This window comes from Ruegeria sp. O11, assembly GCF_056535285.1.
The window spans coordinates 1-57,671 of the sequence record NZ_JBQERS010000010.1 but is presented as its reverse complement, the minus strand read 5'-3'; the positions used below and the strand labels follow the sequence as shown (position 1 = coordinate 57,671).

48 protein-coding genes (1 of these 48 running past the window's edge) are annotated in these 57,671 nt (G+C 54.6%); 30 read left to right on the top strand and 18 right to left on the bottom strand.

Going from position 1 to position 57,671, the window contains the following annotated elements:
* Positions 1–686, top strand: the 3' portion of a protein-coding gene (locus ACRZ91_RS16430; protein WP_170544156.1) for an HlyD family type I secretion periplasmic adaptor subunit. It extends 622 nt beyond the left edge of the window; 686 of the gene's 1,308 nt are visible here — the last part of the coding sequence; its start codon lies off the left edge, out of view; its stop codon occupies positions 684–686.
* 20 nt (positions 687–706) lie between these two features.
* Here the strand turns inward: ACRZ91_RS16430 and ACRZ91_RS16425 are convergent, their stop codons facing one another.
* A complete protein-coding gene (locus ACRZ91_RS16425) occupies positions 707–2,752 on the bottom strand; it encodes a dockerin type I domain-containing protein (RefSeq protein ID WP_480907145.1) in 2,046 nt (681 codons plus the stop codon).
* Positions 2,753–2,973: 221 nt separating this feature from the next.
* Between ACRZ91_RS16425 and ACRZ91_RS16420 the strand changes: the two genes are divergently transcribed.
* The 4 genes from ACRZ91_RS16420 (at position 2,974) to ACRZ91_RS16405 (ending at position 11,292) form a co-directional block, all read left to right on the top strand.
* The gene (locus ACRZ91_RS16420) at positions 2,974–6,825 is read left to right on the top strand and encodes an Ig-like domain-containing protein (RefSeq protein WP_480907143.1); all 3,852 of its coding nucleotides are present in this window, start codon (positions 2,974–2,976) and stop codon (positions 6,823–6,825) included.
* A gap of 65 nt (positions 6,826–6,890) precedes the next feature.
* Positions 6,891–7,709 (top strand): SapC family protein, encoded by an 819-nt coding sequence (locus ACRZ91_RS16415; protein WP_480907141.1) that lies wholly within the window; start codon positions 6,891–6,893, stop codon positions 7,707–7,709.
* A gap of 156 nt (positions 7,710–7,865) precedes the next feature.
* Positions 7,866–9,998, top strand: a complete 2,133-nt coding sequence (locus ACRZ91_RS16410) for a type I secretion system permease/ATPase (RefSeq protein WP_480907139.1) — start codon at positions 7,866–7,868, stop codon at positions 9,996–9,998.
* Complete coding sequence (locus tag ACRZ91_RS16405; RefSeq protein ID WP_480907138.1) at positions 9,982–11,292, top strand: HlyD family type I secretion periplasmic adaptor subunit; 1,311 nt, start codon at positions 9,982–9,984, stop codon at positions 11,290–11,292. The genes ACRZ91_RS16410 and ACRZ91_RS16405 overlap by 17 nt, the downstream gene beginning before the upstream one ends.
* Positions 11,293–11,360: 68 nt before the next feature.
* Here ACRZ91_RS16405 and ACRZ91_RS16400 read toward each other — a convergent pair whose 3' ends face one another.
* Genes ACRZ91_RS16400 through aspT form a run of 4 tightly spaced genes read right to left on the bottom strand, consistent with a single transcriptional unit; the run spans position 11,361 to position 17,340 of the window.
* Positions 11,361–12,062, bottom strand: coding sequence for a response regulator transcription factor (locus tag ACRZ91_RS16400; protein WP_170544146.1), 702 nt, complete (start codon positions 12,060–12,062; stop codon positions 11,361–11,363).
* Positions 12,063–13,964 carry a PAS-domain containing protein gene (locus tag ACRZ91_RS16395; protein ID WP_480907136.1) on the bottom strand — a complete coding sequence of 634 codons (1,902 nt, stop codon included), beginning with the start codon at positions 13,962–13,964 and terminating at the stop codon, positions 12,063–12,065.
* Between the two features lie 55 nt (positions 13,965–14,019).
* Positions 14,020–15,636 (bottom strand): bifunctional aspartate transaminase/aspartate 4-decarboxylase, encoded by a 1,617-nt coding sequence (locus ACRZ91_RS16390; RefSeq protein ID WP_480907134.1) that lies wholly within the window; start codon positions 15,634–15,636, stop codon positions 14,020–14,022.
* Between the two features lie 18 nt (positions 15,637–15,654).
* Positions 15,655–17,340, bottom strand: a complete 1,686-nt coding sequence (aspT, locus tag ACRZ91_RS16385; protein ID WP_480907132.1) for an aspartate-alanine antiporter — start codon at positions 17,338–17,340, stop codon at positions 15,655–15,657.
* Positions 17,341–17,739: 399 nt separating this feature from the next.
* Here aspT and ACRZ91_RS16380 point away from each other — a divergent pair, with 399 nt between their 5' ends.
* The 4 genes from ACRZ91_RS16380 to ACRZ91_RS16365 are packed head-to-tail and all read left to right on the top strand — an operon-like array spanning position 17,740 to position 21,656.
* On the top strand, positions 17,740–18,864 hold the full coding sequence (locus ACRZ91_RS16380) for an ABC transporter permease (protein ID WP_260026866.1): 1,125 nt from the start codon (positions 17,740–17,742) through the stop codon (positions 18,862–18,864).
* Between the two features lies 1 nt (position 18,865).
* Positions 18,866–19,681 (top strand): ABC transporter ATP-binding protein, encoded by an 816-nt coding sequence (locus ACRZ91_RS16375; protein WP_170475076.1) that lies wholly within the window; start codon positions 18,866–18,868, stop codon positions 19,679–19,681.
* A 5-nt stretch (positions 19,682–19,686) separates the two neighbouring features.
* The gene (locus ACRZ91_RS16370; protein ID WP_260026870.1) at positions 19,687–21,003 is read left to right on the top strand and encodes an MlaD family protein; all 1,317 of its coding nucleotides are present in this window, start codon (positions 19,687–19,689) and stop codon (positions 21,001–21,003) included.
* On the top strand, positions 21,000–21,656 hold the full coding sequence (locus ACRZ91_RS16365; RefSeq protein WP_010441473.1) for an ABC-type transport auxiliary lipoprotein family protein: 657 nt from the start codon (positions 21,000–21,002) through the stop codon (positions 21,654–21,656). Before ACRZ91_RS16370 ends, ACRZ91_RS16365 begins: the two co-directional genes overlap by 4 nt.
* Positions 21,657–21,662: 6 nt before the next feature.
* Here ACRZ91_RS16365 and ACRZ91_RS16360 read toward each other — a convergent pair whose 3' ends face one another.
* Positions 21,663–23,243 (bottom strand): FMN-binding glutamate synthase family protein, encoded by a 1,581-nt coding sequence (locus ACRZ91_RS16360; RefSeq protein ID WP_480907130.1) that lies wholly within the window; start codon positions 23,241–23,243, stop codon positions 21,663–21,665.
* A 256-nt stretch (positions 23,244–23,499) separates the two neighbouring features.
* On the opposite strand from ACRZ91_RS16360, the gene ACRZ91_RS16355 reads away from it, so the two are divergent.
* Together ACRZ91_RS16355 and crcB are read left to right on the top strand one after the other, a co-directional pair.
* Positions 23,500–23,868 carry a fluoride efflux transporter FluC gene (locus tag ACRZ91_RS16355; RefSeq protein ID WP_170774493.1) on the top strand — a complete coding sequence of 123 codons (369 nt, stop codon included), beginning with the start codon at positions 23,500–23,502 and terminating at the stop codon, positions 23,866–23,868.
* Entirely contained in the window at positions 23,865–24,227 is a 363-nt protein-coding gene (gene crcB / locus ACRZ91_RS16350; protein WP_170475088.1) for a fluoride efflux transporter CrcB, read from the top strand. Before ACRZ91_RS16355 ends, crcB begins: the two co-directional genes overlap by 4 nt.
* An 87-nt stretch (positions 24,228–24,314) precedes the next feature.
* Here crcB and ACRZ91_RS16345 read toward each other — a convergent pair whose 3' ends face one another.
* From ACRZ91_RS16345 to ACRZ91_RS16330, 4 genes are read right to left on the bottom strand one after another with little or no spacing between them, the layout of a single operon-like run.
* On the bottom strand, positions 24,315–24,641 hold the full coding sequence (locus tag ACRZ91_RS16345; RefSeq protein ID WP_170475091.1) for a cytochrome o ubiquinol oxidase subunit IV: 327 nt from the start codon (positions 24,639–24,641) through the stop codon (positions 24,315–24,317).
* Positions 24,634–25,266 (bottom strand): cytochrome c oxidase subunit 3, encoded by a 633-nt coding sequence (locus ACRZ91_RS16340; protein WP_480907128.1) that lies wholly within the window; start codon positions 25,264–25,266, stop codon positions 24,634–24,636. Before ACRZ91_RS16340 ends, ACRZ91_RS16345 begins: the two co-directional genes overlap by 8 nt.
* A complete protein-coding gene (locus ACRZ91_RS16335; RefSeq protein ID WP_260026878.1) occupies positions 25,263–27,353 on the bottom strand; it encodes a cbb3-type cytochrome c oxidase subunit I in 2,091 nt (696 codons plus the stop codon). The genes ACRZ91_RS16340 and ACRZ91_RS16335 overlap by 4 nt, the downstream gene beginning before the upstream one ends.
* Positions 27,350–28,312, bottom strand: coding sequence for a cytochrome ubiquinol oxidase subunit II family protein (locus ACRZ91_RS16330; protein WP_480907126.1), 963 nt, complete (start codon positions 28,310–28,312; stop codon positions 27,350–27,352). Before ACRZ91_RS16330 ends, ACRZ91_RS16335 begins: the two co-directional genes overlap by 4 nt.
* Before the next feature lie 132 nt (positions 28,313–28,444).
* Here ACRZ91_RS16330 and ACRZ91_RS16325 point away from each other — a divergent pair, with 132 nt between their 5' ends.
* The 8 genes from ACRZ91_RS16325 (at position 28,445) to ACRZ91_RS16290 (ending at position 39,359) form a co-directional block, all read left to right on the top strand.
* Complete coding sequence (locus ACRZ91_RS16325) at positions 28,445–29,680, top strand: lytic murein transglycosylase (protein ID WP_260026884.1); 1,236 nt, start codon at positions 28,445–28,447, stop codon at positions 29,678–29,680.
* 389 nt (positions 29,681–30,069) lie between these two features.
* Positions 30,070–31,698, top strand: coding sequence for a peptide ABC transporter substrate-binding protein (locus ACRZ91_RS16320; protein WP_480907124.1), 1,629 nt, complete (start codon positions 30,070–30,072; stop codon positions 31,696–31,698).
* Positions 31,699–31,764: 66 nt separating this feature from the next.
* Complete coding sequence (oppB, locus tag ACRZ91_RS16315; RefSeq protein ID WP_010441494.1) at positions 31,765–32,688, top strand: oligopeptide ABC transporter permease OppB; 924 nt, start codon at positions 31,765–31,767, stop codon at positions 32,686–32,688.
* A gap of 11 nt (positions 32,689–32,699) precedes the next feature.
* A complete protein-coding gene (locus ACRZ91_RS16310) occupies positions 32,700–33,629 on the top strand; it encodes an ABC transporter permease subunit (protein ID WP_170475103.1) in 930 nt (309 codons plus the stop codon).
* A 1-nt stretch (position 33,630) separates the two neighbouring features.
* Positions 33,631–35,436 (top strand): ABC transporter ATP-binding protein, encoded by a 1,806-nt coding sequence (locus ACRZ91_RS16305; protein WP_480907121.1) that lies wholly within the window; start codon positions 33,631–33,633, stop codon positions 35,434–35,436.
* 253 nt (positions 35,437–35,689) lie between these two features.
* Positions 35,690–36,583: a UTP--glucose-1-phosphate uridylyltransferase GalU gene (galU, locus tag ACRZ91_RS16300; RefSeq protein ID WP_480907119.1), complete on the top strand. Its 894-nt coding sequence runs from the start codon at positions 35,690–35,692 to the stop codon at positions 36,581–36,583.
* Between the two features lie 70 nt (positions 36,584–36,653).
* Positions 36,654–38,090, top strand: coding sequence for a mannose-1-phosphate guanylyltransferase/mannose-6-phosphate isomerase (locus tag ACRZ91_RS16295; RefSeq protein ID WP_480907117.1), 1,437 nt, complete (start codon positions 36,654–36,656; stop codon positions 38,088–38,090).
* 192 nt (positions 38,091–38,282) lie between these two features.
* Positions 38,283–39,359, top strand: a complete 1,077-nt coding sequence (locus ACRZ91_RS16290) for a DUF2793 domain-containing protein (protein ID WP_480907115.1) — start codon at positions 38,283–38,285, stop codon at positions 39,357–39,359.
* A 33-nt stretch (positions 39,360–39,392) separates the two neighbouring features.
* Here ACRZ91_RS16290 and fcl read toward each other — a convergent pair whose 3' ends face one another.
* The 5 genes from fcl to ACRZ91_RS16265 form a co-directional block, all read right to left on the bottom strand.
* Positions 39,393–40,379 carry a GDP-L-fucose synthase gene (gene fcl, locus ACRZ91_RS16285; protein ID WP_480907114.1) on the bottom strand — a complete coding sequence of 329 codons (987 nt, stop codon included), beginning with the start codon at positions 40,377–40,379 and terminating at the stop codon, positions 39,393–39,395.
* Positions 40,352–41,506 (bottom strand): GDP-mannose 4,6-dehydratase, encoded by a 1,155-nt coding sequence (gene gmd, locus ACRZ91_RS16280; RefSeq protein ID WP_480907112.1) that lies wholly within the window; start codon positions 41,504–41,506, stop codon positions 40,352–40,354. Before gmd ends, fcl begins: the two co-directional genes overlap by 28 nt.
* A 94-nt stretch (positions 41,507–41,600) precedes the next feature.
* The gene (locus ACRZ91_RS16275; protein WP_260026902.1) at positions 41,601–42,683 is read right to left on the bottom strand and encodes a helix-turn-helix domain-containing protein; all 1,083 of its coding nucleotides are present in this window, start codon (positions 42,681–42,683) and stop codon (positions 41,601–41,603) included.
* A gap of 59 nt (positions 42,684–42,742) precedes the next feature.
* Entirely contained in the window at positions 42,743–43,480 is a 738-nt protein-coding gene (locus tag ACRZ91_RS16270) for a hypothetical protein (RefSeq protein ID WP_010441511.1), read from the bottom strand.
* Complete coding sequence (locus tag ACRZ91_RS16265) at positions 43,477–44,001, bottom strand: RNA polymerase sigma factor (protein WP_480907110.1); 525 nt, start codon at positions 43,999–44,001, stop codon at positions 43,477–43,479. Before ACRZ91_RS16265 ends, ACRZ91_RS16270 begins: the two co-directional genes overlap by 4 nt.
* Before the next feature lie 98 nt (positions 44,002–44,099).
* Here ACRZ91_RS16265 and ACRZ91_RS16260 point away from each other — a divergent pair, with 98 nt between their 5' ends.
* Positions 44,100–44,681, top strand: coding sequence for a YceI family protein (locus ACRZ91_RS16260; protein WP_170774307.1), 582 nt, complete (start codon positions 44,100–44,102; stop codon positions 44,679–44,681).
* A gap of 37 nt (positions 44,682–44,718) precedes the next feature.
* On the opposite strand, the gene ACRZ91_RS16255 is transcribed toward ACRZ91_RS16260, so the two are convergent.
* The 3 genes from ACRZ91_RS16255 to ACRZ91_RS16245 all read right to left on the bottom strand — a co-directional run bounded on the left by ACRZ91_RS16255 (position 44,719) and on the right by ACRZ91_RS16245 (position 47,656).
* Positions 44,719–45,741 (bottom strand): trans-3-hydroxy-L-proline dehydratase, encoded by a 1,023-nt coding sequence (locus ACRZ91_RS16255; RefSeq protein WP_480907108.1) that lies wholly within the window; start codon positions 45,739–45,741, stop codon positions 44,719–44,721.
* 65 nt (positions 45,742–45,806) lie between these two features.
* Complete coding sequence (locus ACRZ91_RS16250; RefSeq protein ID WP_480907106.1) at positions 45,807–46,865, bottom strand: ABC transporter ATP-binding protein; 1,059 nt, start codon at positions 46,863–46,865, stop codon at positions 45,807–45,809.
* Positions 46,862–47,656, bottom strand: a complete 795-nt coding sequence (locus tag ACRZ91_RS16245) for an IclR family transcriptional regulator (RefSeq protein WP_480907104.1) — start codon at positions 47,654–47,656, stop codon at positions 46,862–46,864. Before ACRZ91_RS16245 ends, ACRZ91_RS16250 begins: the two co-directional genes overlap by 4 nt.
* Positions 47,657–47,796: 140 nt before the next feature.
* On the opposite strand from ACRZ91_RS16245, the gene ACRZ91_RS16240 reads away from it, so the two are divergent.
* The 10 genes from ACRZ91_RS16240 to ACRZ91_RS16195 all read left to right on the top strand — a co-directional run.
* Entirely contained in the window at positions 47,797–49,056 is a 1,260-nt protein-coding gene (locus ACRZ91_RS16240; protein ID WP_170475143.1) for an ABC transporter substrate-binding protein, read from the top strand.
* Between the two features lie 93 nt (positions 49,057–49,149).
* A complete protein-coding gene (locus tag ACRZ91_RS16235; RefSeq protein ID WP_170475146.1) occupies positions 49,150–50,076 on the top strand; it encodes a carbohydrate ABC transporter permease in 927 nt (308 codons plus the stop codon).
* 1 nt (position 50,077) lies between these two features.
* Positions 50,078–50,926: a carbohydrate ABC transporter permease gene (locus tag ACRZ91_RS16230; protein WP_170475148.1), complete on the top strand. Its 849-nt coding sequence runs from the start codon at positions 50,078–50,080 to the stop codon at positions 50,924–50,926.
* A 22-nt stretch (positions 50,927–50,948) separates the two neighbouring features.
* Entirely contained in the window at positions 50,949–52,289 is a 1,341-nt protein-coding gene (gene melA / locus ACRZ91_RS16225) for an alpha-galactosidase (protein WP_480907101.1), read from the top strand.
* 58 nt (positions 52,290–52,347) lie between these two features.
* On the top strand, positions 52,348–54,057 hold the full coding sequence (locus tag ACRZ91_RS16220; RefSeq protein WP_480907099.1) for an IlvD/Edd family dehydratase: 1,710 nt from the start codon (positions 52,348–52,350) through the stop codon (positions 54,055–54,057).
* Positions 54,057–54,824 (top strand): SDR family NAD(P)-dependent oxidoreductase, encoded by a 768-nt coding sequence (locus ACRZ91_RS16215; RefSeq protein WP_260026920.1) that lies wholly within the window; start codon positions 54,057–54,059, stop codon positions 54,822–54,824. Before ACRZ91_RS16220 ends, ACRZ91_RS16215 begins: the two co-directional genes overlap by 1 nt.
* A gap of 4 nt (positions 54,825–54,828) precedes the next feature.
* A complete protein-coding gene (locus ACRZ91_RS16210; RefSeq protein ID WP_480907097.1) occupies positions 54,829–55,722 on the top strand; it encodes a 2-dehydro-3-deoxygalactonokinase in 894 nt (297 codons plus the stop codon).
* Positions 55,719–56,324: a 2-dehydro-3-deoxy-6-phosphogalactonate aldolase gene (locus tag ACRZ91_RS16205; protein WP_480907095.1), complete on the top strand. Its 606-nt coding sequence runs from the start codon at positions 55,719–55,721 to the stop codon at positions 56,322–56,324. Before ACRZ91_RS16210 ends, ACRZ91_RS16205 begins: the two co-directional genes overlap by 4 nt.
* Positions 56,321–57,181: an SMP-30/gluconolactonase/LRE family protein gene (locus ACRZ91_RS16200; RefSeq protein WP_480907093.1), complete on the top strand. Its 861-nt coding sequence runs from the start codon at positions 56,321–56,323 to the stop codon at positions 57,179–57,181. The genes ACRZ91_RS16205 and ACRZ91_RS16200 overlap by 4 nt, the downstream gene beginning before the upstream one ends.
* A partial coding sequence (locus ACRZ91_RS16195; RefSeq protein ID WP_480907091.1) for a beta-galactosidase occupies positions 57,178–57,671 on the top strand: 494 nt, incomplete at its 3' end. The genes ACRZ91_RS16200 and ACRZ91_RS16195, both read left to right, overlap by 4 nt.

Here is a 57,671-nt window from a genome sequence, read left to right as displayed (position 1 = left end):
AAGCAAGCCGTGTCTCTGCCCTACAAAGAGAAGAGGCAAATCTTACCGGACAAATAGGGCGGCTTGAATCAACCATTGCACGGCTCAAGGGCCAGATCGCAACGACCGAAATTCAGATTGTCCAACTGCAGGCCACCCGCCGCGAAGAGGCGATTACCGAACTTCGAGACGTTCAATCTCGTGCGGTTGAGTTGGCAGAAAGGCGTCTTGCACTAACCGAACGTTTGTCGCGCCTGGATATTCGCGCACCCGTTGCTGGCACAGTTTATGACAGCCAGGTTTTTGCGATTCAGTCGGTCATACAACCCGGTGAACCGATGATGTACGTAGTTCCTCAGGACACTCCGTTACTGGTTGCCGCGCGTGTTGATGCATTGCATGTGGATCAGTTGCATCGTGGACAGGATGTCGCCCTTCGGTTCCCGGCCTTCAACCAGCGTGACACCCCCGAGATCGAAGGCCATGTAATCAACGTTTCGGCTGACACGTTCACCGATGAGACCAGCGGTTTTACTTTCTATCGGGCCGAAGTAGTGCCCGATGAAGGCCAGCTTGATCGTCTCAACGGTCAGGAACTGCTGCCTGGAATGCCAGTTGAAGCTATGATCAAGACAGATGAGCGTACGCCTCTATCCTATCTGATCAAACCATTGGCTGACTATTTTTATCGCGCATTCAGGGAGTGATCGGGGCCTGAAACCCATGCTCAAACTGCTTCGACATTTCCCAGGAGTATTGCAGTCATATCAAGCGTCAAAGCGCCATCTATTATGGTGACATCGACGCTTGTATTGTAATTTACATTGTTTCTGGAGATATCAGACAAATTTTCGTTCGCGTCCAGAAATACCCATTCGGCCCCATGTGCGGTGGGTTGTCCAACCGCGACTTGTAGAATCGCCAGCGCGTCGAGGGCATTAACCGACCCATCTCGGGTTATGTCGGCTGCGATGAAATTCTCTGCAGCGGCAGACCCCCAGGTTGGATCCAGACCGACCGACATACGCAGAACCTGCAGAGCATCCAGCGCGGTAATTTCGCCGCTCGCTGTCGAATAAGACTTGATGATTTCTAGTTGTCCGGGAAACGTCCCATCCGGTACTTCCAAATCGAATTCACCATATTCATTGGCTTGCACTGTGAGAGTAGAGCCTCCATCAGGCGTAAACCGGATTTCGGCATCCCCAAGCGCTGGATTGCGGACGAAAGCATCAAGTGTAAATGCGCCAGCTAAACCTTCAGAGGCGTTGTTATCCGGAGCGGAACCCAAATCAACCGGGATGTGGTCCGGCCCACTAAACCCGGACCCGAACACCTGAGCGCTGGTCAAAGGGGTGTTGGTATCCGAAATCAGGTCGATTGTTTCATCAAGATAGGTTATGCGTGCGCCTGTCGCTGTTGAGGTAAAATCCAGCTGCGCAGGAGTCCTAAGGAACGGGTAGTGCGACAAGTCCAGCCGATCTGTCCCGGCCTGAAAATCCGAAATTACAGTTGGACCACTGCTTTGACGGATCACGAAGACATCTGCGCCTGCCCCACCTGTCATGATCGTTGAACTTGTACCGGTGATCAGGATGTCGTCGCCCGCTCCACCGTTCAGGGTTGAATCCAGAATCCCTCCGCTTAACAAATCGTCTTGCGCGGTCCCGGTTACCGACCCCAAGCCTTGCGAGACAACTCCCAAATCCGCAACTGATACGCTGAGATGGGTTATGCCCGGATCTATTTGAGACGTTGCAAAAACCTGTAATTCATCCCCTACATGCGCCACGCTGAGCGTTTCAACATTCTGTAATCTGGTTTCCAGCGTGTCTGCAAAACTATCCTTATGAACGAGTTGCCCATCCGGGGTCATCGTGAACAGTGTAACGCCGTCATCGCCGCCCCCTGCCAGGACAAAAACCCGCCCCTCTACTTCAATGACCGATAGATCCTGTACAGATTCGAATCGGGTATGCAGTGTATCCAGGACGTGATTGATTGGTCTGAGCTGTCCATTGTCGCCCAATTCCATGACGCTTATTGAGCTGCTTTGCGAACCCGCTACGACGACCCATGATCTGCCATAAGCCTGAACAACTTCGATAGCAGTTGGCGCGCTTATCCCGAGCGTCTGAATCGAAGTATTTCCATCTACCGCGGATAGTACACCTGAATTCTGGTCGACCAAATACGGCTGGATAGAGCTGCTTGCAGTATCAATGGACATGACGAAATGTTTCGATCCGACTTGTAACGCCCGTAGCTCATCTGCTGAGCCTGCAACCGAATTTATCAGGCTCAAAGTCCCGTCTAGATTGATGTGATACGTTGCAAGCTGCCCGGTATCAGTTTGTGCAAGCGTAAGAATTTCGTTTGTACCAACCGTCAACTGTGTCGCTGCAGAAATATCTCCGCCGCCAGACAGAGTGTTTGTTTCGCGGATGCTGCCAATGCTTCCATCCGGGTTCAGGTCATATCCGATCAGACCCGTCGAGGTATCGACGTCCAAAATTAGCTGATCGCCAGAGGCGAGTTGGATTGGAATGCCACTCCGACCGACTTGATACGAGATCGACGCGTCGAAATACTGCAGGTCTATTTCCTGAGGCGATACTTCCGAACCAAGTTGCCACGAAACGATCCCGCCTCCGGGTCCAGTGATACTATAGAGATACGTTTCACCGTTAAACGTTTTTAAAGCCGTATCGCCGATACCTGAATCGAGCGCTGCGGTCCCCGTTGCCACCACACTTTCGAACTGAAGCTTCATCGCCCCTACCCCCTACCACCCCTGGCAGTGGAAACAGGATGGAACGATGCGCAGACCAGAACCAGAGCGGAAATGTGGTGAAAATAGGGACTTCGGTTCCAGATTAATTCAAGTTTTCCGGATTGCTCCCCCAAAGGTGCCAGATCGCGCCACGAATGAATGGGTTTGAACCGGGAAATGCGGGACATGCAAAAACCGCGTCCATCAAATGTGAGGGCAACATGACCAACAATACCGGCTCGACCAAAATTTCGATCACGGACTCTCAGCCCAATGCGCAGCGCAAGCGCCATGTTCGCAACTGGATAGACAAAAAGCTCAAGCTATTGGCCAAGCGTGGATTTGCAGGTGGTCTTGGGTCAACACTATTGGCATTGCCGGTGTTGGCACAGGCGACCGACGAACAGCTCGACTCCTATCAGTTTGCAAATTCGATCCCCGGTGTTCTGGTTGTAAAATTGCTTGCAAATGGTGATGTCCAACTAAGCTTGGCGGATGGTAGAACGATTGTTGTCACCGCCGAGAACGTTCAAATTCTGGAAAACGGCGCGATTATGCTTGCCGACGTGGTTGCCGCAGAAATTGCTCAATTCAGTCTCGCAGCGGAAGCCGCCGGAGCGACCGCCGCCGCAGGCGGGGTGAGCGGCGCGGGGCTTGCATTAGGTGGGCTGGGTATTGCCGGTGCAGCAGCCGCTGCTGGCGGAGGTGGTGGTGGAGGGGGCGGGAGTGATGAAGACCCCGAGCCACCTACGGTCGCAACAGAACCTCCTCGACCACCCAGCCTTAACCTGCAGGAATTGCAGACAAATGAACTTAATAATATCAGCAGCAAATCAGCGACCCCCGAGGGCACAACTTCGGTAGAAGTAACTATTGGTCCCGTCACCAGAGCTGTCACACCCGATATCGATGGAAACTGGAGCGTTTCGCTGACTCAAGCCGAAGCAGCCGCGCTCCCTCAGGGGATTTCAACGGTTACAATTCGACATCTGGATGGCGTGGGCACGGAAATTTCGGTGGATACCGCCAAGTTTGACGTCGATACAGTCCCTCCTACATTGGAAATCTCCGCGTTTTCAGCTGGCGTAGTTTTGAATGGCGCAGAACAGAACGGCGCTCTTGAAATCTCGGGCACAACAGATGCGGAAAATGGCCAAATTGTCGCGGTAACGGTCGGTGGTCAGACCTATCAAGGGACAGTTTCTGGGGGCAGCTGGGACGTCTCGGTACCAGCCGTTGATCTTGCGGCTTTACCAGACGGAGCTAACATAGCAGTAACGGCAGATGTAACTGACCGCGCAGGCAATCCCGCCGTTCAGGTAAATGATGCATTTGATACAGACTTCTCTGCTCCTGCTCTGACCCTGAACCCTGTTGCCGGCGGATCTATCGATCTTGCAGATGTTGGCGGCGATCTGGTTCTGACGGGGACAACCACCGCCGAGAACGGTCAGGCCGTTACCGTATCTTTCGACGGCCAAGATTATGGCGGAACCGCTTCGGGCGGCAGTTGGTCGGTGACGATCCCGAATGGGGATCTTTCTGGACTGGCCACCGGGGTGCCCGCTACCATTTCTGTTGCGATCAGCGATGCTGCGGGTAACACTGCAACACCCATTGTTGTCTCTGTACCGGTCGATCTCACTGGTCCTTCGATAGCAATTGCTCCCCTATCCGTCGGTGCCGTCTTGAACGCAGCTGAGGTGGGTTCTGATCTGACCGTAAATGGGACAACAGGAAACGTATCTGACGGTCAGCAAGTTTCGGTCACTCTGAACGGCCAAACTTATACAGATTTGGTATCGGGCGGCAGTTGGAGCGTGAATATTCCAAGTGCAGATCTCATAGCACTCGCTGATGGTGGAAGCTTCAACCTGACGGCCGACGTTACTGACGCTGACGGCCTACCGGCTCCGCAGGACGTTGTCGGCCTGTCCAAAGATGTTTCAGCGCCCACATTGAACATTGACAGCTTTTCGCATGGCGCAGTCATGAATGCGACAGAGCGTGATACCGACCTGACCGTCTCAGGAATCACTTCGGCTGAGGATGGCCAAACGGTGACCGTATCCCTCAACGGACAATCCTATACGGGTATTGTTACAGGAGGGTCTTGGATTGCCACCGTACCTACCGCAGATTTGGCGCTGCTGTCAGATGGCGCGACGATATCCGTGACTGCAAATGTCTCCGATTCGGCTGGTAACCCGTCATTGCAGGCTTCCAGAAGCTTCGACACTGACTTCACACCTCCAGCATTGGTGATTTCGTCCCTATCCGATGGTCCGGTGATAAACATCGCCGAGCAGGTTACTGATTTGGAAATTTCCGGAACGTCCAACGTCGGTGATGGAACACAAGTTACTGTCCAAATTGTAGCTTCAGATGGCACTGTTTTGCTAAGTGGTTTCACCCCTGTCAGCGGAGGTAGCTGGACTTACACTGCGGCCGCATCTGACCTGAGCAGTTTACAAGATGGGGCATCATACACCGTAAATGCTTTGGTTTCCGATGCCGCTGGGAATGACAGTAGCACCTCGGCAAGTTTCAGCACGGACCTTGATGCACCTACGATTACGATGAACCCTCTGACTGTGGGTCCTATACTGGACGTAATTGAACAAGGATCCGACCTGAACGTTTCAGGTTTCACCTCCGCTGAAGATGGACAGTTGGTTACCGTCAATCTGAACGGCGCGGATTATACTTCTGTGGTTTCTGGTGGTACCTGGGCTGCGGTTATCCCTTCTGCCGATTTGCTTGGGCTCGCAGATAGCAGCAGCTTTCAGATCACAGCATCGGTCCAGGACGCAGCGGGGAATCCGGCAATTGACGCAACAGCAACGTTAGATACAAACTTCCGTCCTATTCTGAGCTTCAATACGCCCGGAACAAACGGAGCAGTTTCACTAACCGATGCGCAAAACACTGGATTAACGATCTCTGGTGGTTCTACGGGGTTAACGCCAGGTCAGGCGATCGATGTCACGCTCAATTCAGTCTCCATCGGCAGCGCAACCGTTGCTGCTGATGGAAGTTGGAGCCTTGCAGTGTCCGCTGTAACCTTCGCCTCGATCGATGCTGGAGACTCTCTCGATTTTTCTGCACAGGCAACTGTGTCTGGTGGTCCGGACCCCTCTCCAATTTCGGTTGAAACCTTCGCTCATGTGCCAGCCGCTTATACTATTTCTGAGGTTGGTCGAAGCGGATCGACGGTGACATTTGAGATCTACGCAGACCCGGATCGCGATATCTCCAGCGGGCTGGCATTTACAGCCGATTTGGGCTTTGATTCTTCGATTGCGACTTATGACAATGGGTCCGAGATCGAGAACGCGGATTTCAACCTGTTCCTTGCGAACCCAAGCGGAGGTTCCACGATCAGTTTCGCCGGAGCTGCGACAAGCTATGGAGATTTGTCGCAACCAGTTGTTACATTCACGATGACCGTGCAGGATGCAACCAAACCGATAGTGCTGACGTTGACCACACCGGATGGCGGGCCGTCGCAACTTCATCTGGGCACCGCTGGGGCTGATCATCTAATCGGGTCAAACGTCGACGATGTCATCCATGGTGGCGATGGAAGCGATATGATTGACCTCTCAGGCGCAGGTCGTGACGTTGTTGTGTTTGATGCAGATCCGGCGGCGAATGGCCTGGATAGTGTTCGCAACTTTACACTCGGCCCGGCAGCGAGCGCATCCGACGCGCTGCTATTTCATAATCTCGATGCAAGTACGCTGCGCGGTGACGGTACTGGAGTTGAGTTGCTTATGGCAGGAGGCACCATCGGCTCAAACACCGGCTTCGTTGGTTTGGAAACTTCACTTGCTGATCTGGATGTCAACACGATTGCCAGCGCTGCAGAGAACCTGACAGGTGCTCAGGCCGGAGACGAGATATATCTTCTTGCAACAGATGGCTCTGACAGCCTTCTTGTCAAAGTCGATTATTCAAGCCCAGGTTCAGCGTCGGTAGAAACACTGGCGCAATTTGAAGGGCTTGCGGACCTAAGTGCGTTGACATCAGACAACGTCCTGTTGACCGACCCGACCGGCGCTTCTGCTTAAATCGCCGATAGGCATTTGGGGAGAATGCCTGAGGTGATCTCGCCTTATCCTTACAAGAGGTTTGTATGATAGAGAATGGTCTTGTCCCCGTACATGTTGGGCGTCATCGCAACTTTTTTTGGCGTCGTTTCGCGTCTTTCGGATTTGCCCAAGGCATGGTCGGATGTCCGATCGTTATTTCAGAAATATCTCGGATCGCGTCTGCGTTCCCCATTGTGTTCCAGCGGCGGGGAGATGATTTCATACCGACGGCGCTGTTTTCAGTCGCTGCTGGCATAGCGTCACCCTTTGTCGATCCAAAAGGGCATTGGCGTGCGCCGTACGTACCGTCAGCGCTTCGTTCCTACCCGTTTTACGCAGGGCCTTCTAGAAATTCCGACGTTCCTGCGGTGCAAAAGTTGTGCCTGTACGTAGATGAAAACTCTGGATTGTTGACGCGCGATCCACAAGACAATCCATTTTTTACCGACCAAAATAAACTGACTCGGGACCTCCAGGACGTGCTGCAGTTTTTGCAACATCGTGAAGCCGCAGCCGTTACAACCCACCGCCTTTGCACATTGCTTGCAGAAATGGAGCTTTTTATTCCCCTTCAGGATTTTGAAGGGATCGCTCTGCCCCCAGCATGTTGGGGCATCGATAGAAAAAAACTAAATCGCGTACCGGATGTTTTCAATCTGACGCTGATAAAAAATGATGCGTTTGAACTTATCCACGCTCATCAAATTTCGTTGTCGCTATGTGCATGGCTGGCACAAGCGCAGAGAGGCTCAGAATACAATCATTCGTCTTCGAGCGACACACTAAACGGGTTCTTAACCGCGATGGCCAATGATATAGCCCATGATCACACAAACGCAGAGCCGATCAATGAGATGGGCTAACTATCTATCAAAGCTACCGTTTCTGGCGACCGTGCTTTTTTCTACACAGAAAGTAGCGCCAAACCTAAATTGTGAAAAGCGGGTAACAACTGCGAGCCGATCCGTAAATTCGATTGATCTGTTGATCGTCAAACTAAACTATTGGGGTAGGCTCACATGAAAATTACTCATGGTTCTATAACGCCGCTAGAATCTTGCTTGTTAAATGTAGCAGCCACGCTCGAACGCACTTTGACAATTTCGACACTGTCTGCCGCACGGTCGGGTGAGGCGGATGATCTAACCGTTCGCGACGCGATAACCTTGGCGCAAAATGTCGGGATGCAAGTTGGTTTTGGAGCGCAAAAAATCAACGCATTTGACGCAACACTGGCGCCAGCGATCCTGTTGTTGAGTGATGATCGTGCCGTCGTTTATCATGGCCGCTCGCAATCGGGTGATCTCTTACTCTTTGATCCAGCGTTAGGCGATGGCGTCGGAGAGATTTCTGAGGGAGACTTTCAGGAAGCATATACAGGCTATGCCTTACTTTTTCGACGGTCGCACGATGACGAGGTCGGCACCTCTGACGCGAGGCACGAAGGGTACTGGTTCTGGTCCGCGCTCGCGGTGAATCGCTGGTCCTACTTTCAGGTCGCGTTGGCGGCTGCGATGGCGAATATTCTGGGGCTGACGACTTCAGTTTTCATAATGATTGTCTACGACCGGGTGTTGCCGAACGAAGCAACGGAGTCTCTCCTAGCTCTAACTTTCGGCGTGTGCTTGGCATTGATATTCGACTTTGCGCTTAAACTCTTGCGCGCCGGTTTCATTGACCGCGCCGGACAACAAGCCGACATGTTCATGGGGCGGAGCATCTTCGACCAGATGCTTAATATCCGCATGACCGCACGGCCAGGTTCAGTCGGTGAAATGGCCAGCACGATAAGAGAATTCGAAACCCTGCGTGAGTTCTTTACTTCGGCCACTTTGGTCGCAGTTGTAGACTTGCCGTTCATCGCCGTCTTTATCCTTACCATCTACCTCGTCGGGGGGCCATTGGCGCTAGTTCCAGCACTTGCCGTACCGGTTGTTTTGCTGAGCGGATTAGCTGTCCAACCAATGTTGTCACGGCTGGCGGAAAATAGCTTTGCCGATGGACAGTCAAAGCAATCTGTACTGGTCGAGACAGCAACTGGTCTTGAGACGATCAAGACCACAGCTGCAGGTCGGAAAATGCGAACACGCTGGGAGAATGCAATCGTGCGCCAGTCGGAGCATGGGGCGCGTAGTCGCGCCATTACCCAATTCGCACTGAACCTGACCGGGCTTACTCAACAAGCCGCGCAAGTGTTGATTGTGTTCTACGGCGTATTTCTTATTGCAGATGGCCAAACCAGCATGGGTGCGCTTGTGGCATCAGTTATGCTGACTGGACGGGCTTTGGCGCCATTGGGCCAGTTGGCTCAGACACTTACGCGCATCAATCATGCGCGTAGTGCTTTTCGCAATCTCGATAAGCTTATGCAGGCAGATAACGAACGGCCGCAGGGCCGGTCATGGGTGAGCCGACCCGAGATTTCCGGGCGCATCGCGTTTAATAATGTCCATTTTACTTACCCCGAGCAAACAGACGATACGCTAAAGGGTGTTTCCTTCACCATCGAACCGGGTGAAAAGGTAGCGATCCTTGGCCAAATTGGATCGGGCAAGAGTACGATCGCGCGATTGCTGCTGGGATTATATCAGCCGCGCGTGGGATCTGTAATGCTCGATGGGCTGGACATCCGTCAAATCGATCCCGGAGAATTGCGTCACAACGTTGGCTCGATCCTGCAAGATATTTGGCTGTTCTCTGGTTCAATCAGGGACAATATTGCCAGCGGTATGATGCGTCCGCACGATAGCGATGTAATCCGCGCTGGTCAGGTAGCGGGGGTTGAGGATTTCACCGCCAAGCACCCGCTCGGTTACGACCAACAAATCGCCGAGCGTGGTGAAGGCCTGTCAGGCGGTCAGAGACAATCAGTTGCTCTGGCTCGGGCGCTCATAGGCCGCCCCCCGGTGTTGGTGTTGGATGAACCGACAAGTGCCATGGATATCAAATCCGAGGCGGAGACAATCAAAAGGTTAAAATCTGCAACGCAACACACCACGATGGTGATCGTGACACATCGTACAAGTTTGTTGGAACTGGTGGACCGCGTGATCGTGATTGAGGATGGCAAGGTCGGCATGGATGGACCCAAAGGCGTTCTTGCGCAACATGTTCGCAATCCCGGGAGGCATCTGAATGTTGCGGCATCCTGAACTCAAACAGCTCGCGCGCGAAATGCAGGGGCAGGCACCGCTCCGGGGATCCGTGTTACTGTTCCTGATTGTGGGATGCATCATCACCGCGGTTGCGTGGGCAAACTTTACAGAGTTGGACGATGTTGTACGCGCCGACGGCCGCATAGTACCCTCCGGAGACATTCAGGTTATTGAAGCCGCCGAGCCGGGGGTTCTGCAATCTCTGCATGCATATGAAGGGCAGCTGGTCGAAGCCGGAGCGTTGTTGATGGAACTCGACAGTAACCAGATTGAACGTGAGTTAATTCAGGAACAACAACGCGCATATGCTTTAATGGCGCGTGCCCAGCGACTGCAGGCGGAAATAGACGGGAGTGATCTGCAGTTTGGCGAACCCTTGTTAAGCGAAGCTCCTAGCGTCGTACGATCAGAAACAGCGCTGTATCGGGGGAGGCAAGCTGAACTTGCCTCCGAGATTGCAATTCTGACGAGACAACACGAACAAAGACAGCGCGAGTACGAGGAGGGTTTGGTGGATCAGATTACAACAGTGGAAACATTGAATGTTCTGGCTGAAGAGCGCGCAATGATGGAGCCTCTGGTTGAGCAACGCATGGAACCTGTAACTACATTGCTTGCATTGCGTCGGAGTGAGGCAGAATGGACTGGCCGAAAGACCAGGGCTGAGGCGGTGATAAGCCGCCTGAAGGCCGGTCTTAACGAAATAGATGAAAAAGTAAGCGCAACGCGCAGCAGATTTCGCAGCGCTGCACTTACCGATTTTGCATTGGTTACGGCTGAGCTGTCGGCGTTGCAACCTGCCCTGCCCTCGCTTCGTGACCGGGTGTCGCGCGCGCAGATTCGTGCTCCGGTTCGAGGCATTGTAAATCGCATCCACAGCACGACAATCGGAGGTCTGGCGCGCAGCGGTGAAGAATTGATCGAAATCGTCCCATTGGACGACGGACTGTTGGTGGAAGCTTACATTCGCCCCGATAACATCGCATTTTTGCATGCAGGACAACAGGTTAAGATAAAGATTACGGCCTACGACTATTCTCGATACGGCAGCTTAGACGGTGAGATCATTCGCATTGGAGCTGACGCAGTAACGCGTACTGACAGGAGTGAAGAAGAGGTCTTTGCAGTTGAAATTCAGACCTCGGACACCATGCTGGACGGATCTGGTATGGCGGTCGAGATCATACCCGGAATGATCGCGGAAGTTGATATCCTTGCGGGTCGAAAAACGGTGCTGGATTACCTGATCCAACCGGTATTGAAGATCAAGGACCAGGCATTTCGTGAATGACCTCTTGTCTCAAGAAATGCTGGCTCATTCGTCGTGGCGGTAAATTGACAATTGTTTGAAAGGGATGCTCATCGCCAGGCAACGTCGCCTAGAAAGATGTACCCTGCCCCGTAGATAGTTTTGATCAGGCGCGGATTTTTGGGGTCCTCTCCCAATTTTGTCCGCAACCGTGAGATACGTACATCCATCGCCCTATCAAAGCTGTCACCCGCGCCACCACCTAAAATCTCTTGCATACGGGCCCGACTGATAAGGCGTTTGGGACTTTCGAGGAAGAGGCGCAGAACCTCACCTTCGGCGTGGCTGAATGGTGTTTCCGCACCATTTTCATCAATCAGAACATATCGGTCAAAATGCGCGGTCCATCCGTTGAATTCGGCGGCATCTGAGTTTTGCACAGCAGGACCAGTAGACCGCAAACGGGCGCGAACACGCGCGATGACCTCTGCGGGGTCGAAAGGTTTGGTTATGTAGTCGTCCGCCCCAAGTTCGAGCCCTGTCACTCGATCCTGCACCTGTGCCCGGCCAGAGATGATAATGACAGCGGCCCCCTGCTCGAGCGCAAGGCGATGTACCAGTGCCAGTCCATCAGTATCAGGGAGCGACAAATCCACAAGGCAGACATCTGGCGTGACCCGCTTCAACGACGCTTCGAATTCACGCGCGCGCGCAAAGCTTTGGGTTCGAAAACCCGCATCTTCGAGAGCGCCTGTCAAAATGTGCCGTATTTCAGGTTCATCATCAAGAATGGTCACCAATGGTTGTGTCATCTACGCGGCCTCGGTACGGATCAGAGCGGAAAGCTGCTCTGGTGTGAAAGGTTTGCTCAGGACAGGCGCGCGTTTCAGCGCTTGATGATGCAACGGATCGGAAATCGGTAGGGATGTCATCAGGATGCAAGGCAAAGCACCACTCAGATGGTCGACGATATCGATGCCGGTGCCTTCACCCTCAAGCCGGATGTCTGATAGCACCAGCGTGATATCTTCAATATCGGACGTCAAAGTAAGCGCTTCTTCAACCGAGCTCGCTTCGATGACGGAACAGCCCAATCCAATCAGAATTTCCCGAAATTGGCTGCGCAATTCATCGTTGTCCTCCACCAAAAGTACAAGACCCGCCTGAGAGGGCGGCGCTGGTCGGAAAGGCAGGCGTATTACAACCGATGCACCAGAAGGCGTGTTCCGTAAATTCAGATCGCCCCCGGCGAGCTTTACGGTGTCATAAACCATCGGAAGCCCCAGCCCCGATCCATCGCTGCCTTTGGTGGTAAAGAACGGATTTAATGCTTGCTCCAGCGCTTCCGGAGTAAAGCCTGAACCCGTGTCCGAGACCGTAATTTCGATCCAAATGGTTCCGATCGCATGCACACTGATGGTAATTTGACCGGACGTACCACAGGCGTCTCGGGCATTCAGCACGAGATTTAGTAGAGCATCCTGCACCATACCTGGATCAAGCATCAACGGCTTATTGGGCAAAGTATTTACGACCGACAGTCCCATTCCGCGCGGTAAGGAAGGTGTGGCCAGAATGCGCAAATCCTCGAGTAGCCCGCGCATATCCGTCGCCTGTGGTTGGGGCGTGCGATTGCCAGTCATGTCTGCGATGCGGTTCAACAATTGCCCGCCTCGCCGTGCGGTCTGCTGCGTGGCTGATACAAGCTGACCTGCCTCGACAGGCAAATCCATCTTCTCAAGTCGCGCCTGCATTCCCAATATGATGGTCAACAAATTCGAAAAGTCATGGGCGAGCCCGCTGGTCATTTGCGCCGCCATCGCTCTGCGTCGCGTTTGCTGAAGGGCGACACGAGCTTGTGTCTCTTCGGTAATATCCACCGACATGACATAAACGCCACCAGCTTTGTCTGGCGTGAAGGACACGCGAATGCGGCGCGAATCCTGATCCTCGGTAAACTCAAAAACCGAAGGTTGGCCGCCATACGCCTGTTCCAGATGCGGTTTTACCCGATCATAGGCCGATTGCCCCAAGGCCTTTGATATGTGAAGGCCCAGAATGTCAGACGGGCGGCCGGGCATAACCGAACTGAGGCGGCGGTTTGAGTAATCGTATCGTCCATCAGTATCCAGATGCGCGATATGAGCCGGCATCATCTCGGTTGTCATCCGCGTGCGCGCCTCGATCTCGGTCAACTGGCGCTTAGCCTCTTCAAGCGCCGTAATCGTTGCAGCCAGTTTCCGGTTTGTTGCCGAAAGCTCTTCGGCGTGTCCTAAAAGTTGGCCGGACAGTTCTTCCGAACGACTGCGTAGCAATTCTTCGACCTGTTTGGTGCGCGTAATGTCTGTGTAAACAGCCACCCAACCACCATTCGGCAAGGGTGCACCTTCGACCGAGATCACCTGGCCATTGGGTCGAGTACGCTCCATGTAGTGTGGCTCGAACGCCAACGCCTGAGCAACGCGGGTCTCAACCATTTCGGCGACATCACCGTCCGGGCCGTACTCGCCACGGCTGGCGAGAAAGTGAATGGTGTCGTGGAACAATGCACCTGGTTCGACAAGTTCATCCGGCAATCCGAACATTTCCTGAAATCTCAAATTGCTGACTACAAGGCGCAACTGACTGTCATAGATTGACAGCGCTTGCCCGATCAGGTTCAGGCCAGCCGTTGTCATCGCCTTAATGCGTTGTTCAGATATCTCCAAATTCATCCTCCCCTGCGCCTATGGGTAACACCAGTTCAGGCACAGGTGTAGGGAATTTGATCTAGCCATGCAGCGGCAAATTGTTCGCGGCGCGGTAGGCCTGCACGTAGCCCCGCGCAACCGATCGAACAGCTGTTCCGATCTGCGAATAGGCTTCATCCGGCAGGTTAGCGAAGGAAACGCGAGCGGACCATCCGGGTGCATCAAATCCGCTGCCGTTCAGCAAAACGATGCCATAGTCTTCGGCCAGCTTGAACGCGATATCCAACGGGTGAACATTCTGTTTAATCCATGCCACGACATCTTCGCCGACAAATTTTCGCAGCCAGTATTCAAAGTCGATGATGCCGTAATATGCGTCGTAGTGCTCACCTGCCTGCACCTCGATCCCCATCGCTTCGGTCAGGAGTTTAAAACGGCGATGAACCAGTTCCATGCAGGCGGTCTGATAGATTTTCTTGCTATCGACCAATTCGCACAGCGAAAACAGAGTCATCATCACCTGCTGCGGCAGTGACAGACCCGCTGTGTGGTTTAGAGCGACATCGCGACTATCGGCCACTAACCGGTCAATAAAGCGGATATCCCGTGGCGTCAGGCTGAGTGTGCCATAGCGCTTGTCCAAGGCCTGTTTGATCTCGTCCGGATGATCCGCCAGTTTCAGATCGAAGATATTGTCTTGCGCTACGGCAATCACACCAAGCCGCCAGCCGGTGCAGCCAAAATACTTCGAATAGGAATATACTCCGATCGTATTGCGCGGCAGATGGCCCATGACCGAGGTAAAATCATGCACAAAGGTGCCGTAGACATCATCTGTCAGCACGATCAAGTCAGGACGGTGATTTTCCACTAAATCCGCCAACTTGCGCAACGAAGCGGTGTTGAGCGCAACTGAAGACGGATTACCGGGATTGACCAGAAAGAACGCCTTTACTTTGGGATCTTTCAACTTTTCCACAGCGTCGTCGGTCAGTTGGAACCCGTCTTCCTCGTCGGTCTCCAAATGGACAGATTCAAGGCTGTAGTCCTCCAGCTCTGGCATTTCCAGATAGGGGGTGAATATCGGTGTGCACAGCGCAATCGTGTCGCCGGGGTTCAGCAGCCGATTGGCTTTCAGCGACTTGAAGATGTAGCACATCGCCGCCGTACCGCCTTCGACTGCGAACAGATCGAACTGAGCGTCAGGCCGGTGACCCCGGCACATGGACCACATCAGGTACTCATGGGCGATGGCGGCATTGTGTTTTAGAATGCGGTCGGGGACCGGATAGTTGTCACCGATGATCGAATCCGTCAGCTCATGCACAAACTCATCCGCATCGAAATCAAATGCGGAAATGGCATGCGCCACGACCTCAAGCAGCGTGTCGACGCCCGGTGTTTCAGAATGATCAGACGCCCAACTCTGCAGCCGTTCCTGGCAGCCTTTCTGCACAGGCATTCCGCCTAAACCAGCAGGATGGTTCATCACGCGTTTGGATTCAGTTATTGCAAATTGCCCAAGGGCAAAGAACGCTTCGCGTGGGCGGGTGGCGATCCAGTTGGGATTGCCTCGTCCTGCATTCAGAAAGGCACTGTTGGCCTTGTGCGCCTCAGCCGATGCCAGTTTGATCAGCTCATCTTTGATCTGAAACGGGCTGAGTGCTTCGTAATCGTGCAGCGTTACTCTATCCATAAGGTGAACCTCTCCAAATCAGCTTAAGATCAAAACGACGACCATCCCGAAGATGGTCAGCAATGTGTTCCCTATCGCATACGGCATTCCGTAGCCGAGCGCCGGGATGCGACTTTGCGCGGCTTCTTGGATCATACCCAATGCGGCAGTGGTGGTGCGCGCACCTGCGCAGGCACCAAACAGAATAGCCGGGTGGAATTTGAACACGTAATGCCCGACATAAACCGCAAAGATCATCGGCAACGAAGTTGCGACGATCCCCCACAGCAACAGCGCAATACCAGCCTGTTGCAGCCCCGCGACAAATCCCGGCCCTGCGGTGATCCCGATCACCGCGATAAAGACGTTCAGACCCAGCGTGTTCATCAACCAAAGCGCCGGGCCAGGTATTCGGCCAAATGTCGGATGCACCGTGCGCAGCCAGCCCAGCACCAGCCCGACCAGTAGCGCGCCTCCGGTGGTGGAAAGGCTGATCGGGAAACCACCCATCATGACTGACAGAGTTCCGATGACCCCGCCGATGAAAATACCCCAACCCACGAAGGCCAGATCCGTGGTGTCGACCGGGCGGTCTGCATAACCGATCTGGGCAACTGCGGCCTCGACATGCCGCTTGCTGCCCTGAATTGTGACGATGTCACCTCGATGCACAACGGTGCCTGGCAGCAGCGGCAAATCCTGCATGTTGCGCATCAGTTTCGAGACATAAATGCCCCGCGCAATCGACAATTTGCTTAGTTCTTCAAGCGTCTTGTTATGCACCTCTTTGCTGGTGATCAGCACATCCAGCTTTTCCGATGGAATACTCAGTAGATCAGGCGCATCAGCTTCTGTGAGTTTGGTCTCAAGCAACCCCACCAGATCAGCGCGGCGGCCTGAGAACATCACGATATCTCCGACTTGCAATACGGTGTTATCGTCTACCTCAATGATCTTCCCGTCGCGTCTAAGGCGTTCGGCATAGATGCGGATACCGGGCATCAGGTTTTTGACCGGTTGCCCCAGCAGATCGCTACCTTCTGGGATCTCGAAGGCCCGCGCCTCGATCGCGCGATAAGCTGAGACGATGCCATCACCGGTTTCCACCGATGTCGTGCCACCCAGCTTGGCCTCATACTCCTTGCAGGCCGCGACCAGATCGACGCCGATCAGGCGCGGGCCAATCTTGGCCAGAATGATGGCCGACCCGATAGTGCCGTAGATGTAGGTCACCGCATAGGCGATCGGAATCTGGTTAGCATAGGTCTTGGCCTGTTCCGCAGACAGGCCCAGCTGACCGATCTGGTCAGTGGCAACTCCAATAGCCGCCGAAATCGTCTGCGATCCGGCATAAAGCCCCGCCGCATAGCCAAGCTCCAGCCCCGCCACCTTGGCTGCGATGATCGGAGTAACAAGGCAAAGCGCGAGCACGCTGAGCGCAAAGAGCACCTCGCGCGCGCCGTCTGCCTTCAAACCGCGAATGAACTGCGGTCCGACACCGTAGCCCACGGCAAATATAAACATAATGAAGAATGTCGATTTTACGGCCGAGTCGATGTCAATCTGGGCTTGACCAATCACCACAGCTGCCAGCAACGTTGCGGTGACTGTGCCCAGGCTGAATCCCATCACCTTCCTCGGGCCGGCTAAGAAACCGATACCGATCGACAAAAATACCGCCAGCTCAGGATAATTCTGTAGAATATTCACCAACCAATTGACCATCATCCACCTCTCAGTTCGTGCGCAAAAGGCATGTGGTGCAAGCGTCGGTGGCGAGGCAGAAATGCGCCCTACAAGCTAATCTATTTGCCGACCAAGCTGCCCATTTGACAAACTCAACCACAACTTGAAATTTTCAGCATACGATACCTCAAGAAGGATATTTGTCCATAATTATCTGAATATTAACCTGTTTTGCTCCCGCACGCCTATCAATACCTTTCGAGGTTTGCCCAGCAGATTCTTGGTATTCAAATGACGGGTTTCGACCAATTGCACTGTTTCTTTAGCAATCTTCGCCCTGAATTTCACTGTCGCACACTCGCCATGCGTGAGGGTAAAATCTTAGCTTGTTTGAACAAATCCATTGCAGGTCCCAAGTGTTTGCCATCACATACGGCTATGACACGGCCGACGATAAATTCTGAGACGAGCGCAACCGGCGTTTGCATACGGATATCGGGGGACTTGCGCACGCAATCGTTGGATCGTGTTGAAGGGGATTTTGCGGCTCTTACGCCCAACGGGCAAGATGCTACGGTTGACATGTCACAAGTCGAGTCTTTGGATACCGGAGGGGCATGGCTTGTTGCCAACCTCGTACGACGGATGAGTTCCAATGGGGCCCAGGTTCGGCTTGAAGGAGTGGCCCCAGCGCATTCTTCGTTGATCGAGACGGTATCGCACAACATACCCGATGCGGCCGGAGAGGAGCTGCCGCCGCAGGGTTTCGTGAACTGGGTTGCTCGGGTCGGTCAAAAGACTTTTGGTGCCTGGCAGGACACGTTGTCGATCGTCGGTTTCCTGGGCCTTACCCTGCATCGCTTGGTTCGAACTTTGATCATGCCCTGGCGGTTGCGGCGTGCTGCTTTGTTCTCGCAGATGGAGCAGGTCGGCTTCAAAGCTCTGCCGATCGTTTCCTTGATGGGCTTTTTGATTGGGGTTGTCTTAGCGTTCCAGGGCGCGACTCAGTTAAAACAGTTTGGGGCCGAGATCTTTGTAGTGGAGCTGATCTCAATCTCTATCCTGCGAGAGCTGGGCATCCTGCTAACCGCAATTATAGTAGCAGGCCGTTCTGGATCGGCCTTTACCGCCTCAATCGGCTCCATGAAGGTGCAGGAAGAAATTGATGCGATGCGGACACTCGGGCTTGACCCGATCGAAGTTCTCGTCATCCCGCGTGTCGTAGCCTTGCTTATCATGCTGCCAATCCTGGGCTTTGTGGCCGACATGGCAGGTTTAATCGGTGGCGCTTTGATGAGTTGGATCGACCTTGGAGTGAGCCCTGGCATGTTCCTGACCCGGTTGAAGGAAAATACTGGGGTGGCACAACTTGCCGTTGGAATGATCAAAGCTCCTTTCTTCGCGTTGGTGATCGGAGTTATTGCCTGCTGGCAAGCCATGCAGGTCAAAGGCTCATCCGAAAGTGTTGGTCAGCGGACGACAGCCTCGGTCGTGCAATCGATCTTCATGGTAATTGCGATAGACGCGCTGTTCTCGATCTTTTTCTCAGAAATGGGGATATGAGATGGATGGGGCCGCGCTGCAAAACAAAACCCAATCCGATACGAAACGTGAAGCCGTTATTCGTGTGCGCCATCTGACCAATCAGTTTGGAGATCAAGTGGTCCATGACAATCTTGATCTGGATGTCTGGCGTGGTGAAGTTCTGGGTGTTGTCGGCGGCTCGGGCACCGGTAAGTCGGTGCTATTGCGCACGATCGTTGGGTTGAACAAGCCTAAGTCGGGCAGCATCGAAGTTCTGGGTGTTGATGTCCTGAACGGCCCCGAAGAAGAGCGTCAGCGCATCGAAAAAAGCTGGGGTGTCGCCTTTCAGGACGGAGCGCTGTTTTCCTCGCTGACCGTGCTGCAAAACGTGATGGCGCCTCTGCGTGAACATACCGGCATAAGTGAAAAACTGATGGCCGCGCTTGGGGGACTTAAGATCAGTCTGGTCGGACTACCTCAGCTAAGTTGCAGCAAATTCCCCTCGGAACTGTCCGGGGGTATGCGAAAACGCGCCGCGTTGGCCCGCGCCCTGTCGTTGGATCCCGAAATCGTGTTTCTGGACGAACCAACCGCTGGGTTGGACCCGATCGGGGCTGCCGCTTATGATGAATTGATTGGTGAACTTCAGCACGCGCTTGGTCTGACTGTGTTCATGGTGACGCATGATCTGGACAGTTTATACGCCATTTGTGACCGCATCGCTGTACTTGCGGAAAAGCGTGTGCTGGTTGAAGGTCCGATAGAAGAGATGACCAAGGTCGACCATCCTTGGGTTCAGGAATATTTCACAGGCCCCCGCGCCCGTGCGGCACAACAGAAGGGGCAAGACAGGTAGAGGCGATGGAGACCCGAGCGAATTATATCCTGATTGGTGCGTTCACCTTGGCAGGCATTCTTGGTGCCTTCGGGTTCTTCCTATGGCTCGCCAAATTCGAAGTAACCCGTCAATACGCTTACTATGATGTTTTGTTCGACAATGTTTCGGGCCTGTCTGCCGCCGGTGGCGTGAACTATAACGGCTTGCCGGTGGGACAGGTAATTTCCCTGGATCTGGACAAAGATGACCCCTCGAAAGTAAGGGTTCGACTTGAGATTGATGCAGGCATCCCCGTCACCAAGGAAACCATCGCGCAATTGCAGTCTCTGGGCGTCACCGGCGTGGCATATGTTGAGTTGTCCGGTGGATCACCAACCGCACAGAAATTGCCCCAGAACAGCGTCATCACAAGTAAGCGCAGCTCGATCCAGTCCTTACTGGAAGGCGCACCAGAGGTTCTGGAAAAGGCGGTCACCCTGCTGGAGAACCTCAATTCCGTTGTAGATGAGAGCAATCGCAAGGCGGTGTCGGATATCCTGAACAATCTGGCAGAAGCGTCGGGCAAACTGGATAAAACACTGACGGATTTCCAGTCGCTTTCGTCGGATCTGGGCGGTGCCGCTAAAGATGTTGGCGAATTCACCAAGAGATTGGATACGTTAGCGAACACGGCCGAAACAACGTTGAGCACAGGAACCGATACGCTCAAGAGCATCAAAGAGACGTCAGAAACTGCCAAAACAACTCTCGAGACTGCAAACACCGCCATTGCCAGCGCTGAAAACGTAATTCAGGAGGAGATTCGACCATTTATCGAGCGGGGTTCAATCCTTGCCGAAAGGCTGACCCGACTGTCAGATGAGGGCAGCCTGACACTTGGCGTGATAAGTGAAACTGTTCTGAACGCAAACACGACCCTTGAATCGGTTACATCCACGATGAACTCGGCCAAAGGGGCGCTAGACTCGGCCGAGCGAGCATTCGACTCGGCCAATCGCGTAATGGACGAGGATATATCCCCGGTCGCAGCCGATGTAAGTAAGGCAGCCAATCAAGTCGCGGAAACCGTTTCGAACATAACCGAAAAAATCGACGAAATATCAGACGACGTCCTGAGCGCTTCTAAATCGGCGTCAGATCTGTTGGGTACGATCGATGGCGTCGTTCAGGATAACCGCCGTCAGGTCTCGGATTTCTTGCGCGTTGGCTTGCCTCAGTTTATCCGCTTCATCGAGGAATCGCAGCGTCTGGTGATTAGTCTCGACCGACTGGTCGACAAGGTCGAACGCGACCCCGCCCGCTTTTTGTTAGGCACCCAAGCATCGGAGTTTCGTCAATGATACGGCCCTTAACACTGTCTCTGATATTGGCCGCAATGACGGGTTGCACCGGCCTAGGAACGCTGCGGCAAGCCTCAAAGCCCAACGATCTCTATTTGCTAACCCCAAAGAGCACGTTTTCGTCTTCACTGCCGCGCATACAGAAACAGATCGTTGTTGAGGAACCCACAGCGACGGCAGCAGTAAACACCGATCAGATCGCCGTTCAGCCAACCTTGCTGCAAGTTCAATACCTACCTCGGGCCCGTTGGGTGGATCGTGCGCCATTGATCGTTCAGGCGCTGATGGTCGAAAGCTATGAAAACTCCGGCAAGGTTGCGGCCGTGGGGCGATCGACGGTTGGCCTGCGGGCTGATTATGTGATTGCACCCGATTTGCGCGAGTTTCAGGGCATAGTCGTCAGCGAAACCGGAGACTCAAAAACGGTGCGCGTGGAAGTTCGCATCAACATCAAAATCATCGATGAGTACGAGGACAAGATTATCGCCTCCAGCTCGTTCAGGGAAAACGTAATGGCCACGACTGATCAGACCCCTGATCTAGTCGAAGCATTTGATGTGGCCTTGGGCCGGACCATGCGGGATGCGGTTGAATGGAGTATCCGCAAAATTAATACTCACGTGCAGAACAACCCACGATCAAGCCCAAGCTAGGGGTTGTCAGAACTGGCTGGCCGAAGCTGCCTGCCAGTCCGCAGCATATTCCTGCGGCACGGTTTTGCCCAGCAATGCGTCTTCTTCCAGGAAGCTGTAAAGCTCAGCGTAAGATCGTTCTCCCTCATCCGCCATGCGACGGAGGATATCTCTGGGTCGCAATTCAGAAACCTTGGCTTTGCCCATAGCACCCAAGATCTCGCGGAAGCTTTCCAATGTCGCGTCATGGAACCGGTGCACACGCTGACGTTTCTGCGGCACGTTTACCGCTCGGCCCCGGATCGGATCCTGCGTCGCCACGCCCGAAGGGCACCGATTGGTATTGCAGTGCAGTGCTTGAATGCACCCGACGGCAAACATCATCGCCCGCGCCGCGTTGCACATATCAGCACCCAAGGCCATTTTCTCGACCATGTCGAAACCCGTCGCAACCTTGCCCGCGCAAATTACGCGCACCTTGTCGCGCACTCCAATCCCACGCAGGCAATTGTTTACAAAGATCAACCCTTCGTTCAGGGGCATCCCCAGACGGTTGGTAAATTCAACCGGCGCCGCGCCGGTCCCTCCTTCCGCACCATCAACGGTAATAAAATCGGGCAGTATGCCGGTTTCCAACATGGCTTTACAGATCGCCATGAATTCCGAAGGTTGGCCGATGCACAGTTTGAAGCCAATCGGCTTACCGCCAGACATTTCCCGCAGATGCTGAACAAACTGCATCAACCCTGTCGGCCCATCGAACGCCGAGTGTATCGGGGGTGAAATTACATCCTGATGCACAGGAACACCTCGGATTTCCGCGATTTCCTCGTCCACCTTTGCGGCCGGCAATACCCCTCCATGAGACGGTTTTGCCCCTTGTGAAAGCTTAATCTCGATTGCCTTCACCACATCCTTTTTGGCTTTTTCGGCGAATTTGTTCTTGTCGAACCCCCCATCGGCGGTGCGACATCCAAAATACCCTGTTCCGATTTGCCAGATGATGTCACCACCCTCTGCCAGATGGTGCGGGGACAGCCCTCCTTCGCCGGTATTATGTGCAAACCCGCCATCCTTGGCGCCACCGTTCAGTGCCCGGATCGCGTTTGCGCTGAGTGCACCAAAGCTCATCGCTGAAACATTCAGGCGCGAAGCGTTATAGGGTTTGTCGCACTGAGGCCCGCCAAGCATAATCCGCTCCTCACTTTCATCGACATGTTTTGGCGAAAGTGAATGATTTGAACGATGATAACCGACACTCAGTATGTCGTACTGGGTCCCAAATGCCTGCGTGTCCACCTGCCCTTTAGCGCGGGAATAGACCAGACTGCGGATAATCCGATTGAAAGGTCGGCCACTTTCGTTGGTTTCCACAAAATACTGCCGGATTTCGGGGCTGACAAATTCCAGCATATAGCGGAAGTGGCCGAGAACGGGATAGTTGTTCAATACGTTATGCTTGGTCGTCAGCATATCGTACATTCCTACAATCGCGTACGGGATCAGAATGACCAACAGCCAATTCGCAGGGGACCAGAAATACCCCAGCAATAGGGTAAGTGGCAGGACCACAAAGCTGAGCACATAATATAGTCTGCGAACAATCATCCCTGACCTCCCTGGGTGGCGTAAAGAGCAGTGTATCCTCGGCTGGATCGTGGGCCCGAAGCCCGGCAGATGTTCTCAAACGTGAACCAGATTCAATTGAATTTGCAAGACCTTGCTAATCGGTCGTTAGTAACGGTTGAGTTAGCAAGGGCAGTTGATCGGTCCATTTGCAATCTATATGCGGGATAAGACACAGGTAAGAGCGGGATCAATCTAGGTGTCACAAACTGCACCTGCCCTCAGGCGTAGTGCCCAGATGTACGCAGCCGTCTTTGTTGGTGGCGCTGCGGGTTCGCTGCTGCGCGAACTGTTCACGGTGCCGATACCCGGTGCTCCATTCCTGACAGAGACGTTCGGTATTAACATTGTGGCCTGCTTCATCCTTGGCTGGCTTTATTCTATCCGTCACAAAGTTCATGCACATGTGCTTCACTTGGGTGCTGTTGGGTTTTGTGGCGGCCTTTCTACTTTTTCTTCATTTGTAGCCGAGTTGGAGCGTTTGGCCGAAACCACCGGTTGGTACGTCATCACCGCCTTCGGGGCAGAAATCGCAATTGGCTTAACCGTAGCGGCTTTGGGTGAAGCGTTGGGTCGAAAGTATTTGCCTTGGAGGCATCCAGAATGAACGACCTGCATCTGCACGTCATGTTTGCGCTGGGAGGAGGAGCAGGTGCCGTACTGCGCCACTGGTTGACGCTGCAGGTGACCCACGATCTGCCTTACGCTACACTGATCGTGAATGTGGCGGGAAGCCTTCTGCTTGGTCTCTGGGTTGGTTATCTCGGCGGGGAAATCGAAATGAGCGAGCAACAGAACCGATTGGTATTTGGCTTCTGCGGTGGCTTCACAACGTTTTCCAGCTTTGCTTACCAGTCACTGCAGTTGAACCGTGAAAGAACCTTCGCATTCGCAGCTGGCAACATTATTCTCAGTCTGGTTTTATGCTGGATCGCGCTTTGGTTAGGATTGGTCCTGATGGCCTGACCAATCGAGTTACCGGTTATGGAACCAATGATAGTGGTGCGAAGAACCATTCCTGATGCGGCTACAAGCGGGTCAGGGCTTGGCGGATCACATCATCTGCATGTGCATCCGAATGGCCAAATTACCTAGAATCCAGACCGTCCCGCCGATGATAATCAATAAGACCAGCGTTGAGAAAAGGATCAGATCCAGATCCTCTCGGCTGCTGCGCCGCCTGTCGATATGAAGAAAGTACACCAACTGCACAACCAACTGTGCCAAGCCCAGTAGGCCGATGCTAAGATAGACCCCTTTGGTTTCAATACCGTATCGGTGAGCGATTAAGAAGACCGCCAGCGTCAGCAGAAGAGACCCACCATATCCGATAACATATCGGCGACGCTCTCGCTTGTGCAGGTCAGCGCGTCTATCCATAGGTCAGCCCTCCGAAATACACAATTGTGATGATGCCGACCCAGATCAGATCAAGGAAGTGCCAGAACAATGCCAGTCGCACCATACGGGACATCAGCAAGTCAGTTAGTCCGAACATTCTTAGCTGAATGCCCAAGACGATCAGCCACAGGCACCCCGACGCGACATGCAGCCCATGCAGTGGCACAAGGCCATAGAAAGCCGACAAAAATCCACTGCGCTGAGGGATACCGCCCCGGGCTGCCATGTTCAGAAAATCGCGGATCTCCAGAACCAGAAAGCTAAGCCCAAGCACCAGTGTTACCCCAAACCACAGAACGATCCGCGCCCGCGGCAAGTTGTATTTCAACGCCAGCATCGCCAGCCCTACGGTCAGACTGCTGGTCAACAATATCAGGGTTTGAGCAAAGATGCTTTTCAGATCAAACAATTCATGTGGTCCGGGCCCACCGGCCTGTGCATCAATCATCGTGATGTAGATCGCGAACATCAGGCCGAAATAAACCAGATCGCTCATAAGAAAGACCCAGAAGCCAAAAGTGACAACCTCGGTGGCTTTGTGGGCGCTCGCATGGCCTTCGCCAAGGTTGATGCCCGGATAGCTTTGCGTGGGTGCGCGCCTCATGTCACGGCCTCCATATCCGGGCGTGCGAGACCGCGATTTTCTGGAGCGATTTCATAATCGCGATCCACTGCTGCAGTGCTATGGACAAGGTCCAGCCAAGCTTCGTGGTCTTTGCGGACCTCTTCGGCAGGAATGATGATTTCGGTGCTGGTATCAAAGCTCCAGATGATAATTGCCAGGATGATAGTAATCGTCATCAGGAGCGCCAGCCACCAAATCCACCAAACCAGTGCGAACATCCAGACACCGCTGACAACGCAGAGGATGAACCCGATGCCGGTATTGCGCGGCATCTCGATATCTTCATAGGCTTCAGGTTTGGGATAAGCTGCAGCACGCTCTTTGGCGGCGGCAAAGTTGTCGCGGTCGGTGATCTCCGGGATGATGGCAAAGTTGTAGGGTGGTGGCGGAGACGGGATAGACCATTCCAGTGTACGCCCATCCCACGGATCACCTATCGGAGCACGGGTTTGTTCACGATTGCGGATACTGACCCAAAGTTGAATGAGGATCGAGAACAACCCGCAGGTGATGACCAATGCACCAACTACGGCAATGATCATGTAGGGGTGAAAGCTCGGGTCCTCCCAACTGTAGGACCGGCGCGGCATTCCCATCAAACCAACAAAGTAAAGCGGCATAAAAGTCAGCAAGAAACCCACGGTCCAGCAGACGACCGAGACGCGTCCCCAGAATTCGTTGAGACGAAAACCGAAGGCTTTCGGGAACCAGTAATTATAGCCCGCGAGCAGCGCAAAAAGTACTCCGGGCAAAAGGACGTTGTGGAAATGCGCCACAAGGAACAACGTGTTGTGGACCTGATAGTCAATCGTCGGATTGGCCAGGATTACCCCGCTAAGGCCACCAATCACGAACAGCATCAAAAAGGCCAGACCATAGAGCATCGGCACAGAAAACCGTATCCGCCCGCGATAGAGCGTGGCCATCCAGTCATAGACTTTCACACCGGTTGGGATCGCGATCAGCATCGTCGCAATGCCGAATACCGCGTTGATCAGCGCGCTTTGGCCCATGGTGAAGAAATGATGCAGCCATACTGTGAAAGACAATACTGCAATCGACATCGTGGCAATGACCAGCGAGTTATAGCCATAGAGACGCTTGGCCGAAAAAGTGGCAAAGACTTCGGAATAGATGCCATAAGCAGGCAGGACCAGCAGATAGACCTCGGGGTGGCCGAACAGCCAGAACAGGTTGGCATAGTTCATCATGTTTCCACCAAGATCATTGGTGAAGAAATGGAAATCCAGATACCGATCAGCGGCCAGCAACAGCGCAGCCACGCCAAGGGGCGGCATGGCAAAGACGATCAGGATTGAGCTACAGATGATTGTCCAGCAATACATCGGCAGCCGCATGAATTTCATCCCAGGTGCACGGAGCTTGTAAATTGTAACGGCAAAATTGATACCAGTGAGAGTGGTGCCTACGCCCGAGACAACAATGGCCCAAATCCAATAATCCGGCCCGACGCCGGGATTGAACGCGGCGCCTGTGTAGGGCGGATATGCGGTCCAACCTCCGGTCGAAAACTCGCCAACCACCAGCGAGACCATCAACATCATGCCAGACGATACCGTCAGGCCAAGGCTGATTTGGTTCATAACCGGAAATGCAACGTCCCGCGCGCCGATCATCAACGGAACCAGATAGTTTGCCACTCCAAAGACAAAGGGGACGGCAACGAAGAAGATCATGATGGTGCCGTGGGTGCTGAAAAGCTCGGCAAAGTGTTCGGGCTCCAGAAATCCATCGCCCGGACCTGCCGCCTGTTGGGCCCGCATCACAACACCTTCCAACACGCCCCTTGCCAGCATGACGATGGCAAAGACGATATACATGATGCCGATTTTCTTGTGATCAGCGCTGGTCAGCCAATCACGCCAGAGAGGGCTCCAAAGACGAAACCACGTTAGCAGGAGAAGCACCGTCAAAGCGCCCACTATCACTATACCTGCCGCAGCGTTGGCGATGATTTCATTGGCATCGGGCGTCCGGATGAGCCCGGTGATCGGCAGTGCATCCCAACTCAGGCGACCCAAAATGCCAGTCTCGACTGAAGTCATTGTTTCGCCTCCGACCCATACGCAGTGGTGCCGGGTTGCTGGCCAAGGGCAAGAGGCTCCCCGCTGTGATAACGATGCAGGATCGAGCGGAACAAATCACCTTCTTCCAGTGTAAAATAAAGCGCGTTCAGCGGCATGAGTTCGGTTCCTAACGCCGCCTGAACTTCGTCCCGATCCGTGCGCATGGCCAGTGTCTGATACGTGTCCTCTGTCAACAGAATACCATGCGCCCGGACGCTGGCGACCCAGTCCTCGAAATCAACGGGTTGCATAGCCTGCGTTAGAAATTTCTGCTTGGTGAACCCGCGACCATTATACTGCGTGTTCTCACCCTGCATCGTATTGGGCGAGTCGGCCACCACATGCAGTTGCGTTGTCATGCCAGGCATGGCGTAGATTTGCCCAGCCAATGCAGGGATCATAAACGATTGCATCACTGTGTCGGTCGTCAGCGTAATCGCGACCTGCTTTTTGATGGGGATGCCAAACTCTCCGATTGTGGCGATTCCAAGATCGGGGTAGATGAACAGCCATTTCCAATCGAGGCCAACCACCTGCACCCGCAAGGCAGGTTCCTCCCCGAAAGGGGCTGCATAGGGATCGAGACGGTATGTGGTTTTCCAAAGGTAGAATGACAGGATCGCCACAATCAGCACCGGTATACCCCACATCAATACCTCAAGCTTTGCAGAGAAATCCCAGTGCGGTTTGTAATATGCGTTTCCACCTTTACGTCGGCGATACCGATAGGCGACCAGCGGCACCAAGACCAAAACCGGGATCACCGCAATCAGAATCAGAGCGGTCGCTCGCAGAAGGTGCTTTTTTTGGATCTCGGCGATTGGCCCCTGTGGGTCGATGAAACTATCACTTGCCCCAGCTGCCTGCACTGTCAGCAACAGCGCAACTAGCGTCACCAGAGCGGACACTGCGATCGAAGACATCCGGGAAAAGGTCACGCCTGATGATCCTCTTACGGCGGGGGTTCCCGGCAACTATCGACAGAGTCACGGATTTTCTCAAGGACTTTTGCAATTTTGCTCCTAAAGGCGCTTGTTGACACCACGTCACGGGCGCGCAAGATCGATTCCATGCGTTTCGTTTTCACTGTTCTCTTCCTGATTGTTCTGGCAGCTCCTTTGTTGGCGCAGGATCGTGTTTTTGTTGAACGTCAGTTTCAGAGCTGGCTGCAAAAAACCGTCTGGCCACAAGCAAAGGCAAAGGGTGTTTCCAAGCAAACTTTTCGGCAAGCTTTTGATGGGGTGAAACTAAATTGGGATCTGCCGGATCTGGTGCCGCCGGGCAGCCCTCAAAAAACACCAAAGGTACAGCGTCAAGCCGAGTTTGGCTCGCCGGGTCGATATTTTAATGCCGGATCCGTACAGGGCGCCACGTCGGTCGGCCGTAAAATGGCCAGACGTCACGCAGAAACCCTGGCACGCGTTGAAGCTGAAACCGGTGTGCCCGCACGCATCATTCTGGCCATTTGGGGACGCGAGAGTGGATATGGTCAGGTACCAATCCGACACGATGCATTTCAGGTTCTGAGCACGAAAGGGTTCATGAGCACGCGCGCCGACTATTTCACCGCAGAACTGATCGCAGCACTGCAAATTGCCGAAGCGGGTCATGCGCAAGGAAGAGAGCTAAAGAGCAGTTGGGCAGGAGCATTGGGTCAGCCACAATTCATGCCAACAAATTTTCTGACTTATGCGCGCGATGGCGACGGCGATGGCAGGGCGGACATCTGGGGCTCAGCCGCAGATACTATTGCGTCGATTGGAGCCTATCTTGAAGAGCACGGATGGATTGCGGATCGCGATTGGGGATTTGAGGTTAATCTGCCCAATACCGTTTCATGCGCGTTAGAGGGGCCCGATCAAGGGCGTCTTATCCGGGATTGGGCAGCAATGGGCGTCAGCCGTGTTGCTGGCAAACCTTTTCCAGTGCACGAACTGGCTGCCGAAGGTTATCTGATGATGCCCGCAGGTCGCAGCGGTCCGGCTTTCATTGTCACGCCCAATTTCTATGTCCTCAAAGACTATAATACCAGTGACCTCTATGCTTTGTTTGTGGGCCATGTCGGCGATCGCATCCAATACGGTGTTGGCGATTTTCGCGGGCGCTGGGGTGACGTCGGCAACCTCTATCGGTCGGATATCGCAACAATGCAGCAAGTGCTTGTTGAACAGGGTCATGATGTAGGCGGCATCGATGGTCTGCCTGGATATAAAACCCGGCGTTCGATCGGACGCTGGCAAGCCGCATCAGGCCGTGCGCCGACATGTTTTCCAAATGACCGTTTGAAGGCAGCGCTCAAGCCCTGAATTCTGCCCTGATTCGCCATTTGCGCGTGTTGACGAAAACCCATTCGCCCTTTGCAATTTGTATGACTTCACGAAAATGTCACCAAAGCAAAGCGTTTCAGAATAATCTTTCGATGCTCCCTTACGTTACGGTTTCAATCGATCTTTGAACCTGCAATGCGACTTAAAACCCTTTACCTTTCTCCAAAAACCAGCAGATTTTGCAGCAGTGAAAGAGAACTTTCGCAATCGGCTTTCCGACACTGCCCAATGGAAATGGTCTGAAATTTGGACTCTGCCGCGATCTAGATCAAGGTGAACGCACGGCAATTGTCGGAGACACACAGGTAGATGGGTATCCGCTGCAGTAGCAGGATAGCCCGACGCCACATAATAATGGGAGTAATCACATGCACAAAATTGTCCGTATTTCATTGGCGGGGCTGTTGTCCTCGACCATCATAACTGGCGCAGCAATCGCCGCAGGAACCCACCCCGAAACCGGCGAAGCGCTGGCGGATGATCAGACGTTTATCTATCGCATTCTGGATGAGCACAGCTCGGTCGACCCGCAAGTGGTTGAAGATGTGTCGGGCGCCGAAATCGTGCGCGACTTGTTCGAAGGTCTCATGAACCAGGACGAAGATGGTAATCTGGTCCCTGGCGTTGCCACCGAATACTCGGTCAATGACACCAAGGATGTGTATACGTTTACCCTCCGCGATAACGCGAAATGGTCAAACGGAGATCCGGTTACCGCAGGTGACTTCGTTTTTGCATGGAAACGTGCTGTCGATCCTGAGCTGTCGTCGCCCTACGCGTGGTTCATGGAACTGATGTCGATTGAAAACGCGGCTGAGATCATTGCGGGTGAAAAATCAGTGGATGATCTGGGTGTCAAAGCCATTGACGACCACACTCTAGAAGTCACACTGAGCACGCCCCTCCCCTATTTCCCTCAGATGACCACGCATTCGACAACCTTCCCTGCGCCGCAGAAAGTCATTGAAGAATTCGGCGATGCATGGACCAAGCCGGAAAACATCGTATCGAACGGCGCCTATGTCCTGACCGAGCATCTGCCACAGGAACGTTCGGTGCGTGAGCGCAACGAGATGTACTGGGACAATGACAACACCATTATCGAAAAAGTTGTGGCATTGGTCATCAATGACGAGAATGTCGCTCTGACCCGCTACCTTGCGGGCGAGTTGGATCGCACCGAAGTTCCTGCTGGTCAGTTCCCGCGCCTGCAGCAGGAGCATCCGGATGAAGCCATCAGCTTCCCTCGTTTGTGCAACTATTACTATACCTTCAACGTCTCTGACAGCGGTCCCGAAGCGTTCAAGGACCCCAACGTCCGTCAGGCCCTGTCGCTGGCCGTGGATCGCGCGATCATCACTGAGAAAGTGATGGCCGGTGGTCAGCCCCAGGCTTACACGTTCGCACCCGCCGCCACTGCCAACTTTACGGTTCCGGACGTGGAGATGGCTTCGATGAGCCAGGCTGAGCGCGATGAGCTTGCAAAAGAGTTGCTAGCGGGAGCGGGCTATGGTCCGGATAATCCGCTGAGCTTCGAGATGGTTTACAACACCTCAGAAGCGCACAAGAAAGTGGCCGTGGCACTCAGCCAGATGTGGAAGCAGAAGCTGGGCGTCAATGCCGAACTGGCAAACATGGAGTGGAAAGTATTCCTGGAAGAGCGCGGTAATCAGAACTTCGAACTGGCTCGTGGCGCATGGTGTGGTGACTATAACGAAGCCTCGACCTTCCTTGATCTGCTGCAATCGGATTCCGGTTACAACGACGGTAAGTACAACAACGCACGCGTTGATGAGCTGCTGGCCGAAGCCAAAACTTCGGATGATCCGGCACCGCTTTATACCGAAGTAGAGCGGATTATTGCACAGGAAACTCCTGTAATCCCGATCTATCACTACGCAGGCGTTTACATGATGGACAGCGATGTAGGGAACTGGCCCGTCAACAACGTCGAACAAAACTGGTATTCGAAGAACCTGTACAAGGTCGCCGAATAATCGTCATAGAACCACGCCCTGTCCCGGAGATTTCCGGGGCAGGGCCAATAAACATGGGGGCATGAAATGCTTGCCTACAGTCTGCGGCGACTGCTGATCGCCATTCCGACGATCCTGTTGCTGATCGTCGCCTGTTTTTTCCTGATGCACGTAGCACCCGGCGGGCCATTTACCTCAGAACGGCCGCTGCCGCCGCAGGTTCTGGCCAATATTGAGGCGCGCTATGGGTTGGACCAACCGTTGTGGAAACAGCTCTGGGACTACCTGTACAACATCGTCGTGCATTTTGATTTCGGCCCGTCCTTCAAGTTCAAGGACAGGGACGTCAACGACATTATCGCTCAAGGGTTTCCGATTTCCCTGACCTATGGCTCGCTTTCATTTCTTGTCGCAACAGCCGTTGGTGTAAGCCTTGGGATCGCAGCCGCGATCAAACACAATAGCTGGATCGATTATTTCGCCGTTGGCCTTGGTATCGCGGCGCAAGCTCTGCCAAACTTCATCATGGGGCCGATCCTGATCCTGACCTTCACCCTGTGGCTGGGCTGGTTGCCGGGAGGCGGCTGGAACGGCGGCCAATGGCAATATCTGGTCATGCCGGTGATTGCGCTGGCAACATCCTATATGGGTTCGATTGCACGGATCACGCGTTCGTCGATGCTCGAGGTTCTGAACTCGAACTTCATCCGTACCGCGCGCGCCAAGGGCTTGCCGACCAGAACCGTAATTTGGCGTCATGCGTTGAAACCTACGTTGTTGCCAGTTGTCTCCTATCTCGGGCCGGTGTTTGTCTACGTGCTTACGGGTTCAGTCTTTGTAGATATCTATTTCTCGACCGGTGGTCTGGGTCAGGCCTATGTGGGCTCTGCACTGTCTCGTGACTATGCGGTGCTGCTGGGGGTCACCATTCTCTATGGCGCATTGACGGTTGTCGTGAACCTTCTGACCGACCTGGCTTATGCCTGGTTTGATCCGAAAATTCGTTACTGAGGGGCAGGCTCATGCTAGGAAAATCTCAAAAAGCCGCTCATCTGGCCGAAGAAATCACTGATTACACGGTCATTCAGGGGCGCTCGCTCTGGCAGGACGCACGTATGCGTTTTGTCCGCAACAAGGCCGCAATGGCCAGTGTTTTTGTTTTGGGTCTGATCGTGCTGTTCACGATTATCGGACCATATTTTGCAGCCTGGTCCAATGAAGAGATCGACTGGAACGTTATGGGTGACGTACGCGGCATGGGAATGCCCTCGATCGAGACTGGTCACTATTTCGGTGTCGATGATCTGGGGCGCGACCTTTACAGCCGTGTCATTCAGGCGACCACCACATCGCTGCTGGTTGGTCTGATTGGGGCTGCAACTGCGTTGATCGTTGGCACTTGCTATGGCATTGCCGCTGGTTATATCGGAGGCCGTACCGACAGCGCCATGATGCGCTTTGTCGACATACTTCTGGCGATCCCGGCAACTCTGATCATCATCCTTCTGCTGGTCGTGGCGGGGCGGTCCTTTTTCATGCTGTTCATCGCGTTGGGTGCAGTCGGTTGGTTGACCATGGCGCGGATCGTTCGGGGGCAAACCCTGACGCTGAAGAACCGCGAATTCATCGAAGCCGCTCGTGCCGCCGGTGTCAGTGAGTTTACCATCATGTATCGCCACATTCTGCCCAACCTGTTGGGCGTTGTGATCGTGTACGCCTCGCTGTTGGTGCCCGAAATGATCCTGACCGAAAGCTTCATTTCGTTTTTGGGTCTCGGGATCTCGGAACCCTACACCTCTTTGGGCCGCCTTATTGCCGAAGGTGCCGGGACTATGGGCTATGGCACTTTGTGGCAGCTTCTTTATCCCCTGACATTCTACGTCGCCATCATCATCACCATGTTTTTCATCGGTGATGGTTTGCGTGACGCGCTGGACCCGAAGGATCGCTGATATGAGTCTATTTTCCATCAAAGACCTGAGCGTGCAGTTCGACACCCCGGATGGCATCGTCGAAGCCGTCAAGGGCATCAGTTTCGACATCAATCCAGGCGAGTGTCTGGGCATCGTCGGCGAAAGCGGGTCGGGCAAAAGCCAGACCTTCATGGCAGCGATGGGGCTATTGCCTCCGGCTGGCCGCGCAACGGGGTCTGCCATGCTGAACGGTCAGGAAATACTGAACTTGCCAGTGAACAAGCTGAACCGCATCCGCGGCGATGATGTCGGTATGATCTTTCAAGACCCGCTCACCGCCCTGACCCCGCATTTGCGAGTCGGTCAACAGATGCGCGAAGTGTTGCAAGTGCATGAGGGTTTGCAGGGCTCTGCCGCCAAAGCGCGATGCCTTGAATGGCTGGATCGCGTCCGCATCCCCGAGGCGAAACGGCGACTGGATCAGTACCCGCACGAGCTGTCGGGCGGGATGCGCCAGCGGGTCATGATTGCCATGTCGATGCTGTGCAACCCGAAATTGCTGATCGCGGATGAGCCCACAACGGCGCTGGACGTCACCGTACAGGCCGACATTCTGGACCTGATGGTGCGACTGCAAAAAGACGAAGGCACAGCCATTGCTTTGATCACCCATGACATGGGCGTCGTCGCGCGGATGTGTGACCGCATACAGGTCATGCGCCTTGGTCAATTTGTCGAGGCCGGGGAAACCCGTGAAGTCTTTCGCGCACCGCAACACGAGTACACCCGCACCCTGCTTGAGGCGATGCCTCGCATCGACGCCGGTGACGCGCCCAAAGCCTTGGGCAAGACCGAAGAGCCACTGCTGCGCGTTGACGACGTCAAGGTTCATTTCCCAATCCATGTTCCGGGCGGATTGTTCGGCCACAAGGTGCCTCTCAAGGCCGTGGATGGTGTCAGCTTTGATATTCGCAAGGGCGAAACGCTGGGTGTTGTGGGTGAATCCGGTTGCGGCAAGTCCACGCTGGCGCGGGCGGTTCTACAACTGATCGAACCCAGTGCGGGCAACGTCAGCTGGCTGGGCCATCCGATCGTCGGGTTGAAACGGTCCGAGTTGAACAAATACCGCAAGGATCTTCAGATTGTATTCCAGGATCCACTCGCCAGCCTTGATCCACGGATGACAATCTCGGCCTCAATCGCGGAACCATTAAAAACCTATCGCCCAGACCTGACGGAACGCGAACGGAAGGACCTGGTCGCCGAGATGATGGAACGTGTTGGCCTGCCAACCAATATGATCAACCGTTATCCACATGAACTGTCAGGTGGGCAAAATCAGCGCGTCGGAATCGCTCGGGCAATGATCAACAAACCAAAGTTGATCATTTGCGATGAAGCCGTTTCGGCACTGGATGTATCCATTCAGGCCCAGATCGTGGAATTGTTGCGAGAATTGCAACAAGAGTTCGGTTTGTCGATGATTTTCATTAGTCATGATCTGTCAGTTGTACGCGCAGTGTCTAACCGAATTATGGTTTTGTACTTGGGTCGCATTGTCGAATTGGGCGATGGTGAAGTGATATGTTCTGAACCAATACACCCCTACACCAAATCCTTGATATCGGCGGTTCCGATTCCTGATCCGGATGTTGAGCGTAACCGTCAAAGGCTTAAATTACCGGGTGAATTACCGTCCCCGATGGATCCCAAGGCCACATTGCGTTTCTTGCCCAGCAAGTTGTCCTCGGGCGAGACGGACTATGTTCCGCGGCTTAGCGAAATTGCTCCTGACCATTTCGTTGCCGAACATGATCCGCTTGATGCGATTATGGCTAAATCTTGACTATTAGCGCCCCGAAGCTTGAAGGTTTCAGGGGCGCGAATTCTATGTTTCAGCGCACCAAGTGCTTTGTGTACCTTGGCTAGAACCACGTTTGGGTATGTTTCGTTTTGACTCTGTGTGCAGGATAATGGCAGATTCCATCGTGCCCGCTGCACTACTGGCGGGTGAGATTGATTGATGCGAATTTAAGTTATATGTGAGGACCCCAGCGCCTGCAAAGCGCACGGGCAGACTATGGAAATCATGAGGTAACATGGCACGCAAAGTCACAAAGGCTATTTTCCCCGTCGCGGGTATGGGGACGCGCTTTTTACCGGCGACCAAATCGGTCCCAAAAGAGATCATGACTTTGGTCGATAGACCGCTGGTTCAATATGCAATTGACGAAGCGCGGGCAGCCGGGATCACCGAGTTTATCTTCGTGACGTCACGCGGGAAGTCAGCGCTTGAGGATTACTTTGACCACAACCTTGTGTTGGAGCAGGACTTGAAATCCAAGGGCAAAGACGATTTGCTTGAGACATTGAACGCGACCAATATGGAAAGCGGCGCGATCGCCTATATTCGCCAGCACAAGGCGCTGGGGCTTGGACATGCAGTTTGGTGTGCACGGCGACTGATCGGAGATGAGCCTTTTGCGGTAATGCTGCCCGATGATGTTATTGCTGCAGACAAACCCTGCCTGCAGCAAATGGTTGAGGCCTATAAGGAAACCGGCGGCAATATGGTTGCTGCGATGGAAGTTCCAAACGAAAAGACAAGCTCTTACGGTATTTTGGATACAGGCCAAAACGTCGGTGCGGTTGTCCGAGCCAAGGGTATGGTTGAAAAGCCAAAACCTGAGGAGGCACCATCAAATCTCGCCGTCATTGGTCGTTATATTTTGGGCCCCTCGGTACTGTACAATTTGAACCAGAAGAAGAAAGGCAGCGGAGGCGAAATCCAGCTGACTGACGCGATCGCCGAGGATATCGGAAATGGCGTTCCTGTATTTGGTTACAAATTCGAAGGCCAACGATTTGATTGTGGCTCAAAGGCCGGTTTCCTTCAGGCCACGGTATCGTTTGCGCTGGCCCGCGACGATCTTCGTGATGATTTAAGTCAGTATCTGCATGATATCGTTTCGTCGGACCAGGCCGCGCAATAGGTAAGATGCTTCAACCAGTTGGCATTCATTGCAATAGCTCGACCCCAAGAACACAGAGAGCGAGGGCAGCATGAGGACCGTCTATCCGGTAATTTTATGTGGTGGCTCCGGAACACGGTTATGGCCCCTGTCACGCAAAAGCTACCCAAAACAATTCGTGCCGCTGATTGGTGAAACCAGCCTTTTGCAGCAATGTGCAAAGCGTCTTAAAGGACCCGTCGAAACGCCTTACGCAAAGCCGTTGCTGTTAACCAATGAAGCATTTCGTTTCGTTGTACCTGAGCAGTTGATGGCCGTTGGAATTGACCCAGGCCCGATCCTTATTGAACCTGAAGGGCGCAACACCGCTCCGGCTGTCCTGGCGGCAGCTCTGCACCTTTCGTCCAGCGATCCCGATGCATTGATGCTGGTGGCGGCGTCCGATCACGTCATTCCGGATGCTCAGGCCTTTCACGAGGCAGTTGCGGAAGGTATCCGTACGATCGATGAGCGCGGAGACCTTGTTACATTTGGAATCACGCCTGACCGGCCAGAGACTGGATATGGTTATCTCAAACTTCGGCAGATTCCCGACGCGTCGGGTGCTTCGATTCCTCTCGATCGATTTGTTGAAAAGCCCGACCTGAAGAGCGCCGAAACGATGGTGTCCGATGGTAGTTACCTTTGGAATTCCGGCATCTTTCTGTTTGCGGTCCGCGATATCCTTGCGGCCTATGACCAACATGCGCCGGATCTTGTAGCTCCGGTTCAGAACGCTGTTGATCAGGCGCAGTCTGACCTGGGCTTTCTGCGGCTTGAATCCATCGCTTGGAACTCAGTTCAGGACATATCGATCGACTATGCGGTTATGGAAAAGGCCAGCAACCTCAGCGTTGTTCCTTATGCAGCCGGGTGGTCAGATGTAGGCAGTTGGTCGGCGGTGCAGGAGCTCAGCAACCCTGATGCAAATGGGGTCGCTACCGCCGGTGAAGTCACTGCCATTGATTGCCACAATGTGCTGGTGCGCTCAGAATCTCCTGCACAGGAGGTCGTGGCGATGGGGCTGGAAAACGTGATTACAGTCGCGATGCCCGATGCGGTTCTGGTGGCCAGCATGGACCGCGCGCAGGATGTCAAACAGGCCGTCACAGCCTTGAAAGCAAAAGGTGCCAAGCAGGCGGAATCCCTGCCCGTCGATCATCGGCCCTGGGGGTGGTTCGAAAGCCTCGTTATCGGAGACCGGTTTCAGGTCAAGCGTATCCATGTCCATCCCGGTGCATCGCTGAGTCTGCAATCTCACCATCATCGGTCCGAGCACTGGATCGTCGTTGAGGGCACCGCCGAAGTGACGATAAATGACGATGTTCAGTTGGTGTCAGAAAACCAGTCGGTCTATGTGCCTTTGGGTGCGGTTCACCGGATGGTGAACCCCGGCAAAGTCCCGATGGTCCTGATCGAAGTACAAACCGGGACCTATCTGGGTGAAGACGACATTATTCGCTATGAAGATGTTTATGCGCGTAATTGACTTAGGTCAGTAGGCGCTAGTCGCCGTTCATCTCTGATTAAATCCCGCCATCTGCAATGCAGACGGATTTTCGACATTTCTCAAATCCTAACAGATCAAAAACCCAACGTTCGGGTTCGTCAGGTGGGTTTCACTAATATTGCGGCAGGGTGGCGCCCGATCATTGCCAAGCGACATCTCAGGAGGACGCCCGTGCCACAGAACTCACCCCGTTTGAACCTGCCCTTTATTCAACCGTCTCAGGCCCAGAAACACGTGACCCATAACGAGGCGCTGCGTACACTCGATCTTTTGGTCCAACTGAGCGTAGTATCCATCGACGCGACAATACCGCCCGCTGCGCCCGATCAGGGGGAGACGCACGCGCTTGGCACGGCGCCCACGGGGGCATGGGCTGGTCACGACGGCCAATTGGCGGCGTGGCTGGACAACGGATGGCATTTCATTGCGCCGGATTTGGGCTGGCGGGCCTGGGACCAAAGCTCGGATCAGTTGAAAATCTGGAACGGATCCGCCTGGATCGACCCGCCTGTCGATTTGCAGAATCTGCCAGGAATTGGCGTCGCAACCGGATCCGACAGCACCAATCGGCTGGCGGTGCGTAGCCCTGCGACGTTGCTAACCCATGAAGGTGGTGGTCATCAGTTGAAGGTCAACAAAGCCAGCGACGGCGACACGGCCTCGCTTTTGTTTCAATCCAACTGGACCGGTCACGCCGAGATGGGCCTTTCTGGCAACACGGAGTTCTCGATCAAAGTCTCGCCAGATGGCGGGAGCTGGGTTGAAGCACTACGGTTTGACGCCTCATCTGGTATAGCGGGTGGCGCAGCCATACAGAGCAGCACCAATGATACCACGCCTGGTCGCCTGATGCGGGCAGATTATGGATACGGGCCGGGCAACGTACTGGGCACAGTGTCACAAAACAGTGGTGTACCTTCTGGGGCTGTGATCGAGCATGGCAGTAATACAAATGGAGACTACACGCGATTTGCTGACGGTACCCAAATTTGTACAACAACTCTTGATGCTGTCGGATGTACGACCGCAACCGGTGCCTTGTTCACCAGCGGTTCTGCCAACTGGAATTTTCCCATCGCTTTTGCCGCTGGCAGCAAACCAGCCCTTAGCGGGAATGGTGGCGGGCTCGGTCGGTTTGTAGGATTTGACACGCCATCGGAAACACAAGCGACATTCCAGGTGCTGGCGGCAATTTCGGATGCCACAAATATTGAACCATCAATGATCGCCATCGGCCGCTGGTTCTGACAGCTCAGACCGTCCGGGCCATTGCGCGGGCGGTCACCTTTCGCGCAGATCGGTTTCTGATTGATCTAGAAACCACGCATAGGTCTGGCGAATTCCGTCGTTAAGACTGATGCCAGCACTCCAGCCCATACCTGCGAGGCGCGATACATCCATCAGTTTTTGCATCGTGCCATCCGGTTTGTCTGGATCATACGTGATCTGGCCAGTGAAACCGACGACACCCGCAATGATCGTTGCGAGGTCTGCGATTGATGTATCGCTGCCCGTACCCACATTAATGTGGCTTAACATTGGATCAGTATTTGCCTCATATATTTCGCGCGGCAGGTCCAAAACAAACACCGACGCCTCGGCCATATCATCAACATGCAAGAACTCGCGTCGCGGATTTCCGGTTCCCCATATGACAACTTCATCTAGCCCATCACGCTGTGCCTCGTGAAAACGTCGGATCAGTGCCGGGAGCACGTGACTGTTTTCAGGGTGAAAATTGTCTCCGGGGCCATAAAGGTTCGTCGGCATGACGGACCGGTAGTCTACGCCGTGCTGCCTGTTATAGCTTTCACAAAGCTTGATTCCGGCAATCTTAGCGATGGCGTAAGGTTCATTTGTCGGCTCCAGCGGCCCGGTCAAAAGCGCGTCTTCGCGCATTGGCTGGTGAGTTGCGCGCGGATAAATGCAGGAACTTCCAAGTTGCAGCAACTGTTTTATACCCGCCGAAAACGCCTGATGGATCACATTGCATTCGATCATCAGGTTTTCGTAGATGAAATCCGCCGGATATGTGTTGTTCGCATAGATACCGCCAACACGGGCGGCGGCCAAAATCACGATGTCCGGACGTTCTGCACGCATGAAATTCTGAACCTGAACCTGATCGGTCAGATCCAATTCGCTCCGCGTCCGCGTGATTAGCTCGAGTTTTTCACCTGCCTGCTGGCGCTGCTGCAGCCTTCGCAGAATCGCGCTTCCGACCATGCCGCGATGACCCGCTACATATATTCTGCGCGAACCGCCCATTTCAGCCGTTTTTCCCGCGTGACAGGCGCAGCCATCCCGTGTTCTTTGAGCAGGGTATTGCGCCGTGCGATTTCCAAATCTTCGGCAACCATTTCGGCGCATAGATCTTGCACAGAGGTCTCGGGTTCCCAACCTAGTTTTTGCTTGGCCTTGGACGGGTCTCCCAACAGCGTATCAACCTCGGCCGGTCGGAAGTAACGTGGGTTGATCCGCATCACGATATCGCCAGCTTTCAGGGCAGGCGCCTTATCACCCACTACTTCGCGAACAATCGCAAATTCCTCGACACCCTCCCCTGAAAACTCCAGCACCAAACCCAGCTCGCTGGCAGACCATTCGATGAACTGGCGCACGGAATACTGCTTGCCGGTGGCGATTACAAAGTCCTCAGGCGTCTCCTGTTGCAGCATCAGCCACTGCATCTTCACATAGTCCCGCGCGTGCCCCCAATCGCGCAAACTATCGATATTACCCATATGCAAACAGTCATCCAAACCTTGCGCGATGTTTGCAAGGCCACGAGTGATCTTGCGAGTCACAAAGGTCTCACCTCGCCGGGGGCTTTCGTGATTGAACAAAATACCGTTGCAGGCGTACATTCCGTAAGCCTCTCGATAATTTACTGTTATCCAATAGGAATACAGCTTGGCGACCCCATAGGGTGAGCGCGGGTGAAAAGGCGTTGTCTCGCGTTGCGGTGTTTCCTGCACCAAACCATAGAGCTCTGAAGTAGAGGCCTGATAAAACCGGGTCTTGCCCTCAAGCCCCAGAAACCGGATCGCTTCGAGCAGGCGTAGCGTACCCAACCCATCCACATCCGCAGTGTATTCAGGCGATTCAAAACTCACCGCAACATGGGATTGCGCACCAAGGTTATAGACCTCGTCGGGCTGCACTTCCTGAATGATCCGGGTCAGGTTTGAGGTATCGCTTAGATCACCATAATGCAGATGCAGTCTGGGATCTGGTTCATGCGGATCCTGATAGATATGATCAATCCGCTGCGTATTGAAAGACGATGCGCGACGTTTGATACCGTGAACGTCATAGCCCTTGGCAAGCAACAGCTCGGCCAGGTAAGAGCCATCCTGACCCGTAATACCGGTTATCAGTGCTGATTTGCTCATGATTGCGCCCCGATGGTTCTACTTCGCCTGTTTGTCCTTCCAGAAACAGCAAGACTCGGCCAAATGCAAGCTAACGGGGAATTCGAACGATTAGTTATAATGCTGCCGTCCAGACACGATAACGGCCCTGCCCTGTCACCTCGCGGATCAATCCTCTGTCGCTGAATTTGTCCAGATTTCGCTGTATCGCCGCACGCGAGGCCCGGGTCAGCTCTTCGGCCAATGGTGCCGATACCATCGGCCAAGCTGTCAGCGCGTCGATCAACACTGGTGGAGTTCGCCCACTCAGATCTGATACAGCCTCGCGGGCACGCTCTTCCCAGGCGCTGATCCGGTCCAGATGCAGCAAAGCTGCAAGCGAGGCCTGACCTGCCCCGCCTATCCAGGCGTATAGCTTTTCATCCAATGAGCCTGCACCGCGCAACGCACCCGGTCCCGACAAGGAAAGCGGCATGAACAATGCGCCACCTCGCCCCATCGATGCCGCATGGCGGGCTGCAATAACGGCAGCTTCGGTATCCTGTCCTATGCCCGGAGAGAGCGCGCGCCACGCGTGGAACCCGATTGCAGCCTGGGTCACCGGGTGCAACGCAGCCACATTTCGCATCACTTCGGCCAGATCTATCACGGTCTCTGGCGCGTCCTCGATGCCCTGGGCCTGACGATCCAGAAAAGCGGTCAGCCCAGCGTCCCATCCGCCCTCTGATGGCCCAGCACCCGAGGATAGTCGCCGTACCGCCCAGCCTGCCCGGTACAAAGCCTGAACGTCATCACCCGTCGCACCGATCCGCAATCCGGTCCATAGCGCGAGACGGTCGACGCTAATCCGGTCTCCGGTCCACCAGCCCAAATCCGACACTTCCATCAAGGCCAGACGGTGACCCCATCCTTTCGGCCCTGCGCGCAAACGTTCATCCAGCGCCCCGAAAGTCACGGCCAGATCAGCAAGTTCAGCGGACAGTTCAGATTGAGCCGCGCGCCAATCCCTTGGATCAAAAAGGAGGCTTTGATCAGGCCTTGGGACAGACGGAAGAAATTCTTCAGGATCTTCTTCATCCGGTGGAGGGAGAAACCATAGATTCTCTTCATCCGGTGGATCGGTGTCATAGATGCTGCGCGGCCCTGCGTCCAGGGCCTCATCATCGTCTGGGTCCGGTTCTTGAGGGATCGGCTTCATATCTGGCATTCTTCGAGCATTTGCCGAAGTTCACAAGGGGTTTCCCGAAATCCCGATGGTCAACCCGCAAAGGCCGCGGTCAGAGCATGCAGCTCTCCACTCAGATCTGTCTCGCGATCGCCACCCAACAGCATATAACCATACCCATCTTTTGCCCATGTCGCGGTTGATAGGCCGCTCAGCACTGCAAGATTAACTGCCTTCGATGGGGCATTTGGACCTTGCCGGATCACGCAGAACGCAAATGGATTTCCTTGTGCATCAGCAAAGACAACCTGAACCAATGGCTTGCCTTTGAATGATAAAACCTGTGTGCGCTTCAGGTCGAGGCCGGGAAGATTTTCCAGCACCTCCCGATTTAAGGGTCGGCCGAGCTGAGCCTCAGCCTGAGCAAATTGCGCGTCCAGTTTTTGCGGAGAGTTATCCAGATCAGCAATCGTTTCGGCTGAATAGAGTGATTGATAAATTGCGGCTTGCTCTGCCCAGCCCAAAGCCTTCGGACGCGTCACCCAGAAGGTTGCGGATACTGCGATAACGGCAACCGAAGCCGCAACCGCTAGCAATCGAAGAGGTCCTGATTTGTATTGCTGCGGAGTGGGCGCAGGCAGATCAATTTCAGGAACCTCAGCCGGGACGTCATCAAAAACTTGCTGCACAACAGGGGCAAACGGATCCAACGCCATCAAACGGGCTTCAAGACCCGTATCCTCTGCCACGGCCGCTTCGATGGCATGGACTTCGGCCTCATCAAGGCTGCCCTCCAGATAGGCCAGAAGTGTTTCGTCGGAAAACTTCATTTGCCACTCCGTTGCACCGCGTCGTCCGCTTCGTGCTGCATTACGGTTTTCAGTTTCTGCCGGGCGTTGGATAACCGGCTCATGATTGTGCCGATGGGAACATCCAGCATGGCCGCAGCTTCGCGGTAACTGTACCCTTCTACAAATACAAGCATCACCGTTTCGCGCTGCGCCTCTGGCAGTTGCATCACTTGAGTAAACACCTGAGCGGCGAAAATATTCGTTTCTGAATCGGGTCCGTGTGCAACCAATTCCGCCTCAGGTGTAACCGACAATGCTTGCGCCTTGCGCACAGACCGTGCCCGTATCTCGTTCAACCAGATCGAGCGGCAGATCGTCATGAGCCAGCTGTCCAACCGATCATATGAAGTTACCTGATGGTGCTTTTCTAACGCCCGCAAGGCTGTTGCCTGCAGCAAATCGTCCGCAACATCCGATGCACCCGACAGCGCCAATCCAAACCGCCAGACCCGTTTCGAATGGGTCTGGATCGCGCCGCGCACGGCTTGTTCGGTGTTCATCTCAACACTCATCGAATAAATCGCGACCTGTGTGTGTTTGCTTTGTCATGGGACCGGGCCCGCTTGGTCTGAACTGTCATAGACTCTGGAGGAATGAAATGAAACTTCTGTTCAAAACAATCACGATTGCGTCGGCTTTTGTTGCAGGTCCCGCGCTGGCCGCTGATTGGACACTGAATCCCAGCGCCTCTCATCTGGCCTATGGCACGGTTAAGATCGACGATGTGGGCGAGGTCAATTCCTTCACCAATATATCAGGCCATGTCAGCGAGGATGGCAAAGTTGAGATCGATATCGACCTGTCCTCGGTCGAAACGAATATCGATATCCGCAACGAGCGGATGATCGAACATGTGTTCCGCAAGGCAGCAACAGCCACACTGACCGCAGAGATTGATTTGGATGAGGTGTCCAAGTTGGATGTGGGTTCCAGCAACACGGTTGAAGTGGATGCCAAACTGTCCTTGGCGGGAACCGAGGTTGAGTTCTACACCGATATGTTCATTTTGCGCGTGGCCGAAGACACTGTCATGGTGTCAACCAACGATATGGTCTTCATCAGCACCGAGGATGCGGGCGTCTCAGCAGGTGTCGACAAGCTAATGGAGCTGGCGCAACTTCCCAGTATCACTCGTACTGTACCAGTGACTGCAAGACTGATGTTCAATCTCGATACCTGAAGATCAACCAAAGTACGGGGTCAATTTTGACCCCGACTTATGCCCCCCAAGTATCACTCAAGCGGTAGCCACCGGGCCAAGGGTCTTCCGGGTCCAGCATGTGCTGGTGCGTGCCCGTAATCCAACTCCGCCCTGAGATTTCCGGGGTGATCGCCACGCGCCCATTCAGATCGAGCTGATCCACGATGCGGCAGCGAAACTCGCTGTCGATAACCGAGCGCGCGTGATAGCGGTCATTCATCGACATCTGCCCTTTGGCAAGCAAAACAGCCATTCGGGCCGAAGCTCCGGTGCCGCAGGGAGAACGATCCAGCTTGCCGGGTTTGATGGCGACTGTATTGCGACCTGTGAGGATATCACCCTGCCGATCCAGCGGGCCTGCGATCTGGCAGAATGAAATGTGATTCCAGTCTTTGGTGGGATGATTGAAGCCAAGCTGCTCATTGGCCGCATCGGTGATACGCGCGCCGGTTCTGGCAAGATCAGCGCCTTCATCAGGCATCAGGTCAAAACCCAGATCAGCTGCATCGACAATTACAAAACTGTCGCCACCAAACGCGGTATCTACGCGCAGCGTCCCGATGCCCTCAACCTCGATCCGGGCATCCAGCTTGTCGACGAAACTTGGCACGTTCTGCACATATATGCGTTCTGCCTTGCCATTTCGGCATTCGGCGCGAACGCGAACCAGCCCTCCGGGAGCTTCCAATGTCAGATGGGTTTCAGGTTCGTGCATCGGAAGGATGCCGCTATCCAGCAGAACCGTTGAGACGCAGATGGAATTCGAACCGGACATCGGCGGCGTGTCTTCCGGCTCCATGATGATGAAAGCCGCATCGGCCGCGGGTTTTTTTGGTGGTACCAGCAGATTCACATGGCGAAAGACACCGCCGCGGGGTTCATTCAGCATGAAATCCCTTAGGGTCTGATCTTCAGCGATATGGGTTCTCTGATCCCAAACCGTTTCCCCGGGAGGCGGGGTAACACCTCCAACGATTACATCGCCCACCTCGCCTTCGGCATGGGCTGAGATCACATGGATGGTTTTGGAACTGCGCATATGGCCTCCTGAAAGCCGCTGGTTAATGCGCAGTCATGCACAAAACAACTTCGGTCTGGCAAGCCCTATCGCAGCCGCTGACCCGTCTCGGGATCGAACAGCATCGCGCGTTCGGGCCGGATCGAAAGCCCGATACGGTCACCGGTCGTACTGCGCTGGTCGTCCCGCTCTTCCACAATCAGCTTATCGCCATTGGGCGTAAGCAGATAGGAATAGGATACCCCACCCAGCGCTTCGGTCAGATCGACTGTGCAGGTGTCACCGTTTCGATCCACCTGAATATGCTCGGGGCGAATGCCCAGAGTCACTTTCGTTGCCCCATTCGGAACGCTTTCGGTGACCGGGATCGCATCAGTCAGCGCAGGGTGCCGCACCATGCCATCCACGACATCGCACTCTAAGAAGTTCATGGCCGGAGAGCCAATGAAGCCCGCCACGAATCTGTTATCGGGGTCACGATACAGGTCCATTGGGGCACCCACCTGCTCGATCCGGCCGTCGCGCAATACCACAATCTTGTCGGCCATGGTCATCGCTTCTACCTGATCATGTGTAACATAGATCATCGTCGCGCCGATTTCCTGATGAAGCCGCGCAATCTCGACCCGCATTTCAACCCGCAATTCCGCGTCAAGGTTCGAAAGCGGCTCGTCGAACAGGAACACCTCGGGGCCGCGCACAATAGCGCGCCCAATCGCAACCCGTTGACGCTGACCGCCGGATAACGCTTTGGGTTTGCGTTTCAGATATTGATCGAGTTTTAGGATATTCGACGCTTCCTGAACCTTCTGGTTAATCTCGGTTTTGGCGACACCGTTCATCCGCAGGCCAAAGCCCATATTCTCGGCCACAGTCATATGCGGATAGAGCGCATAGGTCTGAAAAACCATCGCCACCCCCCGCTTGGCCGGGTCGACGTGCGTGACTTCACGTGCGCCGATATGGATTTCACCATCCGAGGTTTCCTCAAGCCCCGCGATCATCCGCAACAACGTAGACTTGCCGCAGCCCGAAGGGCCCACGAACACGCAAAACTCGCCATCTTCAATCTGCAGATCGATCCCGTGAATGACCTGAGTCTGGCCATACCGTTTGATCGCGCCTTTCAGGGTTACACCTGTCATGTTGCTTGCATCCTATTCTGTTGGCCCTCGGGGAACCGCCACGCCTGTGCTTCTGTGCCAATCTGCTCAGCGACGCGCCGGACGCGTGGCACCCAAGATTTTAATTGTTCGAAATCCATCCTTCCGGTCGATCCCGTCACCGATAGAGCCCCTAACATGCGGCCCCCGGAGGTCAGGATCGGGCAGGCAATACAGATGATGCCGGGCTCATGCTCTTCATCATCAACCGCGTAACCCCGGTTGCGGATCAGCTCGAGATCCGCTCGCAATGCCTTCTCCGAGGCCAGTGTCTTGTCGGTGAACCGGTGAAAGCTTTGTTGCGAGATCGTCTTCTCCAACTGAGCCTCGTCCAGATAAGCCATCATCGCCTTACCGACGCCGGTGCAGTAAGCCGGGCCAACCTTGCCGGCCTCGGAATACATCTCGATCGGTCGCTGAGCATTGCGTTTATCCACGTAAAGCACCTGACCGGAATCAAGCTGCGCCAGGTGCACCGTTTCCCCTGTCTCGGCGCTGAGGGCGTCCAAGAAAGGCCGCGCAATGGGCGCAAGCGAGCTTTGGGTCCATGCCGAATGAGCCAACCGCACCAACCGCATCCCCGGAGAATATGTTTGCCGGTCCGGTTCGTAATGCAGCATGCCCTGATTGGTCAGCGATTGCAGAAAGCGGTACAGCGTCGCCTTGGGGAATTCACTGCTTTCCAGCAATTCCCCGAACCGCACCGGACGCCCGAAGGCCGCGACCTGTTCCAACACATCACATGCTTTTCCTATTGTTCCGTCACCTGCCACGGGTGCCTGTTCTCCTCCACTTTCCCTCTGCCTTGGACACGAGGGTCTTGACAAGACTAGCCGAGTCGATGTGTAGTTTTCAATATATAAAACAAGGTTTCAATATTTGGAACCAATATGGAAGCTTAAGGGAGGAAACTATGCATTCCATGTTCAAGCGCACAGCAGCTGCTTTGGCTGCCAGTGTGGCACTTGCTGCGCCTGTCGCAGCTGAGCTGACCGGCGAGCTGCGAATCTTCCTCGATACATCCAACCCGGCGCCGCGCGCGACGATGGAGGCGATGATCGAGCGGTTCGCGGCAGAGCATCCCGGCTTGGAAATCGAAACCACCGTGATCGACCGCGAAGCCTATAAGACCCAGATCCGCAACTTTCTGACGGCAGACACGCCTGACGTTGCCACGTGGTACGCTGCCAACCGGATGAAGCCATATGTCGAGGCGGGCCTGTTCGAGGACGTCTCAGATCTGTGGGCCGAGCCTGAAATCGCCGACAATCTGGCATCCACCAAAGGCGCGATGACCATTGATGGAAAGCAATGGGGTGTCCCGTACACATACTATCAGTGGGGGGTTTACTATCGCAAAGACATCTTTGATGAACTTGGCTTGACCGAGCCAACCACTTGGGAAGAAGAGCTGGCCAATTGCCAGAAGATAGTTGATTCAGGCCGCGCCTGCTACACCATCGGAACCAAGTTCTTGTGGACCGCCGGAGGCTGGTTTGACTACTTGAATATGCGTACCAACGGGTTCGATTTCCACAACCAGCTCGCAAATGGTGAAATCAGCTGGGAAGACGACCGGGTCAAGCAGACCTTCGCCAACTGGAAACAGCTGATCGACATGGGCGCGTTCATCGACAATCACCAGACTTATAGCTGGCAGGAAGCCCTGCCCTTCATGGTCAACGGCGAGGCGGCGGCCTATCTGATGGGCAACTTCGCCGTGGCGCCCCTGCGTGAGGCGGGTCTGACGGACGATCAGCTGGATTTCTACCAGTTCGTTGCCATCAACCCCGATGTCGAACTGGCCGAAGATGCGCCGACGGACACGTTCCACATTCCGGCCAATGCCTCAAACAAGGAAGCCGCGCGTGAGTTCCTGCGTTTTGCGGTCTCCGCGGACGAGCAGACCGAAATCAACAACGGTGCAAACCTCGGCCAATTGCCTGTGAACGCGCAATCTGCGGTAGATGACGACAAGTTCCTGCAGCAAGGTTTCACGATGCTGTCGTCGAACAGCCCTGGCGGTGTTGCCCAGTTCTGGGACCGTGACGCACCAGCAGAAATGGCCAAGGTCTCGATGGAGGGCTTCCAGGAATTCATGGTCAAGCCTGACAACGCGGATAAGATTCTGGCCAAGCTGGAACGCGCGCGTGAGCGTATCTACGACAACTAAGTGTAATTAGGGCCGAACTCTGTTCGGCCTTAAACCATTCAAAATCGTAGGGCGGGCTTCAGCCCGCCTTCACCCCCTAACCAGAGATGTTCCATGACCGCTGTAGTTGACACCCCAGAACAGGAAAGCTGGTTCCACAGAAACCAGCAGCGCATCGCGCCTTGGCTGTTTCTGGCTCCGGGCCTGCTGTTCTTCTTGGTCTATGTGATCATCCCGGTGTTTCAGTCTTTCAACCTGTCTCTTTACGAGTGGGATGGGCTGGGAGCCGCCGAATATGTAGGCATGCGCAACTATGAGGATCTGTATTGGGAATGGGTCGACCGTGACGCATTCTACATTTCGCTCAAGAACAACCTGATCTGGTTGGTTTTGTATCTTGCTGCAATTCCCGCAGGCCTGTTCATCGCACTGTTCCTGAATCAGACGGTCTGGGGCATACGGCTCTATAAGTCTTTGTTCTTCTTTCCGTTCGTCATCTCTCAGGTTGTTGTTGGCCTTGTTTTCACATGGTTCTACGACCCGACATTCGGATTGTTGAACGAATTCCTAGGTTTATTCGGTATGGGCCCGCTGAATGTGTTGGGCGACGAACGGTTCGTTACCTATGGCATCATCTTCGCAGGGCTCTGGCCGCAAACCGCCTATTGCATGATCCTCTACCTCACCGGCCTGAACGCCGTTGACCCCGAGCAAATCGAGGCCGGACGGCTTGACGGTGCAAAAGGTGGGCGGATGCTGTGGCACATCATCCTGCCGCAACTGCGACCCGCGACGTTCATCGCTTTTGTCGTAACCATCATCGGTGCGTTGCGCAGCTTTGACCTGATCTCGATCATGACACAGGGGGGGCCTTTTGGGTCGTCCCGTGTGCTGGCCTATTACATGTTCGAAGTCGCCCTTTCCGAATACGGTTTCCGCATGGGATATGGAGCCGCCATCGCGGTGATCCTGTTCCTCATCATGCTCTGCTTCATCGCCTATTTCCTGTGGTCGATGTATCGCGAAGAAAAGGGGCACTGAGATGTTTCCCAAACCCATCGAAAAACAACCCCGCGCGGCCCAGATCACCTATCAGGCGATGCTGCCTCTGGCGCTGTTGCTGTGGCTGGGGCCGTTGCTGGCGGTCGCCTTGTTCTCGGTCAAACCGGCGGCAGACTTCACCAACGCGAACTATTGGGGCATGCCGTCCAGCTTTGAGGGCGCTTTCAACTATGGGCAGGTCTTCTTTAATTCAGACATGCCTCGATATTTGCTGAACTCATTCCTGATCACCGTACCCACCGTGATCGGAGCCGTGGCGCTCAGCTGCATGACCGGATTTGCGCTTGGAATCTACAAGTTCAAATCGAACCTTTGGATCTTCTTCATGTTCGTGGCGGGCAACTTTGTCCCCTTCCAGATTTTGATGGTCCCCGTACGCGATCTGACTTTGGAACTGGGCCTCTACAACACCAAAACCGGGCTTGTTCTGTTCCATATCGCCTTCCAGACCGGCTTCTGCACACTCTTCATGCGCAACTTCATCCGCGCCCTACCCTTCGAACTCATCGAGGCGGCGAGGGTTGAAGGTATCAGCGAATGGCGGATTTTCTGGTATGTGGTCCTACCGCTAATGAAGCCCGCAATTGCCGCGCTCAGCGTGCTGATCTTCACCTTCATCTGGAACGATTATTTCTGGGCGGTTGTCCTGACCCAAGGCGCCGAAAGTCAGCCCGTGACTGCCGGGATCACCAGCTTCAACGCCCAATTCCGGGCCGCCTATCAGCTGATGAGTGCCGGTTCAATTGTGGCAGCCCTACCACCTGTTGCCATGTTCTTCCTGATGCAGAAACACTTTATCGCGGGCCTGACCCTCGGTGCTGTAAAATAACGCCAAACCAGAGGTTTACCTCATGACCAAGATCACCTTTGTAGGTGCGGGTTCCACGATCTTCATGCAGAATATCGTGGGCGACGCCCTGCTCACCCCTGCCCTCGCCGACAGCCATTTTGCGTTGATGGATATTGATCCGGTGCGCTTGGCCGAGAGCGAGGCTGTGGCCAAGGCCATGATCCGATCAGTCGGCACGGGTGCGACCGTCTCGACCCACACGGATCGCCGCGCAGCGCTGGACGGCGCGGATTTCGTGATTACCGCCTTTCAGGTCGGCGGATATGAGCCGTGCACTGTGACTGATTTCGAAGTCCCGAAACAATACGGCCTGCGCCAAACCATCGCTGATACGCTGGGTGTAGGCGGTATCATGCGCGGCCTACGTACTGTGCCCGTTCTGTGGGGTGTCGCGCAGGACATGATGCAACTCTGCCCCAATGCGACGCTACTGCAATACGTGAATCCGATGGCCATCAATACCTGGGCCCTGGCCGAGCGCTTCCCTGCTCTGAAACATGTGGGACTGTGTCATTCCGTTCAGAACACAGTCGAGGAACTGGCGCATGATCTGGATCTGCCCAAGGCGGATATTCGCTACAAAGTTGCAGGCATTAACCACGTCGCCTTCTTTCTCAAACTCGAGCATGAGGGCCGCGATATCTATCCTGCTCTGCGACAGGGCTATCACGCCGGGCACCTGCCCAAGCCTCCGCTTCTCATGCCTCGTTGTCCGAACAAAGTCCGGTACGAAGTGATGGATCATCTCGGTTACTTCTGCACCGAAAGTTCCGAGCATTTTGCAGAATACGTTCCTTGGTTCATCAAAGACGGACGCAATGACCTGATCGAACAGTTCAGCATACCGCTGGACGAATACCCGACCCGCTGCGTCGAGCAGGTGGCCAATTGGAAGGACCAAGCCAAGACACTGACCGATGGTCGGGATATCGAAGTAACCCGAAGCCACGAATTTGCCGCCGACCTTATGAACGCAATCGTGACAGATACGCCTTACACAGCTTACGGCAACCTACCGAATACGGGTCAAATTCCGCAACTGCCGCTGGGAGCCGCGGTTGAAACTCCGTGTCTAATCGACGCAAATGGCGTCCAACCTTCCGTGGTTACGGATATCCCGCCCCAGCTGATCGCTCTGATGCGGACCCAGATCAACGTGCAAGAGTTGACGGTTCGTGCACTGACCGAAGAGAACCCAGAATACATCTATCACGCCGCCATGATGGATCCCCATACTGCGGCGGAGTTGGATTTGCGCCAAATTCGCAGCCTCGTCACCGATCTGCTTTCCGCCCATGGCGACTGGCTACCCGATTGGTGCCAATCAGCCCGTGCGGCCTGATCTTCATCTATTCGAAAAACAATCAACTCCATCGCAAGCCAGACAGACAGAGCCAAAAATGACCAAAAAACGCCGTTCTCAACATTGGTACGGAAAACTTGACAAGGACGGGTTCATTCATCGGTCGTGGATGAAGAACCAGGGCTTTCCGGACCATGCGTTCGACGGACGCCCCATCATTGGCATTTGTAATACATGGTCGGAGTTGACCCCATGCAACTCGGGTCTGCGTGACCTGGCCGAGGGTGTCAAACGGGGTGTGTGGGAGGCGGGCGGCTTCCCTGTCGAATTCCCGGTAATGTCGCTGGGCGAGACTCAGATGAAGCCCACCGCCATGCTATTTCGCAATCTGCTGGCGATGGATGTTGAGGAATCCATCCGCGCCTATGGTATCGACGGCGTTGTCCTACTGGGGGGATGTGATAAGACCACACCCGGGCAGCTGATGGGGGCAGCCTCGGTCGATTTGCCATCCATCGTGGTCAGCTCAGGCCCGATGCTGAACGGTAAGTACCGGGGTCAGGATATCGGCTCGGGCACGGATGTCTGGAAGTTTTCCGAGGCGGTTCGTGCTGGAGAAATGACCCTGCAGGAATTCATGAGCGCGGAATCCGGCATGTCGCGCAGCGCGGGTGTATGCATGACCATGGGCACCGCTAGTACCATGGCCTCGCTGGTTGAGGCGATGGGCATGTCTCTGCCCACCAACGCCGCCCTGCCCGCCGTCGACGCCCGCCGCATGGCACTGGCGCATCTGACCGGCAAACGAATTGTCGAGATGGTGGACGAAGACCTCAAACCCTCGGACATTCTGACCAAAGAAGCCTTTGAAAACGCCATTCTCGCCAATGCGGCCGTCGGAGGATCAACAAATGCGGTGGTTCACCTGCTGGCGCTGGCAGGGCGCGTGGGCGTTGATCTGACGTTGAAAGACTTTGAAATCGGGTCAGAAATCCCACTGCTAGTCAACTGCATGCCTTCTGGCAAATACCTGATGGAGGATTTCTGTTATGCAGGCGGCGTGCCAGTGGTTCTGAGCGAACTCAATCCTTTCCTGCGCCCAGCTAAAACGGTTCTGAACAAGGATATCTCGGCGCATTATGAAGGCGCTGAGTGTTTCAACACAGATGTCATTCGCCCCTTCGACGATCCGGTAAAACCCGCCGCTGGCCTGCGGGTTCTGCGCGGAAATCTTGCGCCCAACGGGGCGATCGTGAAACCTTCGGCGGCCACAGACGCACTGTTGGAAACCGAGGCAGAAGCATATGTTTTCGAGAGCATCGAGGACCTGAAAGCAAATATCGACCGCGACGACCTGCCTGTCACACCCGAGACCATTCTGGTGCTCAAAGGCTGTGGCCCCAAGGGCTATCCGGGCATGCCGGAGGTTGGGAACATGCCGATCCCGGCAAAGCTGGTCAAAGAAGGCGTACGCGACATGATCCGCATCTCGGACGCACGCATGTCGGGCACGGCCTTTGGAACGGTCATCCTGCATGTCAGCCCTGAGGCGCAGGCCGGTGGGACACTTGCCTTGGTCAAAACTGGTGACCGCATCCGAGTGTCCGCCAGCAAAGGCGAACTGGAACTGCTAGTTGACGAAAAGGAACTGGACGCCCGCCGCGCCCTGTGGCAACCGGACGATCCGCATTACACGCGCGGATATGCGAAACTCTATATCGACCACGTGCTGCAAGCCGATCAGGGCGCCGACCTTGATTTCCTTGTGGGCAAAGACACGCGCCTTGTGACGAGAGAGAGCCACTGATGGATCAACCAGCTACATTTCAAGACCTGCGCGGTGCATCCGTATACATTACCGGCGGTGGATCGGGTGTTGGCGCGGCACTAACCGATGGCTTCATGGGCCAAGGTGCAAATGTTGCCTTCATAGGTCGTTCCGATGCGAGCGCTTTCGTCGAAGAGATGCGTGACAAGCATGGCCGCGCACCGTTCTTCCTGCAGGGTGACATGACCGATACCGAGCTGTTGCATGCCACCATGGCCAAAGCAGCCGAGGCCCACGGCCCGCTGAAAGTGCTGGTCAACAACGCGGCCAACGACAAGCGTCACTCGCTTGAGGAAACCACTCCCGATTTCTGGGACTGGATGATCGAGGTGAACCTCAAAGCTTATTACTTTGCCTGTCAGGAAGCCGCGCGGCAGATGAAAGACAACGGCGGGTCGATCATCAATTTCAGTTCAATCAGTTACATGATGGGGAACGCAGGCTATCCGATCTACACCAGCTCAAACGCGGCAATCACCGGTATGACTCGCTCTTTGGCGCGCGAGCTTGGGCCTCAGAAAATCCGGGTCAACGCATTGGCACCCGGATGGGTTCTGACGCAGAAACAGCTGGACATGTGGGCAACGCCCGAAGATCTGGCCGCGCACTTGGATCGCCAATGCCTGAAAGAACATCTAACGCCCGAAGACATGATCGCACCAACCCTGTTTCTGGCCTCAAGCGCAAGCCGTGCCATGACGGGTCAATGCATGGTTGTCGACGGCGGCGTTGTGGTAACGGGGTAACGCTATGAATGTTGAGTGGATCGCTGTTGACTGGGGTACCTCTCATCTGCGCGTCTGGGCCATGCAGGGAGAAAGAGTGATCGCTCAGGCGGTTTCGCAGGATGGTATGTCGCGCACGGCTGGGGGAGATTTTCAGGCAGCCCTGTTGGCTCTGATCAAAGACTGGCTGCCTGAGAAGCCAGTAGACGTGATCGCCTGCGGAATGGTTGGTGCGCGGCAGGGCTGGGTCGAGGCGCCCTATTCCGCCGTGCCGTCCGAGCCAATCCCGGTCGTACCCTTCCGCGTTCCAAACACTGATCCGCGTATTCGGGCCTTCGTAGTTCCGGGACTAAAGCAGAACAGCCCCCCCGATGTGATGCGCGGTGAAGAGACTCAGATCGCAGGGTTCCTCAGTGCGCATCAGAATTGGGACGGTGTGATTTGCCTGCCCGGCACGCATACAAAATGGGCCCAGATCAGTGCTGGTGAAGTCGTCAGTTTCCGAACCTTTATGACCGGTGAGATGTTTGATCTGCTGTGCGGGCAATCCGTTCTTCGGCATTCAATTGATGATGGATGGGACGAAGCAAGCTTCATTGACGCTGTGACGGATACGCTATCGAAACCTGAACAGCTTGCTGCGCGACTCTTTGGGTTACGGGCGGCTGACTTGCTGCACGGTCAGAGTAAGAACATCGCGCAGGCCAGTCTTTCGGGCTTCCTGATAGGAGCAGAGCTTGCCGCATCGCGGCCCTATTGGCTGGGTCAGCAATTGGCAGTCATCGGCTCGGAAAGTCTAACCAAGGCCTACGCCACCGCACTACAGCAACAAGGCGCATTGGTCGAAACCGTTGACGCAACCGCGACAACACTTGCGGGGCTGGCACAGGCCCGCACACTCACGAGGCAAACCGCATGAGCCGTCCCATAATCGCCATCTTGCGCGGGCTGAAACCTGATGAGGCGGGGCCTGTCGGGCACGCGTTGGTGCAAGCGGGTATTGACCGGATCGAAGTACCGCTGAATTCACCCGATCCTCTGGAAAGCATCCGTATCCTAGCCTCGGATATCGGTGATCGGGCACTTATTGGCGCAGGAACTGTGCTTACCCCTGATCAGGTTGATGCGGTAGCGGACGCTGGCGGCAAACTTATCGTTTCACCGAATTGCGATGTATCGGTAGTCCAACGTGCTATTGCACTTGAATTGCAAAGCTGGCCAGGCGTTTTCACCCCGACCGAAGCTTTCACGGCCCTACAAGCTGGAGCAACTGGGTTGAAATTGTTCCCCGGGTCGATGGCAGGCCCCTCAGGCTTGGCCGCAATGCGGGCCATACTACCACCTGGCACGCAGGTATATGCCGTCGGTGGCGCGGGCCCAGAGAATTTTGATCAATGGATCAAGGCCAGTACCGATGGCTTCGGGATTGGCTCAGCGCTTTACAAGCCTGGCATGTCTGTTGCTGAAGTATCAGACCACGCCCAGCAGATCGTGGCAGCCTATGACGAGTCAACGAAATGAGCCACGTTTACGATGATCGCCCCTGCGAATTGGGTGAAGGACCATTGTGGCACCCGGAGCGAAAACAGCTTTTCTGGTTTGACATTCTTAGCAATCGCCTGATGTCCAGAGAAGGCGACCAAGCTCGGGTCTGGGAATTTGAAGAACATGTCTCCGCCGCTGGTTGGCTCGACAACGAAACCCTGCTGATCGCATCAGAGACAGGTCTGTGGCGATTTGAGCTGGGTAGCCACGCCAAGGATTTGATTGTTCCGATTGAGGCCGACAACCCGGTGACTCGATCTAATGACGGCCGCGCCGATCCTTGGGGCGGGTTCTGGATTGGCACCATGGGCAAGAATGCTGAAAAGGGCGCCGGATCGATTTACCGGTATTGGAAAGGTGAGTTAAGGCCATTGGTTCGGGATGTGACGATTTCGAACGCGATCTGTTTCGCGCCTGACCGCGCCTGTGCCTATTACAGCGATACTTTGACCAAACAGGTCATGCGCTGGGAACTGGATGCGGAGACTGGCTGGCCCATCGGCGAAGCCGCCGTGTTCCTTGACCTGCAAAGCGACGGCTTGAACCCGGATGGGGCTGTTGTCGATAGCACCGGAAATATCTGGATCGCTCAATGGGGTGCAAGCCGAGTCGCGGCCTATACGCCAGCCGGTCAATTCTTGAAATCAGTCCATTTCAACGCCAAACACACGTCGTGCCCGAGTTTTGGTGGCAACGATCTGACAACGCTGTTTTGCACCTCCGCCCGACAAGGGCTTGAAGCCGACACACTGACAAAAACACCAACAAACGGCATGACCCTCGCCGCCGCAAATGTTGGCGAAGGTCAAGCGGAGCACAGAGTTATCATATGAAGCCAGAACTTGGCGTCTGCTATTACCCTGAACACTGGCCCGAAGAGAATTGGGCCAAAGACGCGTCACGCATGATCGAGACCGGCCTGACCTGGGTCAGGATCGGAGAATTTGCTTGGAGCCGGATGGAGCCCACTCCGGGCGATCTACAGTTTGGCTGGTTGGATCGCGCGATTGAAACCCTGGGCGCCGCGGGCTTGAAGATTGTGCTGGGCACACCGACGGCAACTCCGCCACGTTGGATGCTAGACAAGTATCCCGACATACTGGCCATGGACACCAATGGTGATCCGCGCAAATTTGGCTCGCGCCGGCACTATAGTTTTAGTCACGCAGGCTATATCAGCGAATGCACGCGGATCGCGCAGATTATAGGTCAACGTTATGGCCGTAACCCGCATATCGCGGCGTGGCAGATCGACAACGAATATGGCTGTCACGATACGACAATCAGCTCCAGCGACGCCGCTTTGAAAGCGTTGCGCCGCTG

What these genes read in the sequence shown, in the direction of transcription:
- ACRZ91_RS16425 (WP_480907145.1), bottom strand. Translation starts at nt 2,752, where the DNA reads ATGAAGCTTCAGTTCGAAAGTGTGGTGGCAACGGGGACCGCAGCGCTC.
- ACRZ91_RS16420 (WP_480907143.1), top strand. Translation starts at nt 2,974, where the DNA reads ATGACCAACAATACCGGCTCGACCAAAATTTCGATCACGGACTCTCAG.
- ACRZ91_RS16415 (WP_480907141.1), top strand. Translation starts at nt 6,891, where the DNA reads ATGATAGAGAATGGTCTTGTCCCCGTACATGTTGGGCGTCATCGCAAC.
- ACRZ91_RS16410 (WP_480907139.1), top strand. Translation starts at nt 7,866, where the DNA reads ATGAAAATTACTCATGGTTCTATAACGCCGCTAGAATCTTGCTTGTTA.
- ACRZ91_RS16405 (WP_480907138.1), top strand. Translation starts at nt 9,982, where the DNA reads ATGTTGCGGCATCCTGAACTCAAACAGCTCGCGCGCGAAATGCAGGGG.
- ACRZ91_RS16400 (WP_170544146.1), bottom strand. Translation starts at nt 12,062, where the DNA reads ATGACACAACCATTGGTGACCATTCTTGATGATGAACCTGAAATACGG.
- ACRZ91_RS16395 (WP_480907136.1), bottom strand. Translation starts at nt 13,964, where the DNA reads ATGAATTTGGAGATATCTGAACAACGCATTAAGGCGATGACAACGGCT.
- ACRZ91_RS16390 (WP_480907134.1), bottom strand. Translation starts at nt 15,636, where the DNA reads ATGGATAGAGTAACGCTGCACGATTACGAAGCACTCAGCCCGTTTCAG.
- aspT (WP_480907132.1), bottom strand. Translation starts at nt 17,340, where the DNA reads ATGGTCAATTGGTTGGTGAATATTCTACAGAATTATCCTGAGCTGGCG.
- ACRZ91_RS16380 (WP_260026866.1), top strand. Translation starts at nt 17,740, where the DNA reads ATGACACGGCCGACGATAAATTCTGAGACGAGCGCAACCGGCGTTTGC.
- ACRZ91_RS16375 (WP_170475076.1), top strand. Translation starts at nt 18,866, where the DNA reads ATGGATGGGGCCGCGCTGCAAAACAAAACCCAATCCGATACGAAACGT.
- ACRZ91_RS16370 (WP_260026870.1), top strand. Translation starts at nt 19,687, where the DNA reads ATGGAGACCCGAGCGAATTATATCCTGATTGGTGCGTTCACCTTGGCA.
- ACRZ91_RS16365 (WP_010441473.1), top strand. Translation starts at nt 21,000, where the DNA reads ATGATACGGCCCTTAACACTGTCTCTGATATTGGCCGCAATGACGGGT.
- ACRZ91_RS16360 (WP_480907130.1), bottom strand. Translation starts at nt 23,243, where the DNA reads ATGATTGTTCGCAGACTATATTATGTGCTCAGCTTTGTGGTCCTGCCA.
- ACRZ91_RS16355 (WP_170774493.1), top strand. Translation starts at nt 23,500, where the DNA reads ATGTACGCAGCCGTCTTTGTTGGTGGCGCTGCGGGTTCGCTGCTGCGC.
- crcB (WP_170475088.1), top strand. Translation starts at nt 23,865, where the DNA reads ATGAACGACCTGCATCTGCACGTCATGTTTGCGCTGGGAGGAGGAGCA.
- ACRZ91_RS16345 (WP_170475091.1), bottom strand. Translation starts at nt 24,641, where the DNA reads ATGGATAGACGCGCTGACCTGCACAAGCGAGAGCGTCGCCGATATGTT.
- ACRZ91_RS16340 (WP_480907128.1), bottom strand. Translation starts at nt 25,266, where the DNA reads ATGAGGCGCGCACCCACGCAAAGCTATCCGGGCATCAACCTTGGCGAA.
- ACRZ91_RS16335 (WP_260026878.1), bottom strand. Translation starts at nt 27,353, where the DNA reads ATGACTTCAGTCGAGACTGGCATTTTGGGTCGCCTGAGTTGGGATGCA.
- ACRZ91_RS16325 (WP_260026884.1), top strand. Translation starts at nt 28,445, where the DNA reads ATGCGTTTCGTTTTCACTGTTCTCTTCCTGATTGTTCTGGCAGCTCCT.
- ACRZ91_RS16320 (WP_480907124.1), top strand. Translation starts at nt 30,070, where the DNA reads ATGCACAAAATTGTCCGTATTTCATTGGCGGGGCTGTTGTCCTCGACC.
- oppB (WP_010441494.1), top strand. Translation starts at nt 31,765, where the DNA reads ATGCTTGCCTACAGTCTGCGGCGACTGCTGATCGCCATTCCGACGATC.
- ACRZ91_RS16310 (WP_170475103.1), top strand. Translation starts at nt 32,700, where the DNA reads ATGCTAGGAAAATCTCAAAAAGCCGCTCATCTGGCCGAAGAAATCACT.
- ACRZ91_RS16305 (WP_480907121.1), top strand. Translation starts at nt 33,631, where the DNA reads ATGAGTCTATTTTCCATCAAAGACCTGAGCGTGCAGTTCGACACCCCG.
- galU (WP_480907119.1), top strand. Translation starts at nt 35,690, where the DNA reads ATGGCACGCAAAGTCACAAAGGCTATTTTCCCCGTCGCGGGTATGGGG.
- ACRZ91_RS16295 (WP_480907117.1), top strand. Translation starts at nt 36,654, where the DNA reads ATGAGGACCGTCTATCCGGTAATTTTATGTGGTGGCTCCGGAACACGG.
- fcl (WP_480907114.1), bottom strand. Translation starts at nt 40,379, where the DNA reads ATGGGCGGTTCGCGCAGAATATATGTAGCGGGTCATCGCGGCATGGTC.
- gmd (WP_480907112.1), bottom strand. Translation starts at nt 41,506, where the DNA reads ATGAGCAAATCAGCACTGATAACCGGTATTACGGGTCAGGATGGCTCT.
- ACRZ91_RS16275 (WP_260026902.1), bottom strand. Translation starts at nt 42,683, where the DNA reads ATGAAGCCGATCCCTCAAGAACCGGACCCAGACGATGATGAGGCCCTG.
- ACRZ91_RS16270 (WP_010441511.1), bottom strand. Translation starts at nt 43,480, where the DNA reads ATGAAGTTTTCCGACGAAACACTTCTGGCCTATCTGGAGGGCAGCCTT.
- ACRZ91_RS16265 (WP_480907110.1), bottom strand. Translation starts at nt 44,001, where the DNA reads ATGAACACCGAACAAGCCGTGCGCGGCGCGATCCAGACCCATTCGAAA.
- ACRZ91_RS16260 (WP_170774307.1), top strand. Translation starts at nt 44,100, where the DNA reads ATGAAACTTCTGTTCAAAACAATCACGATTGCGTCGGCTTTTGTTGCA.
- ACRZ91_RS16255 (WP_480907108.1), bottom strand. Translation starts at nt 45,741, where the DNA reads ATGCGCAGTTCCAAAACCATCCATGTGATCTCAGCCCATGCCGAAGGC.
- ACRZ91_RS16250 (WP_480907106.1), bottom strand. Translation starts at nt 46,865, where the DNA reads ATGACAGGTGTAACCCTGAAAGGCGCGATCAAACGGTATGGCCAGACT.
- ACRZ91_RS16240 (WP_170475143.1), top strand. Translation starts at nt 47,797, where the DNA reads ATGCATTCCATGTTCAAGCGCACAGCAGCTGCTTTGGCTGCCAGTGTG.
- ACRZ91_RS16235 (WP_170475146.1), top strand. Translation starts at nt 49,150, where the DNA reads ATGACCGCTGTAGTTGACACCCCAGAACAGGAAAGCTGGTTCCACAGA.
- ACRZ91_RS16230 (WP_170475148.1), top strand. Translation starts at nt 50,078, where the DNA reads ATGTTTCCCAAACCCATCGAAAAACAACCCCGCGCGGCCCAGATCACC.
- melA (WP_480907101.1), top strand. Translation starts at nt 50,949, where the DNA reads ATGACCAAGATCACCTTTGTAGGTGCGGGTTCCACGATCTTCATGCAG.
- ACRZ91_RS16220 (WP_480907099.1), top strand. Translation starts at nt 52,348, where the DNA reads ATGACCAAAAAACGCCGTTCTCAACATTGGTACGGAAAACTTGACAAG.
- ACRZ91_RS16215 (WP_260026920.1), top strand. Translation starts at nt 54,057, where the DNA reads ATGGATCAACCAGCTACATTTCAAGACCTGCGCGGTGCATCCGTATAC.
- ACRZ91_RS16210 (WP_480907097.1), top strand. Translation starts at nt 54,829, where the DNA reads ATGAATGTTGAGTGGATCGCTGTTGACTGGGGTACCTCTCATCTGCGC.
- ACRZ91_RS16205 (WP_480907095.1), top strand. Translation starts at nt 55,719, where the DNA reads ATGAGCCGTCCCATAATCGCCATCTTGCGCGGGCTGAAACCTGATGAG.
- ACRZ91_RS16200 (WP_480907093.1), top strand. Translation starts at nt 56,321, where the DNA reads ATGAGCCACGTTTACGATGATCGCCCCTGCGAATTGGGTGAAGGACCA.